General features: G+C 49.9%; 48 protein-coding genes and 1 pseudogene. 25 read left to right on the top strand and 24 right to left on the bottom strand.

Annotated elements, in window-relative coordinates; genetic code table 11:
* Positions 1 to 49: 49 nt before the first annotated feature.
* Together HK11_RS10395 and HK11_RS10390 are read right to left on the bottom strand one after the other, a co-directional pair.
* Entirely contained in the window at positions 50 to 232 is a 183-nt protein-coding gene (locus HK11_RS10395) for a hypothetical protein (protein WP_086555276.1), read from the bottom strand.
* Positions 232 to 495: an HNH endonuclease signature motif containing protein gene (locus HK11_RS10390; protein ID WP_086555275.1), complete on the bottom strand. Its 264-nt coding sequence runs from the start codon at positions 493 to 495 to the stop codon at positions 232 to 234. Before HK11_RS10390 ends, HK11_RS10395 begins: the two co-directional genes overlap by 1 nt.
* Positions 496 to 576: 81 nt before the next feature.
* On the opposite strand from HK11_RS10390, the gene HK11_RS10385 reads away from it, so the two are divergent.
* From HK11_RS10385 to HK11_RS10375, 3 genes are all read left to right on the top strand, one after another.
* Positions 577 to 960 (top strand): IS5 family transposase, encoded by a 384-nt coding sequence (locus tag HK11_RS10385; protein ID WP_086555274.1) that lies wholly within the window; start codon positions 577 to 579, stop codon positions 958 to 960.
* Between the two features lie 199 nt (positions 961 to 1,159).
* Complete coding sequence (locus tag HK11_RS10380) at positions 1,160 to 2,047, top strand: DUF2272 domain-containing protein (RefSeq protein WP_086555273.1); 888 nt, start codon at positions 1,160 to 1,162, stop codon at positions 2,045 to 2,047.
* A gap of 89 nt (positions 2,048 to 2,136) precedes the next feature.
* Positions 2,137 to 3,174, top strand: coding sequence for a cysteine synthase A (locus HK11_RS10375; RefSeq protein ID WP_086555272.1), 1,038 nt, complete (start codon positions 2,137 to 2,139; stop codon positions 3,172 to 3,174).
* 64 nt (positions 3,175 to 3,238) lie between these two features.
* On the opposite strand, the gene HK11_RS10370 is transcribed toward HK11_RS10375, so the two are convergent.
* The gene (locus tag HK11_RS10370; RefSeq protein WP_086555271.1) at positions 3,239 to 4,348 is read right to left on the bottom strand and encodes a DUF563 domain-containing protein; all 1,110 of its coding nucleotides are present in this window, start codon (positions 4,346 to 4,348) and stop codon (positions 3,239 to 3,241) included.
* Positions 4,349 to 4,379: 31 nt separating this feature from the next.
* Complete coding sequence (locus tag HK11_RS10365; RefSeq protein WP_086555270.1) at positions 4,380 to 5,597, bottom strand: hypothetical protein; 1,218 nt, start codon at positions 5,595 to 5,597, stop codon at positions 4,380 to 4,382.
* 910 nt (positions 5,598 to 6,507) lie between these two features.
* Here HK11_RS10365 and HK11_RS10355 point away from each other — a divergent pair.
* Positions 6,508 to 7,287 (top strand): annotated as a pseudogene (locus tag HK11_RS10355) (integrase core domain-containing protein); the annotation flags it as partial.
* Here the strand turns inward: HK11_RS10355 and mtnA are convergent.
* Positions 7,266 to 8,381 (bottom strand): S-methyl-5-thioribose-1-phosphate isomerase, encoded by a 1,116-nt coding sequence (gene mtnA / locus HK11_RS10350; RefSeq protein WP_086555280.1) that lies wholly within the window; start codon positions 8,379 to 8,381, stop codon positions 7,266 to 7,268. The pseudogene HK11_RS10355 and the gene mtnA overlap by 22 nt on opposite strands.
* A gap of 297 nt (positions 8,382 to 8,678) precedes the next feature.
* Here mtnA and HK11_RS10345 point away from each other — a divergent pair, with 297 nt between their 5' ends.
* Positions 8,679 to 9,380, top strand: a complete 702-nt coding sequence (locus HK11_RS10345; RefSeq protein WP_086555269.1) for a hypothetical protein — start codon at positions 8,679 to 8,681, stop codon at positions 9,378 to 9,380.
* 34 nt (positions 9,381 to 9,414) lie between these two features.
* Here the strand turns inward: HK11_RS10345 and HK11_RS10340 are convergent, their stop codons facing one another.
* Positions 9,415 to 9,954, bottom strand: coding sequence for a transcriptional repressor (locus HK11_RS10340; protein ID WP_086555268.1), 540 nt, complete (start codon positions 9,952 to 9,954; stop codon positions 9,415 to 9,417).
* Between the two features lie 255 nt (positions 9,955 to 10,209).
* Here HK11_RS10340 and HK11_RS10335 point away from each other — a divergent pair, with 255 nt between their 5' ends.
* The 4 genes from HK11_RS10335 to HK11_RS10320 all read left to right on the top strand — a co-directional run bounded on the left by HK11_RS10335 (position 10,210) and on the right by HK11_RS10320 (position 14,276).
* Positions 10,210 to 11,034 carry a metal ABC transporter solute-binding protein, Zn/Mn family gene (locus tag HK11_RS10335; RefSeq protein ID WP_233127518.1) on the top strand — a complete coding sequence of 275 codons (825 nt, stop codon included), beginning with the start codon at positions 10,210 to 10,212 and terminating at the stop codon, positions 11,032 to 11,034.
* On the top strand, positions 11,031 to 11,849 hold the full coding sequence (locus HK11_RS10330) for a metal ABC transporter ATP-binding protein (RefSeq protein ID WP_086555266.1): 819 nt from the start codon (positions 11,031 to 11,033) through the stop codon (positions 11,847 to 11,849). The genes HK11_RS10335 and HK11_RS10330 overlap by 4 nt, the downstream gene beginning before the upstream one ends.
* A complete protein-coding gene (locus HK11_RS10325) occupies positions 11,836 to 12,633 on the top strand; it encodes a metal ABC transporter permease (RefSeq protein ID WP_086555265.1) in 798 nt (265 codons plus the stop codon). Before HK11_RS10330 ends, HK11_RS10325 begins: the two co-directional genes overlap by 14 nt.
* A gap of 617 nt (positions 12,634 to 13,250) precedes the next feature.
* Positions 13,251 to 14,276 (top strand): enoyl-CoA hydratase/isomerase family protein, encoded by a 1,026-nt coding sequence (locus tag HK11_RS10320; RefSeq protein ID WP_086555264.1) that lies wholly within the window; start codon positions 13,251 to 13,253, stop codon positions 14,274 to 14,276.
* A 17-nt stretch (positions 14,277 to 14,293) separates the two neighbouring features.
* On the opposite strand, the gene HK11_RS10315 is transcribed toward HK11_RS10320, so the two are convergent.
* Positions 14,294 to 14,740: a hypothetical protein gene (locus HK11_RS10315; protein WP_086555263.1), complete on the bottom strand. Its 447-nt coding sequence runs from the start codon at positions 14,738 to 14,740 to the stop codon at positions 14,294 to 14,296.
* Between the two features lie 120 nt (positions 14,741 to 14,860).
* Here HK11_RS10315 and HK11_RS10310 point away from each other — a divergent pair, with 120 nt between their 5' ends.
* On the top strand, positions 14,861 to 15,916 hold the full coding sequence (locus HK11_RS10310; RefSeq protein ID WP_158092820.1) for a DUF563 domain-containing protein: 1,056 nt from the start codon (positions 14,861 to 14,863) through the stop codon (positions 15,914 to 15,916).
* Between the two features lie 7 nt (positions 15,917 to 15,923).
* Here HK11_RS10310 and HK11_RS10305 read toward each other — a convergent pair whose 3' ends face one another.
* The 5 genes from HK11_RS10305 to HK11_RS10285 all read right to left on the bottom strand — a co-directional run bounded on the left by HK11_RS10305 (position 15,924) and on the right by HK11_RS10285 (position 20,176).
* A complete protein-coding gene (locus tag HK11_RS10305; RefSeq protein ID WP_086555261.1) occupies positions 15,924 to 16,715 on the bottom strand; it encodes an META domain-containing protein in 792 nt (263 codons plus the stop codon).
* Positions 16,716 to 16,766: 51 nt separating this feature from the next.
* A complete protein-coding gene (locus tag HK11_RS10300; protein WP_086555260.1) occupies positions 16,767 to 17,786 on the bottom strand; it encodes an SDR family oxidoreductase in 1,020 nt (339 codons plus the stop codon).
* Between the two features lie 101 nt (positions 17,787 to 17,887).
* A complete protein-coding gene (locus HK11_RS10295) occupies positions 17,888 to 18,499 on the bottom strand; it encodes a YqaA family protein (RefSeq protein ID WP_086555259.1) in 612 nt (203 codons plus the stop codon).
* A 138-nt stretch (positions 18,500 to 18,637) separates the two neighbouring features.
* Entirely contained in the window at positions 18,638 to 19,237 is a 600-nt protein-coding gene (locus tag HK11_RS10290) for a histidine phosphatase family protein (RefSeq protein ID WP_086555258.1), read from the bottom strand.
* Positions 19,238 to 19,243: 6 nt separating this feature from the next.
* Positions 19,244 to 20,176, bottom strand: coding sequence for a ribose-phosphate pyrophosphokinase (locus HK11_RS10285; protein WP_086555257.1), 933 nt, complete (start codon positions 20,174 to 20,176; stop codon positions 19,244 to 19,246).
* 371 nt (positions 20,177 to 20,547) lie between these two features.
* On the opposite strand from HK11_RS10285, the gene HK11_RS10275 reads away from it, so the two are divergent.
* The gene (locus HK11_RS10275) at positions 20,548 to 22,005 is read left to right on the top strand and encodes an MATE family efflux transporter (RefSeq protein ID WP_233133432.1); all 1,458 of its coding nucleotides are present in this window, start codon (positions 20,548 to 20,550) and stop codon (positions 22,003 to 22,005) included.
* 117 nt (positions 22,006 to 22,122) lie between these two features.
* Here HK11_RS10275 and HK11_RS10270 read toward each other — a convergent pair whose 3' ends face one another.
* Complete coding sequence (locus HK11_RS10270) at positions 22,123 to 24,177, bottom strand: glycosyltransferase (RefSeq protein ID WP_158092819.1); 2,055 nt, start codon at positions 24,175 to 24,177, stop codon at positions 22,123 to 22,125.
* 514 nt (positions 24,178 to 24,691) lie between these two features.
* On the opposite strand from HK11_RS10270, the gene HK11_RS12370 reads away from it, so the two are divergent.
* The 4 genes from HK11_RS12370 (at position 24,692) to HK11_RS10255 (ending at position 27,832) form a co-directional block, all read left to right on the top strand.
* Positions 24,692 to 24,991, top strand: coding sequence for a hypothetical protein (locus HK11_RS12370; protein ID WP_158092818.1), 300 nt, complete (start codon positions 24,692 to 24,694; stop codon positions 24,989 to 24,991).
* A 331-nt stretch (positions 24,992 to 25,322) separates the two neighbouring features.
* Positions 25,323 to 25,880, top strand: a complete 558-nt coding sequence (locus HK11_RS10265; protein WP_086555254.1) for a DUF1643 domain-containing protein — start codon at positions 25,323 to 25,325, stop codon at positions 25,878 to 25,880.
* 188 nt (positions 25,881 to 26,068) lie between these two features.
* A complete protein-coding gene (locus HK11_RS10260) occupies positions 26,069 to 27,286 on the top strand; it encodes an aminopeptidase (RefSeq protein WP_233133436.1) in 1,218 nt (405 codons plus the stop codon).
* Positions 27,287 to 27,304: 18 nt separating this feature from the next.
* Entirely contained in the window at positions 27,305 to 27,832 is a 528-nt protein-coding gene (locus HK11_RS10255) for a hypothetical protein (RefSeq protein WP_086555252.1), read from the top strand.
* Between the two features lie 5 nt (positions 27,833 to 27,837).
* Here the strand turns inward: HK11_RS10255 and HK11_RS10250 are convergent, their stop codons facing one another.
* Together HK11_RS10250 and aspS are read right to left on the bottom strand one after the other, a co-directional pair.
* Positions 27,838 to 28,659, bottom strand: a complete 822-nt coding sequence (locus HK11_RS10250) for an EipB family protein (RefSeq protein WP_086555251.1) — start codon at positions 28,657 to 28,659, stop codon at positions 27,838 to 27,840.
* Between the two features lie 62 nt (positions 28,660 to 28,721).
* Positions 28,722 to 30,524 carry an aspartate--tRNA ligase gene (gene aspS / locus HK11_RS10245; protein WP_086555250.1) on the bottom strand — a complete coding sequence of 601 codons (1,803 nt, stop codon included), beginning with the start codon at positions 30,522 to 30,524 and terminating at the stop codon, positions 28,722 to 28,724.
* Positions 30,525 to 30,740: 216 nt separating this feature from the next.
* Here aspS and HK11_RS10240 point away from each other — a divergent pair, with 216 nt between their 5' ends.
* The 7 genes from HK11_RS10240 to HK11_RS10210 all read left to right on the top strand — a co-directional run bounded on the left by HK11_RS10240 (position 30,741) and on the right by HK11_RS10210 (position 36,148).
* Complete coding sequence (locus HK11_RS10240) at positions 30,741 to 31,361, top strand: 50S ribosomal protein L25/general stress protein Ctc (RefSeq protein WP_086555249.1); 621 nt, start codon at positions 30,741 to 30,743, stop codon at positions 31,359 to 31,361.
* Between the two features lie 74 nt (positions 31,362 to 31,435).
* Positions 31,436 to 32,017, top strand: a complete 582-nt coding sequence (pth, locus tag HK11_RS10235) for an aminoacyl-tRNA hydrolase (RefSeq protein ID WP_086555248.1) — start codon at positions 31,436 to 31,438, stop codon at positions 32,015 to 32,017.
* A complete protein-coding gene (gene ychF, locus HK11_RS10230) occupies positions 32,017 to 33,111 on the top strand; it encodes a redox-regulated ATPase YchF (protein WP_086555247.1) in 1,095 nt (364 codons plus the stop codon). The genes pth and ychF overlap by 1 nt, the downstream gene beginning before the upstream one ends.
* A 63-nt stretch (positions 33,112 to 33,174) precedes the next feature.
* Entirely contained in the window at positions 33,175 to 34,461 is a 1,287-nt protein-coding gene (locus tag HK11_RS10225; RefSeq protein WP_086555277.1) for a glutamate-5-semialdehyde dehydrogenase, read from the top strand.
* Positions 34,462 to 34,466: 5 nt separating this feature from the next.
* Entirely contained in the window at positions 34,467 to 35,135 is a 669-nt protein-coding gene (locus tag HK11_RS10220) for a nicotinate-nucleotide adenylyltransferase (protein ID WP_369822952.1), read from the top strand.
* Positions 35,132 to 35,647 carry a ribosome silencing factor gene (rsfS, locus tag HK11_RS10215; RefSeq protein ID WP_086555246.1) on the top strand — a complete coding sequence of 172 codons (516 nt, stop codon included), beginning with the start codon at positions 35,132 to 35,134 and terminating at the stop codon, positions 35,645 to 35,647. The genes HK11_RS10220 and rsfS overlap by 4 nt, the downstream gene beginning before the upstream one ends.
* A gap of 45 nt (positions 35,648 to 35,692) precedes the next feature.
* Positions 35,693 to 36,148, top strand: a complete 456-nt coding sequence (locus HK11_RS10210) for a 23S rRNA (pseudouridine(1915)-N(3))-methyltransferase RlmH (protein ID WP_086555245.1) — start codon at positions 35,693 to 35,695, stop codon at positions 36,146 to 36,148.
* 7 nt (positions 36,149 to 36,155) lie between these two features.
* On the opposite strand, the gene HK11_RS10205 is transcribed toward HK11_RS10210, so the two are convergent.
* A complete protein-coding gene (locus HK11_RS10205) occupies positions 36,156 to 37,070 on the bottom strand; it encodes a LysR family transcriptional regulator (RefSeq protein WP_086555244.1) in 915 nt (304 codons plus the stop codon).
* Between the two features lie 253 nt (positions 37,071 to 37,323).
* Between HK11_RS10205 and HK11_RS10200 the strand changes: the two genes are divergently transcribed.
* Genes HK11_RS10200 through HK11_RS10190 form a run of 3 tightly spaced genes read left to right on the top strand, consistent with a single transcriptional unit; the run spans position 37,324 to position 40,042 of the window.
* Positions 37,324 to 38,067: a (Fe-S)-binding protein gene (locus tag HK11_RS10200; protein ID WP_086555243.1), complete on the top strand. Its 744-nt coding sequence runs from the start codon at positions 37,324 to 37,326 to the stop codon at positions 38,065 to 38,067.
* Positions 38,064 to 39,455, top strand: a complete 1,392-nt coding sequence (locus HK11_RS10195; protein WP_086555242.1) for a lactate utilization protein B — start codon at positions 38,064 to 38,066, stop codon at positions 39,453 to 39,455. Before HK11_RS10200 ends, HK11_RS10195 begins: the two co-directional genes overlap by 4 nt.
* Entirely contained in the window at positions 39,455 to 40,042 is a 588-nt protein-coding gene (locus tag HK11_RS10190; protein WP_086555241.1) for an LUD domain-containing protein, read from the top strand. The genes HK11_RS10195 and HK11_RS10190 overlap by 1 nt, the downstream gene beginning before the upstream one ends.
* A 37-nt stretch (positions 40,043 to 40,079) precedes the next feature.
* On the opposite strand, the gene HK11_RS10185 is transcribed toward HK11_RS10190, so the two are convergent.
* The 8 genes from HK11_RS10185 to HK11_RS10150 all read right to left on the bottom strand — a co-directional run bounded on the left by HK11_RS10185 (position 40,080) and on the right by HK11_RS10150 (position 47,738).
* Positions 40,080 to 41,153 (bottom strand): hypothetical protein, encoded by a 1,074-nt coding sequence (locus HK11_RS10185; protein ID WP_086555240.1) that lies wholly within the window; start codon positions 41,151 to 41,153, stop codon positions 40,080 to 40,082.
* Positions 41,154 to 41,244: 91 nt separating this feature from the next.
* Positions 41,245 to 42,507, bottom strand: a complete 1,263-nt coding sequence (murA, locus tag HK11_RS10180; protein ID WP_086555239.1) for a UDP-N-acetylglucosamine 1-carboxyvinyltransferase — start codon at positions 42,505 to 42,507, stop codon at positions 41,245 to 41,247.
* A gap of 9 nt (positions 42,508 to 42,516) precedes the next feature.
* Positions 42,517 to 43,071, bottom strand: a complete 555-nt coding sequence (gene dcd / locus HK11_RS10175; protein WP_086555238.1) for a dCTP deaminase — start codon at positions 43,069 to 43,071, stop codon at positions 42,517 to 42,519.
* Position 43,072: 1 nt separating this feature from the next.
* The gene (locus HK11_RS10170) at positions 43,073 to 43,264 is read right to left on the bottom strand and encodes a hypothetical protein (protein WP_086555237.1); all 192 of its coding nucleotides are present in this window, start codon (positions 43,262 to 43,264) and stop codon (positions 43,073 to 43,075) included.
* An 86-nt stretch (positions 43,265 to 43,350) separates the two neighbouring features.
* Positions 43,351 to 44,193, bottom strand: coding sequence for a hopanoid biosynthesis-associated protein HpnK (gene hpnK / locus HK11_RS10165; protein ID WP_086555236.1), 843 nt, complete (start codon positions 44,191 to 44,193; stop codon positions 43,351 to 43,353).
* A 128-nt stretch (positions 44,194 to 44,321) separates the two neighbouring features.
* The gene (gene hpnJ / locus HK11_RS10160) at positions 44,322 to 45,746 is read right to left on the bottom strand and encodes a hopanoid biosynthesis associated radical SAM protein HpnJ (RefSeq protein ID WP_086555235.1); all 1,425 of its coding nucleotides are present in this window, start codon (positions 45,744 to 45,746) and stop codon (positions 44,322 to 44,324) included.
* Complete coding sequence (gene hpnI / locus HK11_RS10155; protein WP_086555234.1) at positions 45,743 to 46,999, bottom strand: bacteriohopanetetrol glucosamine biosynthesis glycosyltransferase HpnI; 1,257 nt, start codon at positions 46,997 to 46,999, stop codon at positions 45,743 to 45,745. Before hpnI ends, hpnJ begins: the two co-directional genes overlap by 4 nt.
* 76 nt (positions 47,000 to 47,075) lie before the next feature.
* Positions 47,076 to 47,738, bottom strand: coding sequence for an ABC transporter substrate-binding protein (locus HK11_RS10150; RefSeq protein WP_086555233.1), 663 nt, complete (start codon positions 47,736 to 47,738; stop codon positions 47,076 to 47,078).
* Positions 47,739 to 47,854 lie beyond the last annotated feature (116 nt).

Raw genomic sequence — 47,854 nt, 5'->3', positions numbered from 1 at the left:
TGTTCCGTCTCCTTCTTCCATCTCTACAATATGGGAAGAGTTTCAAGATCTAACAGGCCCTAATGCCATCAGACCTAAGCCAAATATCTGGCCAAATTTTAGGGAGAGTAATCTTAAATTCTTTTATTAAATAATCATTTACGATATTAATATCTTCTTGTGTAGCAGGTGGCTCTGCACATCCTCTTTGCTTATCGATTTTATCTAAAAGTATTGAAATTTCAGGAATCATTAATTCTCTCCTTTCGAAAATGTAGCGGATAAATTATTTGATGGTGGCCATATAAGATATCCTTTACGTGGATAGGGCCACTCAATTAAGCGACTATCTCCATGTATCATACCTTTTGTTGTTAAATTTTGATAATTTGTAAGTAACTTATGCTCTGGATTTTTTCTCATAAGAATAAGATTTGACGAATTATTTGTACCGCCATCATCTAAAGGCTCTATATGATGAAGATCATACCTTTCGGGATTTAATCCATTTTTCATTCTTGATATATCATTCCTGTTTAAAAAAGGGGCTTCCCCCCCATACCGGGCGAACCAAAGGCGGTCTGAGCTCAAAACTTCATGCCCTTTGCCGATGATCAGGGGCGACCAGTCCGACTTTATCTGACTGCAGGGCAGGTCAGTGACTTCAAAGGCGCGGACGTGCTGCTGGCAGATCTACCCGACAAGACAGAAGAAAACATCGGGGACAGAGGTTGTGACAGCAACAGGATCAGGTTATTGCTTGCAGAACGCACGATCACAGCCTGTATTCCGCCGAAGAAAAATCGAAAATTAAAACTACCTTACGACTGGCATCTGTATAAAAAGCGCCATCTGATCGAAAATATGTTCGCAAAGCTTAAAGACTGGCGACGCGTGGCGACACGATACGATCGCTGTGCTCATACATCCATGTCTGCAATCCATATCGCAGCAAGCTTCATCTTCTGTCTCAAAGAATGAGTCCTGAGCCTAGATAAGGAATGAGACCTCTGCGCGACACTGCAGAGGTCTTTTTTTACAACAGGTAAAGAATCTTCATCCCCCTCTTTTCCCATGGTTCTGAGCAGCCTATGCTCAGCTCAGATGTTCATTTTTCCTGTTTGCAATACAATCTGATATTGCAATGTTGCCCAAATCACTGTGTCTGTCTGGAGACAAGATGTCACGTGCTCTCTCTGCCATAGCCCTGCTGGTACCCCTGTTTCTGACAAATTGTGCCAGTCGGCCAGATCAGGAGCACTCTGCAACAACCGCCGGGGCAGGATCATCTTACAGCTACAACCCTCATGTGCCAGATTTTGCGACGCACAATTTTGAGCCTTTTAACCGCCAGGATGTCGTCGCTATCGCTTTGCGCGAATGGCGCATGTTTGGCAGCCCGGTCAATGATGATGACCCGACTACACGCCCTGAACCACAAAATGCTTCCCTGAAGCCCGAGCGCACCCCCGGCCTGTGGCAACGCGTTGGCGAATACTGGTGGGTAGGTATTGACCCTGACTCAACAGAAACAGCATGGACCGGCAAACACGATGCCAGCGGCCGAATGACAGACTTTGTGCATGATGGCGACTATGCCTGGTCAGCAGCCTTTATCTCCTATGTGATGCGTATTGCCGGGGCAAATAACCGCTTTCCCTACTCGCCTAACCACGCCACCTATATTAATGCCGCAGCTTCGGGGCAGTCACCTGTTTTACGGGCACAGGACCCAGCGCGTTATGCTCCCAAACCTGGTGACCTGGTATGTGTCGCACGAGGCAAAGCAAAATCTTTCATTCGCTACTCCAGCCTGCCAACCTCTTATGGTTTCCCCGCCCATTGTGGTTACGTTGTCGCCACCAACCAGCAGGGGCAGCCTTTTGGCCATCAGCTGAGCACAATCAGTGGCAATATCGACGACAGCGTTGCGCTGACTCATGTACCAACAGACACTGAGGGGCACATAGCCGCACCATCAGGAAAAAGCTATGATGAGCGCTACCCGTGGTGTGTTGTACTGGAAGTGCTGTATGACGCTGAAGCAGAACCGGATGCTGGCAGGTAACACAAACTGACTTTTGCAGTTTTCTGTTGAAGTCACCTGCACGCGACCCTACCTATGACTTCGTTGGAACTCTATTAAGGTGTAACCAGATGACTGAAAGCGCACATTCCTCTCTGCCGGGCTGGAGCAACCCTTCCTTCTCCATGCCTGGTGCTATTGGTGGCACGCCTCTGATCCGCCTGCGCAAAGCATCTGAACTCACCGGCTGTGAAATTTATGGTAAAGCCGAATTCATGAACCCTGGCGGCTCGGTCAAAGATCGTGCCGGACTGGCGATTATAGAGGACGCAGAAGCACGTGGCCTGCTTAAACCCGGGGGGACATTAGTTGAAGGAACGGCCGGGAATACCGGTATTGGCCTGACCCTGGTTGCTAACGCACGCGGTTACCGCAGCATTATTATTATGCCCGAAACGCAAAGCCGCGAAAAAATTGATTTTTTGCGCATGATCGGCGCTGATCTGCGTCTGGTACCAGCTAAACCCTATAAAGATCCGGGGAATTATGTGCATGTCTCACGCCGTCTGGCGGAAGAAGAAGGACATGTGTGGGCCAACCAGTTTGACAACCTGGCAAACCGTGAAGGACATCGTCAGACAACAGCTCCTGAAATCTGGCACCAGCTTAACGGCAATGTTGATGCATTTACATGCGCATGCGGCACCGGGGGTACATTAGCCGGTACAGCTATGGGGCTGCATGACGCAGCAAAACAAGCTGGTCGAAAATTACCTCATATTGTTCTGGCAGATCCGGAAGGCTCTGGTCTTTACGGCTGGGTTAAAAATAATGATCTGTCAGCCAGTGGCTCATCCATCACTGAAGGGATTGGCCAGTCCCGCGTGACCGGCAACCTGGAAGGAGCGCCAATTGATGATGCCGAGCGTATTCCTGACACTGAAGCACTGGACATTATTTATAGTCTGCTGATTGATGAGGGGCTGTCGGTTGGAGGATCGTCAGGCATTAATGTTGCTGCCGCCATTCGTACAGCACGCAAGCTTGGCCCGGGCCATCGTATTGTAACCATTCTGTGTGACAGCGGTGCACGCTATCAGTCAAAACTGTTCAACCCTGAGTTTCTGCATAGTAAAAACCTGCCTGTCGCTCCCTGGCTTAAATCGTAAGTCCTGCTACCACATAATTAAAAAGCCCTTTTTTATAAGGGCTTTTTAAAATTATACACCAGACTTAGGCTGATGCAGCCTCTTCTGATGCTATGGCCTCTGTTTTATCAAGAAACGACATCAGATCAGCATCTGAGCAATCAATCCAGAATTCATTACGATCTGGTGTGGGCCACTGGCAGCCTTTGGTCAGATAAACATTATGATGTTCCATCAGGTAGCCAATGTGGAGCTGCACAGCGTTCCAGAAACCCAGGCACCCGACAACAGTTCCCTTACCTGCAAACAACGCATTATGCATACCCGAACCGTGCTCACCAATAATAATGGCAGCTTCAGAAAAAACTTTAACCTGCTCTTCTAAAGAAAGCTCCTCAGGACGTATAATTTTATAACCGCGCTGTACTGCACTGGCTTCAAAAGCAGCACGCTGAACAAACTGACGGTTACTGTGTGAAAAATCTCCCCGGGAAACCAGAATTTTACGTGTTTTTTCTGTCGGAGTGAATGGCCGGGTGATGCCATTATAAAACTCTCGGACAAAACTATGAAAAGAAAATTCTCTCGTATAGCAATATGATGGCAGAATAGCTTTTTTGCACAGCACAATATCTGTGTCAGGGTTATAGGTAATAATATTCTCTCGTTTAACACCACACGTCACGATAAGGGTGTGATAAATCCACTCAGGGGTATAAGAAGGCAGGAGAATTTTAAGATCTGAAAAACGTTCCCCCAACGCGCTTTTAATCACACCATAACGAGGCAGATAATCAACAAGCCAGTGCCCCCAGACATTAAAAGCAACACCATCTCCTGCGATCACATCCGCCTCAATAATAATTTTATTTTTTGGCGAACCCGAAAAATAACTCTGGTGCTCTGGTATACTTCTCTGCGTATCAAGGCCGGTCGCACAATTAAAACCAAAATGAGTGCTTACTATTGTGCCCCCGGGCTGCGTAACTATCAGATCATCTATCTCATAGAATCCTACAGGTTTCAGAAGAGATGATGGTTTTTTCCAGTGATAATCATGAACCCATCCACGACTATCCGTTAGTTCCCACACCTTAAAAGGCCCCTGCACACGCTCACCGGGCCTTACCTCGCGAAACTCTGAAATGCCACAGGTAACAGTTTTTTTGCCAGAAGAGAGGTCGAAGAACTTCATGATGTAAACCTCACTATAATGAAACCGCTTATCATAAAGGAAATTTATAAATCACTTTATCAAATGCTGCTTCATCATAAATTTTCAACGTCTCTTTAATGTTAAAACCCTGTATTTTACGCCAGATACGACGATTAACAGCCCGATTAAAAACCCCGGATCCTGTTTTATAGGCTGTAAACATTACAGGGTGTAAATAGCAGTTTCTGTACAGAGAAAGGAGGCAATCCTCTCCGATCATACTTCCCGGTATTGTACCATAACAGTCAGTATGAATAACATTATTGCCAGTCACAAAGAAAACATCAGAAGCATCCTGAGATGTCATGAAATCTGCTGCAGCTTCATCTCTGATGCGATGATCTGCATTCATCCACCAGCCACCATACAGCTGCGTTACATGCACTCGCAGTATATCCGAGGCTTCAGCAGAGTTGCGGGCATTAAGAAAGATCGAGCGGGCTTCAACGCCATAGTTTGAATATAACCACTCAGCAGCTTCTTCTTTATCAAAAATACGAAGATTAAACTGCTTCATATTTTTATGAATTGCAAAATTATCAAGAATTTCAGGAGGTGGGCTCTTATCCCAGTACATGAAAAGGTTATTAGGAATTTTCTCTTTTCTCTCTGCCTCCGGAGTAGGGTCGAGCAGCTGCGGTGCAGACTTCAGAACAATCTCGAAATAAAGTCTGTCAATCTCTTCACCGGTATGAAACTCTTCATAAGCATTTTTCATATGCTTCAGAGCTTCCTCGCCCTTATTCTCTCTCCATGCGAGGGCAATACCTTCAATATAATTTGCATACGGAATATTATATCCTCGCAGCAGATCAATTTCATGCCTGGGAGGCTCTACCCCCGCTTTAAGCAAACAAAGAAGCCGTTTTTGTAAAAAAGTCTGAGCAAGCGGATATTTATTTGGTTCTTTTGAGTGAAGTCTGAAACCAAGGCCATAGATAACAGCAGCTTCTCTGACACTCTTGTTTGCATGCAGTATATTGGCAATATTGAAAGCATCTTCTATGCTATTAATACCATTTCTCTGAAAATATTCTTTTGCATTTATGTTAAAACCGATTGACTTAATATCAAATTCAGTTACGGATTTATCATCCGAAGAAACAGGAATTTCTTCCTCTAAAGGCGGAGTGTTAATACTTTCATTTATCGGCGTATTATTTCTGCTTCTGTTTCTGTAATTTCTAAAAGTATGAATACTTGCAGAAGTCTCAATAATTTCTGACATTACACAACCCTTAAATATGCAGGAATGAATTTTTCTTGCCATACCTGAAAATAGTTTACAACTCATTTCCCAGGTGGGTGAAGATATGTTTCAAACTCGAAATGTAAGCGACTGAACAACAAAGTCTTAATGATCGGGATGGTATGCAAAACAAGACGTTTTTTACGAAAACCAGCCGTTAAAACAACGAATACACGATACCCCTGATACCCGATAGCAAGGGAGCAGAACGTATGTAAAAAACCTAAGGAAACAACAAAAATACATCACTCACGGGCTCACCTCCATTGGTAAACCTGTGAATCACAACGGCTCGTTCAGTTCAATAAATTAACAGGTTCTGAGCCTAACAATACGAGTTAAGTATGAAGTTTCCAGTCAACTTTTTTGTTCAGTAATTTTCTTTAGAATAACTTCTAATCTTTGAGTGTCATTGGCCATATCTGACTATTTATCCGCTCTTTCATCATTTGGTGTAATGCTAAATACATATTTAATCCAAGATGATACAGCATCTTCCACAAAAACCCATTCTTTATCCGAAAGAGTTATAGAGAGCTTGCTCGAGTCTAGCGAATTTTTAAGCATTTTGCAGCTATCTCCTCCAGATATCCAATAAATTTAGAAAACGGTATAGTTTTAACTGGAACTATCATATAATGATCAGAATGATTGTTATATATTTTTACATCATGACTAATATAAGTTCATTTTTTTAAACACTAAGTATACGGTTTATTCCTGTCAGTAGAAAATAAATATATTCCATTGTTGCCTGCCATTATATGATTAATAATATTTATATTAACAATGGTAATATCTTTTGGTCTTACATTAGAAAGCTTAGAACTAGTTGTTTGGTCCCGGAGTTTGATGGTGTGATATTTTCACGAGAGTGGAAAGAAGCCTTATGGGACAGATACGTCATGGGAGCGCCACGACCACGCACGCCGTGCGGGCAGCAATACAGCGATCGCAGGCTTCGCTCGCGGCGCTGAGCAGGGAGTTCGGGATTAACCCGAAAACAGTTGCAAAATGGCGCAGGCGTCAAACGATTGAGGATCAGAAGGCAGGCCCCAAAGAGCCGCGCTCAACGGTTCTGTCCGCGACGGACGAAGCGATGATCGTGGCCTTTCGTCGGCACACCTTACTGCCGTTGGATGATTGCCTTTACGCATTGCAGGCCAGCATTTCTCATCTGGCACGCCCGGCCCTGCATCGCTGTCTGCAGCGTCACGGAATTTCATGCCTGTCTGATGTCGAAGGAGGTAAGCCGAAACAACAGCACTTCAGGTGCTATCCGATCGGGTTCTTTCACCTCGATATTGCCGAAGTCCAGATCGCTGAAGGCAAGTTTGCGGTAACGCAGCTTGTGGACAAAGCCAACAGACGAACAGCCCGGGAATTTCTCGAACATCGTCTGACGAAACTCAATCATCCCTGGGCCAATGGTCAGGTCGAGCGAATGAACTGCACGATCAGGGAAGCAACTGTCAAACGCTTCCATTACGACAGCCATGAGCAGTTGAGGACACACCTCAACGACTTCATGGCGGCTTATAATAACTTCGGGCGACGGCTCAAGGCACTCAAAGGCCTCACACCCTATGAATACATCTGCAAAATATGGACTTCAGAGCCAGAAAGATTCATTATCAATCTAACCCATCAAACTCCGGGACCAAACAGCTGGTTTTCAGGAAACAGAGCACGTAGCCCTTCCGTTGTTGCCGGGCAGCAGCCCCGTTCGGTAATCAGGCCGGTAACCAGTCGGGCTGGTGTGACATCAAAGGCAGGGTTAGCAGCTTTGCTGCCGTCCGGGACCAATTGCACAGAGGTTATTTCACCTTTGGCTGTACGTCCTGCAATATGTGTCACCTCACTGGCTGAGCGCTCTTCGATAGGAATTTCTTTCACACCGTCAGAAACGGTCCAGTCAATGGTGGTAGAGGGCAGGGCAACCCAGAAAGGTACATTGTTGTCTCTTGCGGCCAGCGCTTTGAGGTATGTGCCAATTTTGTTGGCAACATCGCCCGTGCGGGTAACACGATCTGTTCCTACAATAACAAGATCCACCTGCCCGTGCTGCATCAGGTGCCCGCCTGCGTTGTCGGCAATAACGGTATGCGGCACGCCATGGCCACCAAGTTCCCATGCTGTCAGAGCAGCGCCCTGGTTACGCGGGCGGGTTTCGTCAACCCAGACATGCACCTTCAGTCCCTCGTCATGCGCCATGTAGATGGGGGCAAGAGCTGTGCCCCAGTCAACGGTTGCTATCCAGCCGGCATTGCAGTGGGTAAGAATGTTAACCGGTGACTGGTTTTTACGTTTGCTGGCAATGTCACGTATCAGTTCCAGGCCATGGCGCCCGATTGATTCGTTCTGGGCTACATCTTCATCACAGATTTTTCCGGCTTCTGCATAAGCAGCTTTTACGCGTTCTTGCTCTGGAAGAGGGCGCAGATGTGTCAGAAGCCGGTCAATGGCCCAGCGCAGGTTAATGGCGGTGGGGCGTGTGGCCGCGAGCATAGCCGCCTGTGTTTCCAGAGCATGGTCTGATGCGTTATTGCGCAAAGCAAGAGCCAGACCATAAGCGGCAACTGCGCCAATCAGCGGTGCACCTCTGACCTGCATGCTGCGTATTGCATGCGCAACATCATCAGGTGTTGTCAGTCGCAGGATGTTTCGTGAAAAAGGAAAAAGAGTCTGATCAAAAATGTTTACTGACCACCCATCTTCCTCATTGATCCAGACGCTTCTGTAAGAGACACCATCAATTTTCATTGTCATAGCTTTCGAGTGAATATTTGCATATAGCATCGCAATTTCAGGTTATTCTGAAAAGCATTTTACAGCCTGACTGTCAGCTTATTTTTGTTTGTGACGCTGAGGGTCATAATCTGGAACATTCTTAATGTCTGAAAGATAAAAGTATTTTTTGCAATTTTCCTGATATTTGTTATGTAGGGGAAGTAAACCGGGTTCATTATGAACTCCGGAGTGCGTTATGTACATTGCTGTATATTCGTCATATTTTAAAACATGCTGATGTTTTTTATAATTTAAAAAAGAGAGGGTTTCATGAGCGGCAGAGAAAAACGTAAAGTTACAACGCGTGCAAAAGCAACACCGGTAAAGAAAACAACGTCTTCTCGTCGTAGTCGTGTTGTGGAGGCAGTAGCAGAGGAGGATATTTCTTCTCAGCGTCCATCACGTCGTGCAACTGTTAAAAAAGTAGCAGCCGCTAAAGCTGAGGCACCTGTTAAGACAAAAACTTCTAAAAAAGTTGCACCTGCAAAAAGTGCAGCGCCGGCTCCGGTTAAAAGCAGCAGGGCTGCGCCGGTGAAGAAAAAAGCAGCTGCGCGGGTTGCAGCTCCTGTGGTGAAGGAGGAAGTTGTCGCGCCTGTGGTTGTGAAGAAGAAAAGAGTGGCAAAGGCAAAGCCTGAGGTTGCTGCTCCTGTACCGGCAGCGCGTGGCCGGGCAGCTGCCACGACCAAAAAAGTAACAAAGACAGTCAAAATTATTGAGCCGATTGTTGAAAAGCCCAAAGCGGTAAAGAAAAAAGTGGTTCAGGCTGAAGAGACCAGAGTTCGTCTGTCAGCTGTAGAAAAGCTGCGTATTGTCCAGGAAACACGGCGCCGTAAGCGTTATGAACGCCTGGCCGCTGAAGCCGCCGCTGAAGCCGAAAAAGCCAGTGCAGCTAAGACATCACGCAGCCGTAAGGTTGCGTCTAAACCTGCTGCCAGAGCAAAGACGAAAACAACCCGCAGTCGTAAAGCGTAAAATTTCTTTATAGTTTTTGTGTTTCCAGGGGGCGTTATTTTTTTTCGGCGCACCCTGAACACAGCCCCTCAATTTCTATAAAAGCATTTTGTGCGATAAAGCCCCGGGGCTGGCATGATTGTTTTATGGCTTCAAGAATATGTGGTGTGCTGATCTCTGACGTGCTTTTGCATTCGCGGCAGATCAGAAACTGCGCTGTATGTAAATGAGGCGTGTCATCTTTATATTTTTGTGAGCAGTCGTCTGTATGATGCGCATGCAGCAGATGCACACAGGGAACAAAAGCAGAAAGACGCTCAATACGGTGAATGAGACCGTGTTCAAGCAGAAATTCTAAAGCACGGTAGACCGTCGGCGGGGCTGGCTTACGTTCTGGTGTTTTAATTTGCTCAAGCAGATCATATGCCCCAACAGGCTTGCCTGCGCTGAGAATAAGGCTAAGAATTTCTCTGCGTTGTGGTGTAAGGCGACTGCCATTGCGGGCACAAAGTGCTGCGGCTTTATCGAGTAATTCTTCTACAGGTGTTGTTATCTCGCTCTGACAGTCAGATGAGCAGGATGTGTGGCCGGGCATGATGCAGGGTGTCCCTTATCGTTTTTGACTGATGTCAGAGCTTATAAAGCAGATATGTGTAACAGGCGATTCAGTTCAGCATATGAAGCGTTTTGTCTTGTTTACAAGATATGTTATAATATCACATTCTCTGAGTGATGCCGTTTAGTAAGCAGTCACTGTATATAAGGGCCGGAATAGCCGGGGCAGGGTAGTTTTATGCGGTTTTTGTCACTGACGGTGCTTGGCTTAACCGTATGGAGTTTTCTGCCATCTATGGTTTTGGCTTCTGTGCAGGATAAGCCTTCTGTTGTTGCAGCTGAAAATATGTGGGCTGACCTGGCTGCCCAGATTACCGGCCCTGATATGACAGTGACCTCTGTTCTGTCGCGACCTGTGTCAGACCCGCATCTTTATGAGCCTGGCCCGGCAGAAGGGCGTATGGTGAGTGATGCCACTCTCGTTATCGCCAATGGTGCCGGGTATGATGCATGGATGGAGCGCCTTGCCCGCACACGTTCTCCCGCTGCATTCCCTGTGCTGCGTGTGCAGGATGTGGCTGACTGGCATGAAGGGGATAATGTTCATTTATGGTATAATATCAGTGCAGTTGAGGCCTTCATAAAGGCTTTTGTCGCGGCGTGTCAGAAGGCTGATCCGTCACATGCTTCGGCTTATGCTGTACGGGGGCAGAGGCTGCAGGCAGCAGTGGATCAGGTTAAAAATGTAATAGCTACAGCACGTTCTGAAGTGTCCGGGCAGCCTGTTGCAGCGACTGAACAGGTTTTTACGCCTCTGGCTGATCGTATGGGCCTCAGGATGAAACGGCAGGGTTTTCAGCTTGCAGTGATGAATGATGTCGAGCCGGCACCATCCGAAGTGGCGATGTTTGAAGATGATATCAGGCAACATCGGATTAACCTGCTTATTTATAATTCCCAGGTTAATCGTCCTTCAGTTGAACGTCTGGTCGCAATGGCAAAGCAGGAGGGAGTGCCGGTTCTGGCTGTGTCCGAAACGATGCCACAGGGTTTACACTGGCAACAATGGGTGAGTGATACAGTGGAGCAGGCTGCCGGCTTGCTTGAGGTAAAAAAGTGACGATACCTGCACTTGAGTTTTCACACGTGACACTTTCACGCGGTGGTCACGATGTTTTGCGGGATGTCAGCTTTAAAGTTCCCCAGGGGAGTTTCGTTGGCGTTCTTGGTGCTAATGGTGCGGGAAAAACAACTCTGTTTCGTGGTATTCTGGGGCTTGAGGCACCAGGAGCCGGCACGATATTGTTTGAAGGTCGCAAGGTCCGTCGTGGTAATTCTGCTGCCGGCTATATGCCCCAGATGAGAAACATGCCGGGGGGACAGCTGAGTGGTCTGAGTATGGTCGAGGCGGCTTACCGCGGGCAGGTGCCCGGGCTGCCATGGGGAGGGCGCAAGAGGCGCGCTGCCGCCGAGGCTGCTCTGGTGGCCGTTGATGCTCTTTCTCTCGCTCATCGTCCAGTTGCTACTCTTTCTGGCGGGCAGCGTCAGCGCCTGCTTCTGGCGCAGGTGTTGCTTGATGATCCGTCCCTCCTGCTGCTTGATGAGCCGATGGCCAGCCTTGATCCGGCCAGAATGTCTGACACAGTCACACGTATCCACACTCTCGCCCGCAAGCGTAATATGACCGTGTTGCTGTCAGCACATGATATTAATCCGCTTCTTGGGTTTATGGATTACGTTTTATACCTGGCCGGAGGCAAAGCCTTACTTGGGCCGGTGCGTGAGGTTATTACGTCAGAGACCCTGACGGCACTTTATGGTGCACCGGTTGAAGTGCTTAAGGTTGGTCAGCGTTTATTTGTTGTTGCTGAAGGAGGCGGTGGCCTTTTTCAGTCTCATGATTGTACAGGGCATCACCATAATGCTTCATTATGAGTTTATGCAGATTGCATTTCTGGCGGCCTTTCTGGTGGCTATGGTGTGCGGGCCTGTTGGCTGGTTTCTGGTGTTACGTGGGCAGACTTTTGCCAGTCATGCACTCTCTCATGTTGGTTTTGCCGGCGCGACCGGTGCTCTGCTGCTTGGTTTGTCGCCTTTAACAGGCATGGCTGGTGGAACGCTCGCCGGTGGCTTGCTTATGGGGCTTGCCGGTGAGCGTATTGCCGGGCGAGATGTTGTGATCGGGCTGGTTCTCTCGCTTGCTCTGGGGCTGGGTGCCCTGTTTCTGCACTTTTTTACACATGCAGCAGGCGCATCTGCAGCTTTGCTTTTTGGTGATATTTTTGGTGTGAGCTGGTCTGTACTTACCTGGCTCGCAGCTTTAAGCATGTTGAGTCTGGCTGTCCTGGGCTTCTTGTCGCGTCCGCTTTTATTTGCGACGCTTCAGCCTGAGCTGGCAGAAGCCAGGGGTGTTAACCTGCGTGTAATGGGCATTTTGTTTTTGATGCTCGTGGCTATTACAACGGCTGAGTGTGCTCAGGTAACCGGCATATTGCTTGTTTTTACGTTGATGGTCGCACCGGCGGCGGCTGTTCTTCGTCTTGGCCTGCCACCATTCGCAGGCTTACTCTGTTCTGCCCTTCTGGCTGTTACGGAAGCCTGGGCAGGGCTGGTGCTTTCCTGGTATACGAATGCACCCGTGTCATTCTGGATTGCACTGATGGGAGGGGTGTTCTTTGTTACGGCCGAGGCCGTTATGCGCGTGGTTCGCAGGGCATAATGTCGCCTGAAATCTGATCGTTATTGCGGTATAGACCAGCAGATCCAGCTGCCTAATGCCAGAAAAATTGCGATGAATATGTGAATAATGATAAGCGCTTTTACTGTAATGACAGGTACATCCTGGCTTGGAGATTTATTGTCGGGTTGCTGAGCCATCTTTTTTCCTTAAGGGGTGTCCGGGCAGGTTATGAAACCGGAGTATGTAGCAGCGGGTGATGATTACGGTTGAAATAAACCAGCCCTGCGGCTTTTTCATGAATGGTCAGAGCCTGCACTATATAAATACTACACTATGTATGCCGACTTCTACAACACGCTGAAGAAGACAGTCAAAAAAGTTCAGGCCGTGTTCGGGACAGGTGCGTTTGTGGTCAAAGCTGCGTGTATTTGATAGTTGCTGTTGACACCGGCCCGTAAAATAGGTGGCATATTTGTATATTGCATACTGCTGAAGAAGTGCTGTCCGTAACATTGCAGAGTTATCCGTCATGATAACATTAACGGCAGCATCAGGGCGCGACATAGCAGTGTGGCAGGAGTGACTTTGAGGGAATATTTATCCTCCTCTGGTATAGTATTCGGGTGTTTTGCGTGTAGGAATAAAGAAGGAAAGCAATGACAGAAACGCATCTTTCTCTCACCCCGGTGGTTCTTACACAGCAAAAAGGTCACCTTGGCCGCATCATTCTTAACCGCCCCCGCCAGCTTAATGCTGTTGATTATGAGATGGCCTGCGGTATTGGTCGCGTGCTTGATGCCTGGGAACAGGATCTTTCGGTTCGTGTTATAGTTTTACAGGGGGGTGAAGCCCGCGCTTTTTGCGCCGGTGGAGACCTGAAAGTGATTTATGCTCATATTGCCCGGGGTGAGACGGCAGAGATCTATCAGAAAATGCTGGCAACCTATGCTGTGATGAGGCGCATTGCGGCGTTTTCCAGGCCGGTTGTATCGCTCATGGATGGTATTGCCATGGGGGGTGGTATTGGTCTGGGTGGTCATGCTGCTTATCGCGTTGTTACAGAGCGTTCTGTGCTGGCGATGCCGGAAACGGGAATAGGTTTAACGCCTGATGCCGGCGGATCATGGATTCTTTCCCGCGCGCCCGGTTTTTTTGGTCTGCGGCTTGCTGTGACAGGTGGAGTGATGACCCCTCAGCAGGCTGTGACCAGTGGTTTTGCTGATTACCTGATGCAGTCTGACACTCTGCCTGCTCTTGTGTCAGAACTTGAGCATCGTATGCCTGAAGATGTTTTTGCTGCTGTGCCGCATGTTGTGCCTGCCAGAGCATCAGAGCTGGATGCCTGTTTTGACGCCCCTGACCTGCCATCAGCTTTAGAAAAGCTTGCCTGCATATCGGGGGAGGAGGCGCAGAAAGACCGCGATCTGATTGCACGGGCCTGTCCGTTCTCATTATGTCTGTCGTGGGAAGCCTGGCACCGGGCCAGAACACTGCCTGCGCTGGCGGATGCTTTCTCTCAGGAGGAGTGTCTTGTTGGGCATCTCCTCAGGCGCCACGATTTTTCAGAAGGTGTGAGGAGCAGGTTGATTGATCGTGACAATGCTCCGCGCTGGTCTCCGTCTGTGCTGGACGCCGTGAATGATGAAGAGATCATGCAATGTTTTGAAGCGTTGCATGAGTGAGCGACAGGTATAAAATTTTATTCTTTTTTTACGGAGGGACGAAGAAAGGCTTTCCAGAGTTCGTATTCATCACTGAGTTCGGGTGAAGGGCATCTCCATTCCGATTTGCCATATAAGTGGTAGTGTTTTTTGCCTGAAATGATTTCCCCAAGACGTACCGAGACAGCGACGTCAGGGTTTTGTCGCAGGTACCAGTCTTCAGAAAATTTATACGAGCCGCCCTCGCGCTCTTCCCAGTACCCTGCATTGAGAAAATGTGTCAGGCCGGAATCTATAGCGCCTCTGTGTACAGCTTCGGCTACATCCGGGTTTGTTTTCAGATATTGTGCCTCATTAAAAGGTTGCTGCATCATGTAAGTATGAAGCAGAAATATAAAAAGATCTTTGGGGACAGAAATTATCTCTTTTTGTGTTGATAAAGGGTTTTCACCAAGAATTTGTATAAGTAGAGAAGAGGGTATCATGAAAATCGCCAGGTTATATATTTATTAAAATAATATTTATCTAATGCAGGGCATTATTTAATTTTTATTATTAAAAGTAAAGAAGAAGATAATTATAAGATGAAAAAAGATCTGTCTTCTGTGAAGACTGTTGATTTGAAAGCAGCCGCCGGGCAAACTCTGGCAGAGCTCTTCTCTCCCGCATTTTTTCAGCCTTCTCCCGCCGTACAAAACCTGCATCTTGTGCCGGATGATGTTTTACAGGCTATGCATGCCGGGTGGCATACAGGGCAGCATATGCCCCGCCCTTTTATTATACGCCGTCTTTCAGATGTTTATGTGACTGAAGAGGGGCTGGTTTTTACCCGCGATAATGAGCTGATTATACAAACAATAGCGCAGCATAGTGCGGCAGAGTGTCAGCGAGCGTATGAGCGTGTTCTGTCAAAAACCGAGAGTGTGCCGGAAGAAAAACCCAGCCTGCTTTTGCGAAAGCGGGGAGATCATAATTATGGTCACTGGCTGGTTGAACTTTTGCCCAGGCTCTGGCGGGCTGAGCGGGTGGGGTCTTACAGCTGTCTGGTGGTGCCGCAGGTATCAGGCGCAATGCAGGCAGTAATACGTGATTCTGTCGCCCTCTCTTCACCACGGTATTATCAGTATCTGTCTCTTGGAAATGATGAGGTTCGTTATTTCAGAACTCTTACACTGGTTGAGGGGCTGACAGATCACGGTGTGTATATGTCTCCTCTTTGCTTTGAGCGTAATGAGCAAATGAGTGCGGCAATGTTCTCTGGTTCTCCACTCAGATTATATATTGCTCGTCCCGGGAGCCGGCGCAGCCTTGCTCATGAAGAGCAGATACAGGCTCTTCTGATACGCTATGGCTTTATAACGGTTGACCCCACAGCCTTAACATTGCTTGAGCAGATGAAGCTTTTCCGGAATGCCGCCTGTGTTGTGGGGGTGATGGGAGCAGGCATGAGCAGCATAGTATTTTGTGCGGCCGGGACAAAGGTTGGCATTTTAGCACCTGCGACTATGCCAGATACATTTTATGCTTTTATTGCAGGTATTCGTGGCCTGACATATCAGGAAATACGCGGTGAGACGGAGCATCCCTCAACGACCTGGGATGTTCCGTTTGTCATTTTGCCCGAGCAGCTTGAAGCCCTGCTCAGGCAGTGGGCATTATAGCGCTGGCTTACTTCAGTGGCAGGTGAGACTGGCGATGAAGAACGAGCAGAGGCTCTTTTGCCTGATTACTCAGGGTCAGTATTTCACCCTGTGAACTGATTTCCCAGTTTTTTACAGTTTCCAGGCTATGCAAAAAAGCTCTCTCGCGCTGGGTTACTGTGCTGTCAGCACAGGCCATTTTTGTGCTTGCGATTGCAGAAAATGCTATTGTTTGACCCATGGCCGTATAGCGGCCTTTTATGGTGTTACAGACTGTTGATCCGCTTACAGTACCGTCTCCATGCAGGTCCAGAGTTGGTGTGATGGTGCCGTCACGCAGTGAGGTCTGGCCAATTTTATCGGTGTGCCATGAACCTTTAAGAGTATGGGGTAAGGACTGTGTCACTTCTCTGCGCAGTATGATCGTGATGTCTTTACTGGTTTTTAAACTGACCGGAGCTGGTGAGGGTGTTTTAAACCAGGGCTGTCCATCAACAAAAATAACGGCAGATAAAGCGTAGGTGTGTCCAGGCTTAAAAAGGTTGCGGTTTATACTCAGATGAAATGGTACCGGTACCTGCTGGTTAATATCCATGCTGTCAGTCGAGATGACAGCCGGCGCCTTTGAAATTGTGCTGACATCAAGCAGGCGAACCTCAGCCCGGGCCGCAGGCAGCAATATGCGTTCACGGTAGATCAGGTTTCCCTGCAGTGTCAGAGGGGTTGTCTGAGCCTGTGCCCGGGATGACTGAAAGCCACAACCAAGAAGCAGGGCAGACAGGGCAAGCGTTGTACGACGACGAAGCAACAGCAAAGACATCAGAACTCTCCGGGTGATACAGGATCAGATGTTATATGAAACGCAGCTCTCTCAGTGGTGTTTTTGTTTTTCTTTTGTGTTGATAAAATGCGTGATCAGGCTGGTCAGGCCGATCGCCAGGAGTGCCCCCTTTAACCCTGCAAGAAGGCTTGAGGGTATATAGAATGACAGAGGGCTGTCAGCGCGTCTTGTTTTACTGTCAAAGTCGCCATGTGCACCCATAATGCCCGCAGGTGAGGTATAGAGGTTGTCTGCTGCGTGGTCAGGTGCATAGTCTTTACTCAACTGTGCTTTGTACCCTTTTTGTGCCAGTTTTTTGATGCTGTAACCGGTACCGGTGATTTTATGCAAAAATGACAGGATTGCTTCAGGACCGACCGATATTGTGTCGCTGGTTGTAAAAGCAGCGCGGCAAATAGCTTCGGCAGCGACTTCAGGCTCATAGACTGGCCCTGCGGGGCGAAGTGTCTGGCCTGTTGTGTTGCGTGTCCACCGGTAGCGCGGTGTATTGATTGCAGGCAGATCAACAGTCACTACACGAATGGCATCAGCATCGTGAAGCAGTTCAGCGCGCAGGCTGTTACAGAAAGCACGAAGAGCCGCCCGGGCGCCATTCTCAGCAGCCTGAAGCGGCATGTCACGTAAAGACGGGGCCAGATCGAGGTTAATAATAACTCCCTGGCTGCGTCGGCGCATATGCTCCAGGGCAGCGAGAGTGCCATTGACGCTCCCCATATATGTGACGTCCGTTGCGCGCTGAATGTCCTGTGCGCAGAGTGATGTGACCTGCCCGATAACTGTTGCACCGGCACAGTTTACCCAGATGGCAATCGGGCCAAGTTCGTTTTCGATCTGCTCAGCAGCCTGACGTAAGGCCTCAGGGCTGGTCACATCAAGGGCAAAGGTCATCGTTTTAATGGCGTGCTCATGCAGGTCTTGTACGGCTTCAGCCAGTCGTTCTTCATTGCGTCCGATCAGCGCAATGTCAAAGCCGGCTCGTCCCAGAGCCCGGGCGGCAGCACGACCAATGCCTGTACCGGCACCAGTGATAACAGCGATCTGAGAGGGCATAATGAAGCTCCTGCAATAAAGCGGCATCAGAGAATAGGGAGTCTTGTGTGCCTTTTCCTGCGTTTTACTGCAAGAGCTGAGCCCGGATACGTTCTTTTCTGTTACAGGTAATGTAAGAGAAGGAAGCCGCTGATAAAGACAATGGCTGCAGCCCCCATGACCAGAGGCAGGCGGGTTTCGATAAATTTTTCAATGGAGGGGCCAAACTGTTTCAGCAGGCCTGCGACCAGAAAAAAACGTAGCCCGCGTGTCACCGTACAGGCGATAATAAATGGCAGTAATGCAAAATGCGCCATACCGCTGGCAATAGTAACCAGCTTGAAGGGAATGGGTGTGAGTCCTTTGAGCAGAATAAACCAGACACCCCACTGACGAAATTTCTCCTGCAGCGAGATCAGTGTGTGTTCAGCATGGTAAAAATGCACAATAGGGCGTGCTATGAGGTCAAGCAGCATGGCCCCGATCAGCCACCCCAGTAAGGCCCCGAATACGCTGAACACAGTGCAGATAAAGGCATAACGCCAGGCATATTCACGGCGTGCCAGCACCATAGGTATTAGCAGAGTTTCGGGAGGGAGGGGGAAAAAGCTGGCTTCGCAGAATGTCAGAAAAGCCAGCCATGCAGGGGCATGAGGGCTCGCGGCGTGGGCACAAACACGGGTGTACAGACGCTGAAACCATGATGGCCGGGAATGAGAGGAGGCATTTTGCATGATGCTGAGCAATGCCACGTCCAACTACCAGAGGCCAGAGTTATTTAGTTGTAAATTCTTTTCGGGACGTATCACGGAGGGCGGTTAACCAGCACAAACAGATTAACCGCCTTTCGTCACTTAATAATTTTTAGCTGGTTACTCAGACATCATGGTCAGGTGCCATGGCAGGTTCGGGGCACGGCCAGGCTCAAGCCATAAAGGCGTTGCATTGGGCAGCCTGACATTGGCCGGCAGGTGCATGGCAGCACGCAGAGCCCTGAATACGGCACCATGGCCAACGATCAGCGGTACACCGCCTCCATGAGTGGCGCGGTTTACAGCTCGTACGGCCCGTTCGCGCAGGTCAGAAAATTTTTCTGCACCATCAGGCGTATATTCGCCTGCAATCCAGCTGTCATACCAGTCTCCCATTGGCTGGCCTTCCTGCTCACCAAAGCAGACCTCCTGCAGGTGTTCATCTGTGGTGACAGGCATTGGCTTTAAACCCCGTTCAATCAGCCCGTCACGCACGGTGACGGCCGTCTGAAAAGCACGGTCAAGCGGAGAGCTGACAATATGGGTGAAGGGCACGTGTTTCTTAAGCCCGCCCAGAACCAGCTCAACGGCAGCCTGTGCCTGCGCGGCACCCGTGATATTCAGGGGAATGTTGGTTCGTCCCTGAGAGAGGCCATCACGATTCCAGTCAGTCTGGCCATGACGCAGGTACCAGTATGAGCGTAATTCAAGTAAGGGCATAGATCCTCAGTCGAAAAGAGACGAGACAGAGCTTTCGTCAGCCACAGCACGCATAGCGCGGGCGAGCAGACCAGCAATAGTAACCTGACGGATATTTGGCGCGGCTGCAACTGCTTCTGTTTCTCTGATGCTGTCGGTGAGCGTCAGCATTTCAATGCAGGAGTTTGCAATACGTTCAACAGCATTACCTGTCAGGACACCATGCGTTACATAAGCACCAACTGAGGCGGCCCCATTATTGGCAATAGCCTGTGCTGCGTTGCACAGTGAGCCACCGCTATCAACAATATCATCGACCAGCAGGCAATGGCGGCCGCGTACATCACCAATAACATTCATGACCTCAGAGACACCCGCACGTTCACGGCGTTTATCGATAATGGCGAGATCTGTGTTCAGTCGCTGGGCCAGCTGACGGGCGCGCACCACACCGCCGACATCAGGGGAGACAATCATCAGGTCGCGTTTACCGTAGCGGTCCAGAATATCGCGTACAAAGAGAGGCGCGGCATAAAGGTTATCAACCGGAATATCAAAGAAGCCCTGAATCTGCATAGCGTGGAGATCAAGGGTCAGAATACGGCTGGCACCGGCTTCAACCAGAAGGTTGGCAACAAGCTTGGCACTGATAGGGGTGCGGGGGCCTGATTTGCGGTCCTGACGGGCATAACCGAAATAGGGGATGACTGCTGTGATACGACGGGCCGAGCCACGACGCAGCGCATCGAGCATGACCAGGAGTTCCATCAGGTTATCATTGGTGGGTGTACATGTGCTCTGGATAACAAAGACATCCTCGCCACGCACATTTTCATGGATCTCTACAAAGACTTCCATGTCAGCAAAACGCCGCACAGTGACATTGCAAAGGGGCAGGCTGAGTTCTTTTGCGACGGCTTCAGCCAGCGGGAGGTTGCTGTTACAGGCGACAATCTTCATGATGGTGATGGTTCCCTGCTCTTTTTGGGTGAGCTTTAAACAGGCGGTGAGACGGGCCGGTCTTTAGCAACCACAGCGCCGGTTGTCATCTATAAGGTCAAAAAAATAGCAACAAAATCTGTAAGGCGGCACGTGTGCCCTTGCGTCATAATCAAGGGTTCTCTAACGACTGGTCACATCATGAGTATTGCGCCACCTGTTTTCCCCGCCGCTTTTTTTGCCCGAGTCTGTAACCGGCACTGAGCCTGTTCAGCATCCTGTTTTTTCGCCGGATCGGGCAATTTCTGCCCCATGCTCTGGCTCGCGCGGAGAAAAAACCTTAAAGTTGAATTTGTTATAATGGTGCCAGTAAGCACAGAAGTGGAAGAAATATGTCGAAAGACGGCCTGACATCCGGACGCAAAGCCTGTTTTACGACTGGCAGTATTATGCGGCATGTTCTGGTTATGGCAGGTACCGGGGCAATTGGTCTCATGGCTGTTTTTGCCGTTGATATGCTCAATATGGTCTATATTGCGCATCTGGGACAACCAGCGCTAACGGCAGCCATTGGTTTTGCCGGGGCTGTGATAGGCCTGCAGATTGCTGTTTCTATTGGTCTGACTATCGGAATAAGTGCCGCAACCGGGCGTCTTATTGGTGCCGGCCATCATGATGATGCCAGGGGAACAGCATCTTCAGCTCTGACTGTGACGTTGCTTTTAACGGCTTTACTCGGTGTTTTAACCGCTTTTGCTGCACATCCTCTTTTGTGCCTGCTTGGGGCGAAAGATGAGGCTCTACGTCAGGCGACGCATTATCTGTGTGTTGTCAGTCCATTTCTGCCGCTGATCTGTATGGGGATGGGCTGTTCTTCCCTCATGAGAGTGGTAGGTGATGCCAAAGGGTCCATGCATATTACGCTCGTCGGGGCGGTGATATCGGCAATCCTTGATCCGATTATGATTTTTGGGCTGCATGAGGGGCTGACCGGTGCCGCCATCAGTACGATCCTTTCAAGGCTGGCTGTGGCTGCTCTGGGCCTTAAAGGCGCATTACGGCATGATATGCTGTGCTGGCCCGTTCCGTCCCGTATTCTGGCTGATACCAGGCGCGTTGCCTCAGTGGCTATGCCTGCCATTCTTACAAATCTGGCTACACCTGTTGGCGGTGTTTACGTGACTCAGGCGATGGCGCGCTTTGGTCTGGATGCTGTTGGTGGTCAGGCCTCTATTGAGCGTACAACCCCTGTATTATTTTCTCTCGTATTTGCGCTGACAGGGTCAGTGGGACCTATCATGGCGCAAAATATGGGAGCCGGCCTTTATCACCGTGTCAGAGAGACACTGACAGCAGCTCTGAAGCTTGTTCTGGTGAGTATTGGCGTGACGTGGGTTATTCTGGCCAGTCTGCAACATTATGTTGTCGTTATTTTTAACGCCCAGGGTGATGGGGCCATGCTTATTCACCTGTTCTGTTCGCTGACCATTGGTAGTTATTTGTTTGTTGGTATGCTGTTTGTGGCGAATGCGGCCTTTAACAATCTGGGACACCCGCTGTATTCGACGGCCTTTAACTGGGGGCGGGCAACTTTGGGTACAGTGCCTTTCGTCTGGGCCGGGCAGCATTATGGTCCTGGTGGAGTGCAGCTTGGTCAGGCTGTCGGGGTGATTATTTTTGGTACACTCGCTGTTGTGACGGCATTTCGTGTGACACGACACCTGGCAGGTTCAGTGCCTGAGCATGCTGGTGCAGGTGTTATGGCCTCTGATGTGCCGGTTATAAGTGCAGAATCTGCTATGGCTGAACTTGATGAGCTGGCAGCACCTTTGTCAGATGAGTGTCAGTAACGGGGTGATGTTATCCCGTGCCGCCTGGATGCTTTGTGAACCAGACCTCGTCATAACATTACAAAAAATATGACAGACAATGGGCAGCTCTGAGAAAAAGCGAGTCTGGTGGGGGGGCTACGATCTCAGGGGTGGAAGAGTATTTTCTCCCGGAGAGGGTAATGGTTGTTGTGTCGCCCACAGAGAAGGGTTGTGCAAAATTATGAGCAGCTGAAGTGGCCGGGTATGTAAGGGTACTACGGTGCCATTATGTGTTTTTCTGATACGTTCAGCCTGTGCCTCGATATCATATGCTATGACAGGGCGCATTGCTGTCCATATCTGTGTGAGAACATATGACCATGTTTCAGGCCAGACTGAAGGCAGAAAAAACCAGTCGATGCAGTGCTTGTTTGTCAGCTCTGTAATTTCATATTCCTGGTAGGGGCCTGTGATGGTTACTTTCCCTGTTGCCAGAAGCTCCTGGTCATTACAGCTGTAACCCACAAGAATAAAATGCACAGGGGCATTAATGGTGGCTGCCAGTTGTGCCAGATGGAGGAGCTGATAGTAGCCTTTTTCAGGCCCGATAGCCCCCATTATACCGACATGGCGGTTTTTTCCTTTTGTCCGGGGAGTGAAAGTCAGTGTTTCATTTCCGGATATTTTTTCCCAGGGGCGTATGCTCGGTTTGATATTCAGCTGCCGGCAGATGCGCTCTCCTGCATCTTTTGAAGGAGCATAATTTTTTTGTGCATTTTTTAAAATTTTATGAGTGTATTGTTTTAATATTTTTATTCTGGTGGTGTCACCGGTTGTGTCGCCCTGTGAGCTGGAATTAAAGCACGCCTGACAGCAGGTCAGCCCGGGCTCTCCGCAATAATGTGCAGACGGTGTTGTTAATGTAATGCGTGGGCAGAACCATGAGTAATCATGAATAAAAACGTCATAGGGAATATCAAGGCTAGTAAGTTCGTAAATTTTTTTAATGCCGTGACCAATGTAGCTGTGAATTTCAATTTTTGAACATTTAATTTTTCTCAGAAGTGCATTTAGTGCTTTGGCACTGCGTGGTAAAATCAGATTGCGATAATCATTGTTGGGAATGTCTTCCAGCTTCCATAAAGGGACACCGGATTCAGAGGTAATGGGTTTGAGTGAAAAGGGATGGATATTGTGAATCAGGTAGTGTTTTGCACGTTCGCCAATATGTTTTGATAAACCACCTGCACGGTCATGTGTGACAAGTAAAACTGATTGTGAAAACAGACTATTTTTTGAAAAAAGAGCGATGTCCATCATACGACGAAAAGGGAGAAGCGGGTCGCACCGCAGCCATGACTGTACAAGTTCATCGTAGCCAGGATGCATGGCGTTAAGAATTTTTAAATTATGCCTTATCAGATCTTTTTTCACGGAGCTGAAAGACTGTCCTTCTGCATGTCCGACATAAACACCAGGACAGGCAACGTGGCGCCAGCCTAAAGCAGCGGCGCGCCGTGAAAAATCGTTTTCTTCTCCATATCCCTGTGCAAAGGCATCATATCTGAAAAGCCCTGTTTCCTGCAGGCACTCTGCTTTTATATACATACAAAAGCCATGTGCGGTTGGTACTTCCGGCACCTCGCTTTGCCAGATTTTTTCAGCCAGCTGATCAAGTTCGGCGCATTTTTTTACAGTGGGAACGGGTGTACTAATATTGATTTCGGGATAACTGAATATTGTTGCACTGTTGGATAAAGGTGTTACCGTGCCGATGTCTGAAGTTATATAGGCTGTCAACTGAAGTTTTTGAAAAAATCTTTCTGAAACAATAGTATCGCTATTGAGTAAAAGAACATCCTCATTTTTATAACGGGCTTTGAGGCCGGTATTGGCAGTGGCAGGAAAGCCCTGATTTCTCTGATGCTGAATAATAACGGTATCAGGTATAAGTTTTTGATATAAAAATAGAAGTGAATGAATGCGTCTATCTGTAGAGGCGTCATTGACCAGAATCAGGCGGACCGAAGCCGGTTTAAATTTTTTGAGTTGCCGCAGGCAGGTTTGTGTGACGGTAAAGCCATTATAAACAGGGACGATAATGCAGGCGGGTTTTAGGTCGGCTGGTAATGTTTTCCTGGTGTTGTCAGGGGCGGTCAGGAATATAGCCGGGAAATTTCTTTCTGTTTCTAACGCATAACGATATGCCATGTTTTGAAATAATGAGAGAGAGACAGGACTACCATACAGATTTTTACCATTGTCAGTTTTTACAAATAAAAGACCCGCGTTTTTTCTTAAGGAAGGAAGAAAAAAAGAGAAATAATGCTTTTCAGAATCTTCTTTGAGAAAACCAACATCAGAGTATTTTTTTTGCGAAATTTTTATTCTTTTCAGAAGAAAATCTTGTTTATCCTGCATAGATGATATCAGAAGGCTGATATCGCGTTCAGGATCAGTGTCGCAGCATACCCAGCCAGTGATATGGCAACCAGAGATTTCTGCGAAGCCTCTTACATGAAGAAATGTGGGAATGTTGAAAGTATAGCGAATATTTTTTTTATTTTTTGCTGAAACTGTAAGAATTTTTGCGCTCTTCCAGTCAGAGGGGAGGCGTATAATTATTTTATTTCTGGCTGGTTGTAGTACGAATTTATACTGATCAAGGGTAACAGTCAGGCCCTTTAATTGTGAATAATCGTGGCAGTAAAGAGTTATTTTCCCTGTGAGTGAAAATGCCGTAAAAAAAATATCTGGTATATTCTTAATGATTAAAGAAAGAGTTTTTTCAAAAATTGGGTGTGAAGGAGGCGTAAACTGGCTAAGAAAATTTTTACATGCATCGTGTGCGAGAGCCCAGTGTGAAAAAAATGTATGGCTTGCAATAAGTAAAAAATGGCAGAGACTGGAGGGATATTTCTGGGCTAAAAAACCAAAGGCCTCTGATGCTGATGCCTTGTTTTGTAACAGGCGCAGACAGCCAATTATCATTGTAATGCGTGCATCACTCGGAGCAATTTTTTGAGTGTATTCACAATAAAGAAGAAGCTCTGGTGTGATATTTTTTTTTGATAGAGATTCCACAGCAGGGTATAGTCAGTTTTTGATATAATTAAGGTTTTATGCAGTAAATCCCCAGTAAATTGACGTAACATTCTGATAAAATTCAACATAATTATCATCAGTAATTTTATTATAAGTAAAGTTAAGAAATTTATATAAAAATACAAAAAAATAAAGAATTTTATATTAAATAATTAACATTATATGTAATTTTAAAAATAACATATTGAAATAAAATAAAAAATTATATTTTATAAAGTATTTATAGGTTTGTGTGGCATGTAAGGGATATAATGACAGATCTTTTTGACGGGCATTATGTCGGGGCTTCCCGACCTCTTGGTCTGCCGGGTGATTGTGTTAGCACGGCTACGTATGGAGGCGCGGATAACTGTTATCGTTATACACTCCGGCGTGTATGGGATGAAACTTTGCCGTCGGTTATGTGGATGATGATGAACCCGTCTGTTGCGACTGAATATGGCGATGACAGAACTGTTGCAAAATGCCAGCGTTATGCCCGGGCATGGGGGTACGGTTCCGTCCTTATCGGGAATAGTTTTGCTTACCGCTGTACAGATCAGATGCGCCTGGCTGAAGTGTCAGACCCTGTAGGCCCCCGGAATGATACTGAATTGCTCAGCATGGCGTCTGAGGCAGATAAAGTGATAGCGGCTTATGGCTCTCCCAGAATTAAGGCGTTACTGGCGCGCGGGCCTGATGTCGTGCGTCTTTTCCAGTCTCATAATATACCGGTTTATGCACTGAAGGTTGGTCAGAACGGGCGACCCTGCCATCCTTTATATTTATCAGGTGATCTGTTGCCGTTTCAGTTGCCTGACCAGCTGTAGCCGGGTCACAGGTTGCGTTATGTTAATCTTTTATAATAAAGATTTTTTTCGTTAATTTTGGTGCCATGAAGATGTCGCAAAAACAAGAGAGAGTATCTCTTCCATATGAGGGGAACCGGATGACCAGCATATCAGATAAGAAAAATTTTCTTCAGGATGGCCGTGCCGGGGATAACAGGTTTGCTGCCATGCTTGATCGGCTTGGCGAGGTTGCCGTTCGTACCGGGCTAAATATTAAACCAGGGCAGCAGCTGATCATCACCGCGCCGCTTGAGAGTGCCCCTCTGGTGCGTCGCATTACCGAGCATGCTTACAAAGCAGGTTCATCTCTGGTCACCACATTTTATTCAGATGATGAAGCAACCCTGGCGCGCTATCGCTATGGGCATGACGAGACGTTCGATACAGCTGCGGGCTGGCTGGCGCATGGTATGACAGAGGGCTTTCGTGAAGGTGCGGCCCGCCTGGCTATCACAGGCTCTGATCCCGTTTTGCTCGCTGACCAGGACCCTTCCCGTATTTCCCGTGCAGCCCGTGCTGCTTCTGTGGTGAACCGGCCTGCAATGAAAATTATAACCAGTTTTGATGTGAACTGGACAATTGTTGCCGCCTCTACAGTCGCCTGGGCACGTCAGGTTTTTCCGTTTCTGCAGGATGATGAGGCTGTCAGTGAGTTATGGCAGGCTATTTTTAAGGCCTCGCGTATTACAGGAGAGGATCCGGTAGCAGAGTGGGCGGCTCATAATACACAGTTGCATAAACGGGCAGCTTTCCTGAACGATGCGCGTTATGAGGCTTTGCATTTTACCGGGCCAGGTACTGACCTGACCGTTGGTCTGGCAGATGGACACCACTGGGCTGGTGGAGCAGAAAAAGCCGGTAATGGTGTGATCTGCAATCCCAACCTTCCGACAGAGGAGGTGTTTACAACGCCTCACCGCCTTAAAGTTGAAGGGCACGTTGTCAGCAGTAAACCGCTTTTTCATCAGGGTTCGCTGATTGATGGCATTTCTGTTCGCTTTGAAGGCGGCAAAATTACTGAAATGCATGCTGTTAAAGGGCAGGATGTGCTGGCCCGTATTCTCGATACAGATGAAGGTGCCCGCAGGCTGGGGGAGGTCGCTCTGGTTCCTCATTCCTCCCCTATTTCTCAAAGTGGTATCTTATTTAAGAATACATTGTTTGACGAAAATGCAGCCAGTCACATTGCCCTTGGGCAGGCGTATTCTAAATGTATGCGTGATGCTGAAGGGCTTGATGATACGGCTCTTGCGGCGCGTGGAGCCAATAACAGCATCCTTCATATCGACTGGATGATCGGCTCCGGCGAAACTGATGTCGACGGCCTGACGTCTGACGGGCAGCGCGTAAAGCTAATGCGCAAGGGCGAATGGGTTATTTCTTAATAGCGGAAAGGTAGCGCAATGTTTAACCAGAAAAAAACTCTCTTTCATCCGGTGAAGATGCTGGCCGTTGCTGCTCTGGCTGTGTCCTGCTCAGGTTTATCAGCTTTTGCCCAGACAACAGCCGCCGGAGGAAATGGTGCAGCGCCTGCTTTGTCAGCGCAGCAGGTTCTCGCTATGCGCCAGGAAATGACTTCAGCGCTGAATTATAAGCTGTCACCTGATGTTCTGCCGCGGCTGACAAGCACGCTTCAGGCCATTCATGCCGCTGGTATTCAGCCACCCGGGCGTGCAGGCATGTCTCTTGCACAGCAGATTGATATGGTCTCGAAAACAGATAAGCTTGAGCCCATTCTTAAGGCGAATGGTTTTACAGCGCGTGACTTTGTTATGAGCCTGACCTGTGTGGGCCTAACTGGCAGCCTGATGAATGTGCAGGGGCATAGTGGTATCCCGCAGCCTGATGCGCAGAATGTTGCCTTGCTAAAAGCACACCCTGATCAGTTGCAGGCTCTTATTGCTGTGCTGCGTTCTGAAAGCGGGCAATAACCGGCTTATAATTTCTGGTCTTTTATGACTGGCAGAGACAGGGACTGTAATGTCCCTGTCATGCTGAAATCGCCAAAATCGAGCGTTATCGTGTCAGATACACCATTTTTAAAATAACTTTGCTCAAGCGTGTAGTCTGGCATCATTTCTGTGGTGTCATGAGCGAAATAAGCAAGCGTCACCCTCGTTTCAGGCAGGCTTATCAGTGCAGGGAAAGCTGGTGCGGCAGCAGGTTTTTGCCAGCCAGTGAGAGTTGCAAAAGTATAGAGCGAACCGTCCTCATCTGTTCCGTCAAAAAGCCTGAGTGCAAGACTGTTTTTCCCATCTGAGGCAGCTGACAGGATGGCTGCTGTATGATGAACCGGGAACAGCACATCTGCTGATAAGGGAAGAGTTTTTTTCAGAGGCTGAGCATATTCGATATATCCGTCTGTGCCGGTGCGTGTTGCCTTGCCTGAGATCGTACGAATAATAGCATTGTCTGCCTGCTGGCGTGTCTGAAAAATAAAGCTGTGGCCATCTTTACTTTCTGTCGCGGTGTAATCCGAGACAAGATGTTCGGTTTTTCCCGTTGCCGAGGTACGTTCAACATCAATGTGCTGGTGGGTTAGCCAGTTCGCGGGTGTTTCTTTAAGCTCGTAGTGCATCGTGCCACTGGCAGAGCGTGTGCTGTGCCCGGTTGATGTCACGAGAGTCAGCTTATAGTGGGCATCCTGGCCGGAGAGCCACGACATAGTATTCTGTGCCGGTGTATCAGCCAGTGTAGCAGGAGAAAAAATCAGAGAAACGAGAAGTGTGCGGGTAAGGCACCGGACGGAAAAAAACATACGTTATAAAAAACGATGCGGGGTCATCATGCAACCACCCCGCATCATAATGTTCAGAGTGTTCAGGCCTTGTCGCTGTCTGTTTTAACTTTGGGTTTAGGCGGGTTAATTGTCAGTGACAGTTCTTTCAGGCGTTCAGGCGTTGTCGGGGCCGGGGCATTCATCATCAGGTCTTCGCCCTGCTGGTTGAGCGGGAAGAGGATGACCTCACGAATGTTAGGCTCATCTGCCAGCATCATGACAATACGGTCTACACCAGGGGCTGAGCCACCATGTGGTGGTGCACCATAACGGAACGCATTGAGCATACCGCCAAAGCGGGCTTCAACTTCGCTTTCAGGATAGCCGGCGATTTCAAAAGCGCGGATCATCACTTCCGGCAGATGGTTACGCACCGCACCTGAAGAGAGTTCAATACCGTTACACACAATGTCATACTGGTAGGCGTTGATGGTCAGCGGGTCCTGTGTGTTCAGGGCCTCAAGGCCGCCTTGTGGCATAGAGAACGGGTTGTGTGAGAAGTCGATACGTCCGGTCTCTTCGTTGAGTTCATACATCGGGAAGTCGGTGATCCAGCAGAAGCGGAAGGCATTTTTCTCAATCAGGTCGAGTTCTTCAGCAATGCGGGTGCGCACCAGGCCAGAGAATTTCGCGACATCGTCTCCTTTACCTGCAGCAAAGAAAACAGCATCACCACTTTTCAGCCCCAGCTGTGTGCGGATCGCTTCAACACGGTCAGCTTCAAGGTTTTTCGCAATCGGGCCTTTGCCGCCCTCTTCAGTAAAGGTGATGTAGCCCAGGCCACCAGCACCGTTTTCGCGGGCCCAGTTATTGAGTTTATCAAAGAAGCCACGGGGTTTATCGCCCGCACCTGGTGCCGGAATGGCACGAATTTCGCCTTTATCCGCAGCGATTCGGGCAAACAGACCAAAGCCTGATTCAGCAAAGGCTTCCGTTACATCTGATATCAGCAGCGGGTTGCGCAGGTCAGGTTTGTCAGAGCCATAAACTTTCATGGCACGGGCGTATGGAATACGTTCAAATGGTGCCTGACTGACGGTGCGGCCATTGCTGAACTCTGAAAAAAGACCAGACATAACATCTTCAACCACAGCAAAAATTTCATCCTGCGTGGCAAAGGCCATTTCAAAGTCGAGCTGGTAGAACTCACCCGGTGAGCGGTCTGCGCGTGAGGCTTCATCGCGGAAACAGGGTGCAATCTGAAAATAGCGGTCAAAGCCTGCTACCATAGCGAGCTGCTTAAACTGCTGAGGGGCCTGTGGCAGTGCGTAGAACTTGCCAGGGTGCATACGGGCTGGCACCAGAAAGTCACGTGCGCCTTCAGGTGAGGAGGCGGTGAGGATGGGCGTTTGCAGCTCAACAAACCCAAGGCTGGTCATACGTTTGCGCATGCTCTGAATAACACGGGCACGCAGCAGCATGTTACGGTGCACACTGTCTCTGCGCAGGTCGATGTAGCGGTAGCGCAGGCGCAGGTCTTCAGGGTAGTTTTCGTGGCCGGCAACCTGAAAAGGCAATACAGCCGCGGCTGACTGCACAGTAAATTCGCGGGCGCGCAGTTCAATATCACCTGTCGCCAGTTCAGCATTGCGTGTGCCGGCTTCGCGTTCAACAACTTCACCAGTAACAGTCACAACGCTTTCAGCGCGAATGCTCTCAGCCTGTTCGAGGACGGGTGATCCTGCAGGAATAACAATCTGAGTAATGCCTGTTTCATCGCGCAGGTCGATAAACAATAGTCCGCCGTGGTCCCGTTTGCTATGGACCCAGCCAGACAGGCGAACTGTGGAGCCGGCATCGCCCGCACGAAGTGCTGAGCAGCTATGGGTACGGTAAGGGTGCATTCTCTCGTCCTGCGTTTCTGGCCCGGCTTTCTTTATTATGCCGGGGCGTGAATCTTTGTGTTCAGCCGTATAGCCGGTTTTTATGTGTGCTGTCAGCCTGCTAAGCAGAGTCGTTCTCCGGCATTGCTTCTGAGTGTTTTTTTATGGTAGAGCCGCACACGCTGTGCAGACACCCCTGGAGGTCTGCCGCGTTATTGTTTTTTAGGAGAGTTTATCGTGTCTAAATTTGTATCGATTGAAGCTTCGAAGCGTGCGAAGGCTGGTAAGGGGGCAGCGCGTGCAACGAGGCGTGCTGGTCTGGTACCCGCAGTTATCTATGGTGGAAAAAAAGAGCCGGCTCTGATCGCTCTTGACCCGCGCATTATCATCAAAGGCATTCAGACCTCTGGCTGGCGTTCACGCGTATACCAGATTAAAATTGCAGATGGTGGTTCTGAGCGCGCGCTGATTCGTGACATTCAGTTCCATCCGGTTAAAGATACTCCTGAGCATGTTGACTTCCTGCGTCTGTCAGCTGGTCAGCGCGTTACAGTTGAAGTTTCTGTTCACGTGACCGGCGAAGACGATGCTCCTGGCATTAAGCGCGGTGGTGTTCTGAACCTTGTGCGTCACACGGTTGAAGTTGAAGCTGACGCAGAGCACATTCCTGAGTTCTTTACTGTTGATCTGTCAAAACTCGACATCAACGATAACGTTCGCTGGGAAGACCTCGAAGGCACACAGCACGTTACACCTGTTCTTCAGATCCCTAACTTCGTTATTGCAACGATCGCTGCTCCGACAGTTGAATCTGCAGGCGAAGAAGGTGAAGGTGCTGCTGAAGCAGGCGAAGCCTGATCTGAGCGCGTTTTGGGGGTGCACCTTTTCTGGTGCACCTCTTTCCGTTTTATCACGAGAATACAGGACCAGTTATGTTGCTCTGGGCCGGGCTTGGTAATCCTGAGCCGTCGATGTGCCGGCAACGGCATAATATTGGTTTTATGGCTGTCGGGGCAATTGCCCGCCGTTATGGTTTTGCACCGTGGCGCAGCCGCTTTAAAGGGGAAACAGCCGAAGGCCGCATAGGTGCGCATAAGGTTATGCTTCTCCGCCCTATGACCTATATGAACCTTTCAGGCGAAAGTGTTCAGGAAGCAATGGCTTTCTATAAGATTTCTCCTGAGAATCTTACAGCGTTTCATGATGAGCTTGACCTGGTGCCAGGTAAGGTAAGGGTAAAGCGCGGTGGTGGTGCTGCCGGTCATAATGGACTGCGCTCGATTGATAAAATGATTGGTACCCCCGACTACTGGCGTGTCAGGCTGGGCATAGGTCACCCTGGTGCGAGAGAGCGGGTGAATTCGTGGGTTTTAGGAAATTTTTCAGAGGCTGAGCGTCAGGAATGGCTCGACTCGCTTCTGGAGAGAGTTGCCGATGCGGCACCGCTTCTGGCTGACGGAAAGCTGGATAAGTTTACAACTGAGATTGCATTGCCAGAAGGGAACCGGGGCTGATGGGATTTAACTGTGGTATTGTGGGTTTGCCAAATGTTGGAAAATCTACTCTTTTTAATGCCCTGACCGCGACAGCTGCCGCACAGGCTGCTAATTATCCTTTCTGTACCATTGAGCCTAATACGGGCCGTGTGGCTGTGCCTGACCCACGCCTTGATGCTCTGGTCAAAATTGGTAAATCGCAAAAGACTGTTCCGACAAGCCTTGAGTTTGTTGATATTGCCGGGCTGGTACGTGGTGCGTCACGGGGAGAAGGCCTGGGGAATCAGTTCCTCGCTAATATTCGTGAGGTTGACGCAATTATTCACGTTCTGCGTTGCTTTGAGGATGAAGATATTACGCATGTTGAGGGCAGTGTAGACCCTCTGCGTGATGCTGAAATTATTGAAACAGAGCTGATGCTCGCTGACCTGGAGTCGCTTGAAAAACGCCTGCCAGGTTTGCAGAAACGCGCAAAAAATCGTGATGCGGAAGCACTGGCACAGATCGCCCTGGCTGAACCTCTGATTGAAGCCCTGAAAGAGGGACGACCAGCCAGAACGGCTATTCCGGAAGGGCAGGAAGAGGCTGTAAAACGCCTTAATCTGATGACCAGCAAGCCGGTTTTGTATGTTTGTAATGTTGAGGAAGATTCCGCTTCAACCGGCAATGAGTTTTCTGAAAAAGTGCTGGCAAAGGCTGCCTCTGAAGGTGCGGCAGCGGTGATCGTTTCTGCTGCAATTGAGGCTGAAGTGAGCCAGCTGGCAGATGATGAGCGTCGTGAATTTCTCGATGGTCTTGGTCTGAAGGATAGCGGCCTCGACCGTGTTATTGCAGCGGGTTACGCTTTGCTGGGGCTGCGTACATACTTTACAGTCGGTCCTAAAGAAGCGCGTGCCTGGACTATTACTGCCGGAACTAAAGCACCACAGGCTGCCGCAGTTATTCACAATGATTTTGAACGCGGCTTTATTGCCTGCGAAACAATCTCGTATAATGATTATGTGCAGTGCAACGGAGAGGCCGGGGCAAAAGAAGCCGGGCGTCTGCGTATTGAAGGGCGGGACTATGTTGTGCAGGATGGAGATGTTCTGCTGTTCCGCTTTAACGTATAGTCAGACTTTTATACTATCCGACTGACTGCAACCGAGTGAAAGATGGAGATGGAAAGCGCCATTATGACGGCGGGTGAAGAACGAGCTGAGACCGGGCAGCTGACTGAAACCGAAGGGATGACTGACCTTGCGCGTCGGGCCCGTCGGGCTACGGTGGAGCTGGCAGTCTGCCCGGCTTCGACGCGTGATAAGGCGCTATGGGCCGCGGCTGCAGCCCTGCGCGAGTCTTCGCAGGCTATTCTTGAGGCAAATACTCAGGATCTTTCACTCTCCTCCGCCACGAGTGAGGCGTTTCTTGATCGCCTGCGGCTGACACCTGAACGTGTTGAGGCTATGGCGCGCGGCCTTGAGGATATGGCCGACCTTCAGGATCCGGTCGGGCGTGTACTTGAGGAATGGACCCGCCCAAACGGTCTGCGTATTCGCCGTGTTGCGACTCCGGTTGGTGTCATTGGTGTGATTTATGAAAGCCGCCCTAATGTGGGGGCTGATGCTGCGGGTCTCTGTATTAAATCGGGTAATGCTGTGCTTCTGCGCGGTGGCTCAGAAAGTATCCACACCGCACGGGCTATTCATAAAGCGATGCAGGCCGGGCTGCGGGCTGCCGGGCTGCCTGAAGATGCTGTTTTGATTGCACCTGATTCTGACCGTAAGCACGTGGCTGAAATGCTGAGTGCCGCCGGTCTGATTGACCTGCTTATTCCGCGTGGTGGCCGCTCTCTGGTTGAGCGTGTTCAGCGTGAGGCACGGGTGCCTGTGCTCGCACACGCCGAGGGGCTGTGTCACACTTATATCCATGCCGCAGCAGATCATAATATGGCACGTCGTATTGTTGCGAATGCCAAAATGCGTCGTGTTGGTATCTGCGGTGCGACAGAGACACTGCTGGTTGATGCTGCTATTGCTCCGGCCATTCTCCCTCTGATCGTTTCAGACCTTCAGGAGCTGGGCTGCACGTTTAAAGCCGATAATGCTGCGAGAAAGATTGTACCTTCTTTGCCTGCTGCGACAGAGCAGGATTTTGATACAGAATGGCTTGATGCAATTCTGAATATTGCTGTTGTTGACGGTGTTGATGAAGCACTGGAGCACATCAGGCAGCATAGTTCTTCCCATACTGAGGCGATCATTACAGCAGATGAAGCGGCGGCAACGCGCTTTATGAACGGCACAGACAGTGCTGTTGTGATGTGGAATGCCTCAACCCAGTTCTGTGACGGCGGCGAGTTTGGTTTTGGCGCAGAAATTGGCATTGCAACCGGGCGTTTTCATGCGCGTGGGCCTGTTGGTGTCGAGCAGCTGACAACCTTTCGCTATGAAGTTATCGGTACGGGGCAGGTCAGGTCCTGACAGCTGTGTGCTCTGGTCAGGCTATACCGACATACGGTGATAAACGCCGTATGCGGATTGGTCTTCTCGGTGGGTCCTTTAATCCGGCGCACAGAGGGCACCTGGCCCTTGCACATATCGCTTTGCGCAGTCTGGCTCTTGACCAGGTGTGGCTGATGGTCTCACCAGGTAACCCGCTTAAAGCCGGGCGCGATATGGCTGCATTTGAGCAGCGTATGGAGTCGGTTCGTCATCTGGTTGACGATCCCCGTCTGGTTGTGACAGATATCGAGCCTCGTCTGGGCACCCGCTATACGGTTGATACAGTGCGTAAGCTGCACAGGCGCTTTCCTTTCGCGCATTTTGTATGGCTGACCGGGGCCGATGGCCTTGTTACCCTGTCACGCTGGAAAGGGTGGCATCAGCTGGTTAAGGCCATACCTGTGGCAGTTATGCCAAGGCCCGGGCACAATTATGCGGCTTTACACAGTGCTGCTGGCCGTTATATGGCCCGGTGGCGTATACCTTCACGATGTGCTTCTTTGCTGCCTGAGCAAAAACCCCCTGTATGGGTGTTTATGTCAGGCCCGCAGGATGAGATATCGTCAACATCTATTCGACAGAGAGGGCATTTCAGGGTGGCGCAGGCCACACCACAGCCTCTCGGTAAGTTATTTTCAGGAGAACGGTCATAACCACTCAGCCACCCTCTGATGCGCCAAAGGGCGAGCATCCCCCTGTTACACCTGCAAAAAAAACCAGCACCAGAGCGGCTGCGGGCACAGGCAGAAAAAAAGCGGCAGCAGCCGGCCCGGCAGGTAAAGTAAAAAGCCAGCGTGTCAGCTCAGGTCTGCTTGAGCAGTCTCTTGCTGTTATTCTGGCCAGTCTTGATGATGACAAGGCTGAGAATATTGTGACGATTGACCTGACAGGTCGTGCGTCATTTGCTGATAAAATGGTCGTTGCAACCGGTCTGGCTGACCGTCAGATTGCGGCTATGGCACAGCATATTGAGCGTAAACTCAAAGAAATTGGCCTGAAACGTATGATCGTTGAAGGAGCTAATGGCTCTGACTGGGTCCTGCTTGATACAGGTGATATTATCGTTCATCTGTTTAAGCCTGAATCGCGTGAGCTGTATGGTCTTGAGAAGATGTGGGGCGCAGAGTTTGACGATGAAGCCGCGCAGCCTGTCGCAGGTGCCTGAAACCTGCTCTGATCATCTGACGTTTCAGGAGGTCATGCTGTCGTTATGAAGCTCGTTGCTGTTGGTCGTATGAAAGACAAAAACGAGCGGGCCCTTGTTGAGCGGTATCTGAAGCGGCTTCGTCCGGGGCTTGATATCGCTGAACTCGCAGATGGTCGCGGCAGCGCTGATGAAATAAAGCGGCGGGAGGCGCAGGCAATTTTGTCGGCCTGTCCGCCTCAGGCGTTTGTTATTGTGCTGGATGAATCTGGTCGCAATTTTAGTAGTCCTGCTTTATCAGAAGCCATGGCAGACTGGTCAGCTCTGGGTCGCCCGCTTTGTTTTGTAATTGGCGGAGCCGAGGGGCTTGATGCTTCAGTTATGGCAAGAGCTGATGCCGCGTTGTCTTTTGGAACGCTTACCTGGCCGCATATGCTGGTGCGGATTATGCTGGTCGAACAGATTTATCGTGCACAGATGATTGCCTCAGGGCACCCGTATCATCGTTCCGGGCGCCCCTGACAGAGGTTTATTGCTGAACAGCCGTGTTTTCCCACTTTTTAAAGTGTTCGCGCAGGGTGTCAGTAAAGCTGGTAATGACCGGTATATTTTCACCCTCTCTTACTGCAATCGCAAGGGTCGCATACGGGGCTGGTTCACTTATCGTGTGAAACGTTACGCCCCCTGCGTGAATTTGCCTGAGAGAGTCCGGTACAACTGACACACCAAATCCTGCAGCGACCAGTGGCACGATACCAGCAATCTGCGGAGCCTGCTGCCCCAGCTTAGGCGTAACCCCCGCCCGCTGATAAGCTGAGAGAATGGCATCGTGAAATCCAGGACCAAGCTCGCGCGGAAAGAGGATGAGCGGGTCGTGCGCCAGCATATCCAGGCTGAGTGTTGTGTGGTGCGAAAGTGGATGTCCGTGTGGCAGGGCAATGACGGTTGGCTCATCAAGCAGATGCGAAACGGTAAGGCGTGACAGATCAGGCGCTGACGGACGAATGATGGCAACGTCAATGGCGGAGGCATGGAGGGCTGCACACAAAGCCGGTGTGTTACTTTCTTCCATTGATAAGGTGACATCAGGAGCGGCATCGCGAAATGCCCGGATGGCAGAGGGGATAATAGGGAGAAGAGGTACAGCTCCTGCCAGTCCAAGCCGGATGTGCCCGGCTTCACCCCGTGCCATGCCTCTGGCAGTAATCAGAAATTGCTGTTGTAATTCGAGGATGGCCTGAGCGCGGGGCAGGAGGGCTTTGCCGGTGGGGGTGAGAGCAACACCGCGTGTCTGCCGCTCAAAAAGCTGAACGTCGAGTTCATTTTCAAGCTGACGAATTTGCTGACTTAATGGCGGCTGTTCAATGCCAAGCTGCTTTGCTGCCCGTGTAATGCTGCCCTGTTTTGCAACGGCTGTGAAATATCGTAATTGCCTTATATCCATAATTATTAACAGTTTATCCTGTTACTGGTCATGCTGGTATCTGCCGGGGTTCTCCCTATCATAAAAATGTGCTGAGGGCATTTTTAAAAAGCGGATGCAGGATATGGTATCAGGTATTTGCAGCCTTATATTCTGGCTTTGATATATTTTTTATGTATGTATTTTGTTTTATCTATAGGGTGTAGTATATGTCACGTGAGGCAGATTTACACCATGCTTTTGCGTGTTCTGTTTGCGTAACGGAGAGGTTTTGATGAAAATTGGTTTGTTCATTCCGTGTTATATCGATGCGTTTTACCCAGGCGCGGGTATTGCGACGCTTGAGCTGCTTGAAAAACTCGGACAGGACGTTGACTACCCGTTGAATCAGACCTGCTGCGGTCAGCCTATGGCGAACTCAGGGTGCAATTCTGATGCTGCCGGGGCTGAAGACCTGTTTGTAAAGAACTTTGCACAATATGATGCTATCGTTATGCCGTCGGGCAGCTGTGCGCATCATGTACGTGATAATTTTGATGCGATCCCGCAAAGTGAAGCCGTAACGCATGTGCGTCAGAACACCTATGAACTTGTTGAATTTTTGCACGATGTGCTGAAGGTCGATGCATTTCCATGGGCTGAATTTCCGCACAGGGTCGGGTTGCATAACAGTTGTGGCACGCTGCGGTCTCTGCGCACAGCGAGTATGTCAGAACTGGGTGAACCTTTCTTTTCAAAGCCGATGGATCTGCTTCAGAAAGTTAAGGGTATTTCGTTTGCTAAGCCTTCAAGGCCTGATGAATGCTGTGGTTTCGGTGGTACCTTCTCTGTGACGGAAGAAGCCGTATCAGCGCGTATGGGCCTTGATAAGGTAACAGACCATTATAACGCCGGGGCAGAGTATATCGTATCGGCTGATACCTCGTGCATGATGCATCAGGAAGGATGTGCAAAACGTGCGGGTGTGCCTGTTCGTTTTATTCATATCGCTGAGATTCTGAACGGAGCACGTTCATGAAGGTTAAGCCAGTTAATCACGCAAAAGCCGCTGAAGTTTTTTTGCAGGATGAGCCGCATCTGAAGTTCCATGATGAAAGATTGTGGGATATGCGCCAGAAGCGCGATCAGCAGATGCATATTCTGCCTGAATGGCAGGAGCTGCGTGCCCGCGCCTCAGAGATCAAAGAGCATACTCTGGCGCATTTGCCTGAATATCTTGAGCAGTTTGAGGCGAATGCGAAAAAAAACGGTATTCATGTACACTGGGCTGCAGATGCCGGAGAGCATAACCGTATTGCCGGCGAAATTCTTGAAAAACACAGAGCGAAATCTCTGATCAAGAGTAAGTCCATGGTGACGGAAGAATGCGATATGCGCGGTTATCTTGAGCCACGGGGCATCACCGTGACCGAGACAGACCTTGGCGAACGTATTCAGCAGCTTGATAATCAGATGCCAAGCCATGTTGTTGTGCCGGCTGTGCATAAGCTGATTCCCGATGTTGCAAAGGTTTTTGCGGAAAATTATCAGACTGACCCGAACGAGCGTGATCCGCATGCTCTGGCAGAGGCCCAGCGTGAGGCCGCCCGGCCGGTTATTCTCTCAGCTGATGCGGGGATGACGGGTGGCAATTTTCTTGTCGCAGAGACAGGTACTTTTGTTGTCTGTACCAACGAGGGTAATGCGGACCTGAGTTCAACTGTTACCGGCCTGCATATTGCAACCCTCGGGATTGAGCGGATCATACCGCGTATGGCCGACCTAGGTGTTTTTGTGCGCCTGTTATCACGCAGTGCACTTGGTTCGCCTATTACTCAGTACACAACGCATTTTCGTGGCCCGCAGAAGGGGGGCGAAATGCATGTGATACTTGTCGATAACGGGCGTTCGCAGCGTCTGGGTATGGATGATTTCTGGACATCTCTGAAATGTATTCGCTGTGGTGCCTGTATGAATACCTGTCCGGTCTATCGTCGTTCAGGCGGGCTGTCATACGGTGCTGTTTACTCCGGGCCTATTGGTTCTATTCTCGACCCGACATTTAACGAGCGTAAATACAGCACGCTGCCATTTGCCTCGACGATGAACGGCAGCTGCACCAACGTCTGCCCTGTCAAAATTAATATTCATGAGCAGCTTTATAAATGGCGCAGAGTGCTGGCAGAGCACCATGAAATTCCGTTTGTGAAACGTGAGCTGATGCGCATGGCCGGCAGGATCATGGGCAAGCCTGTGCTGTATCGTGCGGCCATTAACAGCACTAATGCAGCGCTGGGTAATCTGCCACGTGTTGCTTTGTATAACTGGATGAACCCCTGGGGTAAGAACAGAGAGCTGCCTCCTGCTGCAAAACAGAGTTTTCACAGCTGGTATAAAGAAAATCGCCTGAAGAAGGAGAAAGTATAATGAGCTCCCGCGAGATGATCCTGGCCAGGCTGCGCAGCAATCGTCCTGATCCTGATGTGTATCTTTTACCGGACATTGCCATTCTTGGTGACCAGGATCGCAGCCGCGCGCGCTTTGAAACTTCTCTTGCAGGTATGGGTGGAGCAGTGCTTGAACGGCAGGGAGAGGAAACCCTGGCGGCAGCTGTGGCACGTCGTTTTCCTGATGCACAAATCATTTGCTCAGCCGTGCCTGATTATGAAGGTACGCTGCGTATTGAAGATGTAACCTCACCTCAGCAGGCCGCTGAGACGGACGTGATGGTTGTGCGTGCCCCTTTTGGTATTGCAGAGACGGGATCAGTTTTTCTCAGTGAGGCACAGCTTAATCATCTGAACTCTGCGGCACATCTGGCTCAGCATCTTGTTGTCATTCTTTCAGAGCAGAACATTACAGCGAATATGCACACGGCTTATACCGAGCGGCAGGAGTTTCATACCGCGCATTATGGTGTGCTGATGAGTGGCCCGTCAGCAACGGCTGATATTCAGGGCGTGCTTATTCGTGGTGCCCAGGGGGTACGCAGCCTGTCTGTCTGGTGGGAATAATTTTTTAATGATCTGTGTTGCAGATTTTGCCTGAGCGTTAGTTATTAATCGGAATTGTCACGATTGCCCCAGGGTTTTTCGTGGTTTTTGAAAGCTCAAGCAGAATTTGCAGCATGGTAAAAGCCAGCTTGCTGTCAAAATCATTATCAGAAATCCAGTAATAACGATTTTTATAATCAACGGTGGCGAATGACGTGGCGGGTGGTTCACGGCTGACATTCACATTGACAATGGGCTTGGTTTCACGTCCGACCAGTCTGACCCGTGCCAGCGTTTTGCCTGATGTAACGTCTTCAGGTGGCACTTCAATCTGATAGGCAATCTGACCCAGCACACTCAGCATGGTGCGTGTCAGCAGTCTGATTTGTCCTTTGCGCGGGCTGCCTGCACCATAAACGACTTCAACACGTTCATCATTCTGCGGCATGCTGAAAAAACGGCGGGTTTCAAAAACAACTTCTGAGAGAATTGGGTCTTTTGTTGAGGAAATGCTCAGAAAGACATGGTTTGCGGCTGATGGCTTGCCGCTCGCATCAAGAGTTTGTTCAAGCTGAATACCTAAAAGTCCTGCGACTTGAAGTAGGCGAAGGTCATGAATAAGCTCGAAAAACTCTGGTGAACCACGGCCGACGTCACCGCCAATTGCACCGGCGTTACTGATCATATTGACTGATTGCACGGATAGTCGAAACAGCACATCAATGGGCAGCCCTCCCATAGCGAGCGGTAACAGGCTGGCGGGCGGTAACGGGCGCAGAAAGCTTTGTGCGTATGCATCACCCGTGACGGGCTGGAAGGTAAAAGTCGGGCTTTCCTGCACCTGCACAGACAGAGCACCGCCGGGACGAAACGGCACGACGTCTGTGTTGGCATTGAGCGACGCAGAGCGCTGGAGCTGATAGCCGGAAATAAGCTGTGTTGTGTCAAGAAAACCAGGAGTGTCAGCATAGCGCAGGCTGACAACATTGAGCAGTGTCTGGCGTTTGTTTGATTCAGTCAGAGCCCGGGAGTAGCTGTTCTGGTCTTTATCGAGTCTGTAGGCCCCCAGACCCAGGCAGCCATTGAGAAGTAAACAGGAACAACACAGGACTGTTTTGAAGAAAATATGCATCCGTCTCTATGGGGCCTGAGAGATGTGAGTAGTCGCCAGGAGGTCATATGCCTGACACAGTAAAGACGTGCTGTGTCAGGCTGAGAAACACCTATTCTCTTATGCGTTCGATCTGAGCACCACAGGCTGCCAGTTTACGCTCAACGGCCTCATAGCCCCGGTCGAGATGGTACACACGGCTCAGAGTTGTTTCCCCCTGAGCGGCAAGACCAGCAAGAATCAGCGAGAAAGAAGCCCGCAGATCTGTTGCCATAACCGGAGCCCCGGAGAGAAGTTTTACACCACGAATAATGGCTGATGAACCATGAACATTGATGCGAGCACCCATGCGCACCAGTTCAGGCACATGCATAAAGCGATTTTCAAAAATCGTTTCTGTGAGCATAGAAGCACCCTCAGCCACAGAAAGTAGTGTCATAAACTGGGCCTGCATATCGGTGGGGAAACCGGGGTATGGCTCGGTCATAATATCGACGCCACGAAGCGGGCCTGTACGACGCACCCGCAGAGCATTGTCCTCTTCACTGACTTCTACGCCGGCTTCTTCAAGGGTGCGGATAACTGCACCCAGGTGCTCGGCCTGTCCGCCAATCAGCCGCAGGTCGCCGCCTGTAATGGCTGCAGCACAGGCATAAGTACCGCATTCAATACGGTCAGCCATAATGTGGTGTTCAGCACCATGCAGAGCTTCAACGCCGTCAATAATAATGTGGCCGGTGCCCGCGCCGGTAATCTGTGCTCCCATGGCATTCAGGCAAGCCGCAAGGTCAGCCATTTCAGGCTCGCGTGCGGCATTGAGAATTTCGGTGCGTCCCTTTGCCAGGGTGGCTGCCATCATCAGGTTTTCTGTGGCCCCGACAGAGGCAAATGGCAAAGCGATACGGTCTCCGGTCAGACCGTTGGGAGCGCTGGCGTTAATATAGCCATTCTCAAGAGTAATTTCTGCGCCGAGAGCCTCAAGCCCTCTGAGGTGCATATCTACCGGGCGGGTGCCGATGGCACAGCCGCCGGGCAGAGAAACCCGCGCTTTACCACAGCGTGCCAGCAGCGGGCCGAGAACCAGAATAGAAGCCCGCATTTTAGAGACGATGTCATACGGGGCTTCAGTATTGGTGATTGTGCCACTGATGCACAGAGTGCTGTCATCATCATTGACGGCTTCAACTGTCATGCCATGCTGTGTCAGCAGGTCGCGCATTGTTGCGATATCATCAATGCGCGGGACGTTGCTGAGTATCAGACGTTCTGATGTTAACAGCCCGGCCACCAGGAGCTTGAGCGCAGCATTTTTTGCCCCGCCAATTGTGATGTCGCCGTGGAGAGGCCTGCCGCCCCGGATGATAAATCTGTCCATCGGTTTTACTCACATACGCGGGGTGGTGACACCAGATTGTTTCATATATTTGCCTGTGCGGTCAGCGTAGCTGGTTTCACAGGGTGTCTCACCTTTAAAGAAGAGAAACTGGCAAATACCTTCATTGGCGTAGATACGTGCCGGCAGAGGGGTTGTATTGCTGATTTCGATCGTGACCTGACCTTCCCACTCTGGTTCCAGAGGGGTGACATTCACAATAATACCGCAGCGTGCATAAGTTGATTTGCCAAGGCAGACGACCAGCACATCGCGGGGAATACGAAAATATTCAATGGTATGTGCCAGAACGAAGCTGTTTGGCGGGATGATGCACTGGTCTGCCTTGCGTGAAACAAAGCTGTCAGGTGAAAAATCCTTGGGGTCAACAATGGCGTTGTTGACGTCAGTGAAAATGCGGAACTCATCAGCAATACGCGCATCATAGCCGTAAGAGGACAGGCCATAGGAAATGACGCCATCGCGCTTCTGAGATTCGACAAATGGCTCAATCATACCGTGGTCCTGGGCCATCTGACGTATCCATGTATCGGGTAGCACGGGCATGTCAGTTCTTCTCCGGTAGTGCAGATTGTATCTGGTTATTTTGTTCTTCCTGCCGGGTGCGTGCCTGTTGTTTGCGACGTCGAAGGTTCGCACGCAGGGCCGCAGCCTCTTTTTCAGCACGCGCAGCTTTTGCTGCAAGAGTTTTTGCAGAAACGTTGGTGCCGGCAGAAGGGGGTAAGGACGAATCGGTCATAGAGTCCGAGGTCTGATGAGGTAAAACATTCACTGTGGTGAGTAGCAGAGCCTGGCAGATATGCCTAGCGGTAAGCGTCTTTTACGTCAGATATCCTGCCAGGTGCAGGGTGTGACGTGGCTGGTGCGCAGGCTGTCTTTGAAAGAAGAGGCACAGAGAGCTTCAAATTCAGCTTCGTGCTCATAAGCTGGCATGAGTTTTTGTATCAGCGTATTTTTATGCGTCGCCGGATGGAAATAAATTTCCGAGACGCCATCAGGTAAGTGTGTTGCCAGGGTGGAGACCCTTTGTGCCGTCATGTGACCGCTCCATGCCAGACCAAAACACCAGTCGTTGGTGACCATACCGGCCGAACGGATCTGATGGCGGAGCAGGCGTGTCCACTGCCTGAGCACGGCATCGCCAAAGCTGTCAGAGATTTTTTCTGAAGCTGCCAGAGGGGCTGGTGGTTCAAGGGGGGTACGAATGGCTCTCAGACCGTAGTTTTTGCCAATATCAATCATCATACGCGCTACAGTAGGGTGCAGGTGCATATGTTTATGGGCATTGGCGTGGTCGAGTGTCAGCCCTGTTTTACGGAAGGCTTCAAACTGCGCAGTAATTTCTTTGTGCAGCTGTTTGCGCCCTTGTGGACGAAAAAAATAATCTACCCCGAGACCCAGTTGTGAAGAGGAAAACCAGCCGTCAGGCTGAGTGATCAGCGGCAGGCTGGTGTGTGGAAGAACCGAAGCACCCTCAATCACCACCAGGTGCAGCCCGACATGCAGGCCGGGCAGGCGTTTGGCACGCTCGACAGCATCGGCGGCAGCCGGGCCGGCAACCATCAGGCTGGCAGTTGAAAGAACGCCTTCACGATAAGCAATCTCGATGGCTTCATTGACTTCGACAGACAGACCAAAATCGTCAGAGGAGATAATGGCACGCTTCATGGAGAGGTCTCCTGTCATATCGAAAGAGGCAGATGTCAGAGATATTCTGGTCGTGCAGAAAAGAGTTGATAAAAATAAGGCCGGTGCACCCGTGGGGGGTGCGCCGGCCATTATTACATCAGGAAAAGTCAGCTTGCCTGACGATCTTTAAGGAAGTGGAAGAACTCCACACCTTCGCGCAGGCGGCGCTTCATCATCTGCGGGGAGCGTACCATTTCACCAACAATGGAGGCAATTTTCGGAGCGCGGAAATAGAATTTTTTATAGAATTCTTCAACGCTGTTGAAAATTTCAGTGTGTGACAGATGCGGGTAATGCAATGGCGCCATCTGCACGCCGTTCTCGTCAATCAGGTCAGCATTGCTTTCATCAAGCCAGCCGTTTTCTGATGCCTGCTTGTGCAGGGCGGTGCCAGGATAAGGCGCAGCCAGAGAAACCTGCAGTGTGTGCGGATTGATCTCTTTAGCAAAGTTGATGGTTTCCTGAATGGTCTCTTTGGTTTCTCCGGGGAGACCGAGGATGAACGTGCCATGAATTTTAATGCCAAGTTCGTGGCAGTTTTTCGTAAATTCGCGGGCAACCTCGACGCGCATACCTTTTTTGATGTTATGCAGAATCTGCTGGTTGCCGCTCTCATAACCTACCAGAAGCAGGCGCAGGCCGTTATCGCGCAGTACTTTCAGTGTTTCGCGAGGCACGTTTGCTTTTGCATTACATGACCATGTGATGCCCATTTTTCCCAGCTCGCGGGCAATGGCTTCTGCGCGTGGCAGATCATCGGTGAACGTATCGTCGTCAAAGAAAAATTCTTTGACCTGTGGGAAATACTGGCGGGCCAGGCGAATTTCAGCAGCAACGTGCTGTGGGCTGCGTGTGCGGTAGCGATGTCCGCCCACAGTCTGTGGCCACAGGCAGAAGGTGCAGCGAGACTTACAGCCACGTCCCGTATAGATAGAAATATAAGGGTGCATCAGGTAACCGATGAAGTAATCTTCAATCCGCAGGTCACGCTTATAGACTTCGGTTACGAAAGGCAGGCTGTCCATGTCTTCAATCATGGCGCGGTCGCGGTTCGTAACAATTACACCGTCTTTATTACGCCATGTGATGCCATCAACATCTTTGAAATCACGGCCTTCAGCAATTTCTTTGATGGTGTAGTCGAACTCATTGCGGGCAACGAAGTCAATCGGTGCACCTTTGAGCAGGCTTTCATCAGGCTGCACAGCAACTTTAGCACCAACCATACCAATTTTAAGGTTGGGGTTTACGTCCTTGAGCATCTGAGCGACTTCAACATCCTTCGCAAAAGAAGGGGTTGATGTGTGCAGAATGACCAGGTCGCGGTTTTTCACATCTTCAAGGATAGGCTCCATGCCAATGCCAGCCGGAGGTGCATCAATCAGGCGGCTGCCTTCAACCATGGCGGCAGGCTGTGCCAGCCATGTCGGGTACCAGAATGATTTGATTTCCCGTTTTGCCTGATAGCGGGAGCCTGCACCACCATCGAAACCATCGAAAGTCGGAGGCTGAAGGAAGAGAGTTCTCATCATGGGAAGTTTGATCCTGACAAGGTTGAGAGGGCACGGCCTGATGGGGTGGAGGTCAGATCATCGGAAGGGACGTTGTCCTTTGTTTCCGGGAAGATGTGACGATTTGAAGATTTACGAGCAGAGTGTGGGGTTACATGCATTGTTTGGCCGCGCCAGTCAACCTGTGTGCCATGAACACTTCCTGCCATAATACCGGCAGAGAGCAGGTCACGCAGAGGAAGAAACAGCAAAGGCCACCATGCTTTTTCACCTGTAATCTGATTGATACTGCGTGCTGTTATGGCACGAATACCCCAGCATGAGAAAAAGAAAATCCACGCCTTGCGTGAGGTGGGTTTGAGAAGAACTGTCAGTAACGCCCAGAAAAGTGACAGCTGAATTGAAGATGCTGCATAGCCTGCAGGTGCCAGAGAGCGCACAGTACGACCCCATCGCAGTTCGTGCGCTATGAGTTCAGGGGCTGACTGCTCAGCTACAGTTGTCCAGGTCAGGCAGTCAGCAATAGTAATATCATGTCCCTTTTGCCTGACCAGCTGCCCCAGAACGCCGTCATCGGCGACATGAGGTAATAAGGCCTGAAGGCCTCCGACAGACTCCAGAACTGAACGCGTCAGTGCCATTGTGGCACCCAGACAGTCCTGACGCCCCAGATGGCGGGACAGAATAACACCAGGCAGAAAATTGTGGTTGATCTGACTGGCAGCCATACGCTGAACAAAAGAGTTCTGTGCCGGGCGACCAGCGTACAGGGTTGTGACAAGGCCTGTTCCGGCTTTGTTAAGAGCTCTGACAATGTGGCGCAGGTAATCCGGTCGCACATGAATGTCAGAATCAGAAATGATCAGTGTCTCATATTCTGCATATGGCAGCACATTCATCAGGTTACTGATTTTGCGGTTCAGCCCGTAAATGCCGGGGTGACATATGACCTGCATATCAAGGTGGGGGTAGCGCTTTTTCAGGCGTTCCACCAGAGCAATTGCCGGGTCTGCTTTATCCTGCACACCAAACAGTATCTGAAAGCGTGGGTAGTCCTGCTGGCAGAAGCTTTCTATGGCTTCTTCGAGCAGAGGTTCTGTTCCGCACAGAGGTTTGAGAATAGTAACCGGTGGCAGCGGCTGCTCCCCCGCTGAGGGGGAGCGCTCTCTTTTGCGGAAACGTCTGAAGAGCAGGGCGCCGGCCACAGATTGCGCACATCCGGCTGCGGCCAGAACAGAACTTGAGAGAGCCAGAACAGAAGAAATGCGAAACATCAGCCAGCAATCATTCCTCTGTGGCAGAGCATGCTTGTTGTCAGTGCGTTTAGTTTCACGATCGGCTTATCCTGATTTATTTAGCTTCAGAGAAGCTTTTAACTTTATTTTCAAGCACTTTTATTAAACCAGCAACCCCACCTGACGTTAAAGTCGAGCGGAAATCAGAACGCTGGGCAGCAGCCTGGCTAATACGTGATTCACTCAGCAGAACGTCAGTAATGCGCCAGCCATTATCTTCATGATGCATAATGTAGCTCAGCGGTGTACCCGGCATGCTATCCTGCGAGCCGATAAATGTGTTTACGATTTTATCGCCGGCAACAGGAGAGTTTTCAGGTTCTGGCTTGATTGTGAAGCGTGCTCCTGCACCTGGTGTAAAGCTGGAGACATAACGGGCAACGGTGAAGTCACGAAATGCTGCGAGAAGTTTTGCTTTGTCTTCAGGTGTCAGAGAATCGTATCGCAGTCCGACAGAGGCTTTAAGTACAGCACTCAGGTCAAAGCTTTTATCGACAGCGGCGCCAACGATAGCTGCCCGGTCGCTGAAGCCTGCATGTGAGGTTTGTATTTGTTCAAGTGCTGCATAGAGTGTCTGAACAGGGGTGATGACAGCAGAGTTGGCGGCTGTCTGTGCCTGAGCTGCTGGGAAAAGGAGACCTGATCCGGCAACGGGAGCAAAGGCTACGCCAAGGCCAAGCAGAAGACCTGCGCGGAAGGCAATGCGTTTTAAGCTCATGGTTTGGTTCCTGTCGAATAATTTGACATGTTTACTGAGGAGGCTCCCTCAATTCCAAGTGCGCTGAGAGCAGTATTTACGATGTATGGAGCGGTAAGGCCAGCCTGCTCATACTG

The organism is Acetobacter sp. DmW_043, from assembly GCF_002153485.1.
In the GTDB taxonomy this organism is placed as follows: Bacteria; Pseudomonadota; Alphaproteobacteria; order Acetobacterales; family Acetobacteraceae; genus Acetobacter; species Acetobacter thailandicus.
The sequence above is the reverse complement of the archived record's forward strand: the minus strand, read 5'-3'. Positions and strand labels throughout refer to the sequence as shown.

Coding starts and splice junctions, on each gene's coding strand:
- HK11_RS10395 (WP_086555276.1), bottom strand. CDS start 232: ATGATTCCTGAAATTTCAATACTTTTAGATAAAATCGATAAGCAAAGA.
- HK11_RS10390 (WP_086555275.1), bottom strand. CDS start 495: ATGAAAAATGGATTAAATCCCGAAAGGTATGATCTTCATCATATAGAG.
- HK11_RS10385 (WP_086555274.1), top strand. CDS start 577: ATGCCCTTTGCCGATGATCAGGGGCGACCAGTCCGACTTTATCTGACT.
- HK11_RS10380 (WP_086555273.1), top strand. CDS start 1,160: ATGTCACGTGCTCTCTCTGCCATAGCCCTGCTGGTACCCCTGTTTCTG.
- HK11_RS10375 (WP_086555272.1), top strand. CDS start 2,137: ATGACTGAAAGCGCACATTCCTCTCTGCCGGGCTGGAGCAACCCTTCC.
- HK11_RS10370 (WP_086555271.1), bottom strand. CDS start 4,348: ATGAAGTTCTTCGACCTCTCTTCTGGCAAAAAAACTGTTACCTGTGGC.
- HK11_RS10365 (WP_086555270.1), bottom strand. CDS start 5,597: ATGTCAGAAATTATTGAGACTTCTGCAAGTATTCATACTTTTAGAAAT.
- mtnA (WP_086555280.1), bottom strand. CDS start 8,381: ATGAAAATTGATGGTGTCTCTTACAGAAGCGTCTGGATCAATGAGGAA.
- HK11_RS10345 (WP_086555269.1), top strand. CDS start 8,679: ATGAGCGGCAGAGAAAAACGTAAAGTTACAACGCGTGCAAAAGCAACA.
- HK11_RS10340 (WP_086555268.1), bottom strand. CDS start 9,954: ATGCCCGGCCACACATCCTGCTCATCTGACTGTCAGAGCGAGATAACA.
- HK11_RS10335 (WP_233127518.1), top strand. CDS start 10,210: ATGGTTTTGGCTTCTGTGCAGGATAAGCCTTCTGTTGTTGCAGCTGAA.
- HK11_RS10325 (WP_086555265.1), top strand. CDS start 11,836: ATGCTTCATTATGAGTTTATGCAGATTGCATTTCTGGCGGCCTTTCTG.
- HK11_RS10320 (WP_086555264.1), top strand. CDS start 13,251: ATGACAGAAACGCATCTTTCTCTCACCCCGGTGGTTCTTACACAGCAA.
- HK11_RS10315 (WP_086555263.1), bottom strand. CDS start 14,740: ATGATACCCTCTTCTCTACTTATACAAATTCTTGGTGAAAACCCTTTA.
- HK11_RS10305 (WP_086555261.1), bottom strand. CDS start 16,715: ATGTCTTTGCTGTTGCTTCGTCGTCGTACAACGCTTGCCCTGTCTGCC.
- HK11_RS10300 (WP_086555260.1), bottom strand. CDS start 17,786: ATGCCCTCTCAGATCGCTGTTATCACTGGTGCCGGTACAGGCATTGGT.
- HK11_RS10295 (WP_086555259.1), bottom strand. CDS start 18,499: ATGCAAAATGCCTCCTCTCATTCCCGGCCATCATGGTTTCAGCGTCTG.
- HK11_RS10290 (WP_086555258.1), bottom strand. CDS start 19,237: ATGCCCTTACTTGAATTACGCTCATACTGGTACCTGCGTCATGGCCAG.
- HK11_RS10285 (WP_086555257.1), bottom strand. CDS start 20,176: ATGAAGATTGTCGCCTGTAACAGCAACCTCCCGCTGGCTGAAGCCGTC.
- HK11_RS10275 (WP_233133432.1), top strand. CDS start 20,548: ATGTCGAAAGACGGCCTGACATCCGGACGCAAAGCCTGTTTTACGACT.
- HK11_RS10270 (WP_158092819.1), bottom strand. CDS start 24,177: ATGGCATATCGTTATGCGTTAGAAACAGAAAGAAATTTCCCGGCTATA.
- HK11_RS10265 (WP_086555254.1), top strand. CDS start 25,323: ATGACAGATCTTTTTGACGGGCATTATGTCGGGGCTTCCCGACCTCTT.
- HK11_RS10260 (WP_233133436.1), top strand. CDS start 26,069: ATGCTTGATCGGCTTGGCGAGGTTGCCGTTCGTACCGGGCTAAATATT.
- HK11_RS10255 (WP_086555252.1), top strand. CDS start 27,305: ATGTTTAACCAGAAAAAAACTCTCTTTCATCCGGTGAAGATGCTGGCC.
- HK11_RS10250 (WP_086555251.1), bottom strand. CDS start 28,659: ATGTTTTTTTCCGTCCGGTGCCTTACCCGCACACTTCTCGTTTCTCTG.
- aspS (WP_086555250.1), bottom strand. CDS start 30,524: ATGCACCCTTACCGTACCCATAGCTGCTCAGCACTTCGTGCGGGCGAT.
- pth (WP_086555248.1), top strand. CDS start 31,436: ATGTTGCTCTGGGCCGGGCTTGGTAATCCTGAGCCGTCGATGTGCCGG.
- ychF (WP_086555247.1), top strand. CDS start 32,017: ATGGGATTTAACTGTGGTATTGTGGGTTTGCCAAATGTTGGAAAATCT.
- HK11_RS10225 (WP_086555277.1), top strand. CDS start 33,175: ATGACGGCGGGTGAAGAACGAGCTGAGACCGGGCAGCTGACTGAAACC.
- HK11_RS10210 (WP_086555245.1), top strand. CDS start 35,693: ATGAAGCTCGTTGCTGTTGGTCGTATGAAAGACAAAAACGAGCGGGCC.
- HK11_RS10205 (WP_086555244.1), bottom strand. CDS start 37,070: ATGGATATAAGGCAATTACGATATTTCACAGCCGTTGCAAAACAGGGC.
- HK11_RS10200 (WP_086555243.1), top strand. CDS start 37,324: ATGAAAATTGGTTTGTTCATTCCGTGTTATATCGATGCGTTTTACCCA.
- HK11_RS10195 (WP_086555242.1), top strand. CDS start 38,064: ATGAAGGTTAAGCCAGTTAATCACGCAAAAGCCGCTGAAGTTTTTTTG.
- HK11_RS10190 (WP_086555241.1), top strand. CDS start 39,455: ATGAGCTCCCGCGAGATGATCCTGGCCAGGCTGCGCAGCAATCGTCCT.
- HK11_RS10185 (WP_086555240.1), bottom strand. CDS start 41,153: ATGCATATTTTCTTCAAAACAGTCCTGTGTTGTTCCTGTTTACTTCTC.
- murA (WP_086555239.1), bottom strand. CDS start 42,507: ATGGACAGATTTATCATCCGGGGCGGCAGGCCTCTCCACGGCGACATC.
- dcd (WP_086555238.1), bottom strand. CDS start 43,071: ATGCCCGTGCTACCCGATACATGGATACGTCAGATGGCCCAGGACCAC.
- HK11_RS10170 (WP_086555237.1), bottom strand. CDS start 43,264: ATGACCGATTCGTCCTTACCCCCTTCTGCCGGCACCAACGTTTCTGCA.
- hpnK (WP_086555236.1), bottom strand. CDS start 44,193: ATGAAGCGTGCCATTATCTCCTCTGACGATTTTGGTCTGTCTGTCGAA.
- hpnJ (WP_086555235.1), bottom strand. CDS start 45,746: ATGATGAGAACTCTCTTCCTTCAGCCTCCGACTTTCGATGGTTTCGAT.
- hpnI (WP_086555234.1), bottom strand. CDS start 46,999: ATGTTTCGCATTTCTTCTGTTCTGGCTCTCTCAAGTTCTGTTCTGGCC.
- HK11_RS10150 (WP_086555233.1), bottom strand. CDS start 47,738: ATGAGCTTAAAACGCATTGCCTTCCGCGCAGGTCTTCTGCTTGGCCTT.